The sequence below is a fragment of the Anaerotaenia torta genome, assembly GCF_050433395.1.
GTDB classification, from domain to species: Bacteria; Bacillota; Clostridia; order Lachnospirales; family Lachnospiraceae; genus Mobilitalea; species Mobilitalea torta.
Genome location: NZ_JBNPXH010000001.1, coordinates 403,701 through 456,782, shown reverse-complemented (window position 1 = coordinate 456,782; position 53,082 = coordinate 403,701). Strand labels below are relative to the sequence as shown.

Here is a 53,082-nt window from a genome sequence, read left to right as displayed (position 1 = left end):
TAATGTCTATCGACATTATACCCATAATACCCATAAAAATGCAATAAGTGCCGAATATTTTGAGCAAAAATTATAGGGAAGCCGCGCTTCCCCACAATCTCAGTGCTTTTATCCTGCGTTGCATGCAACGTAGATGTTGCCCGCAACGGATACGCTGCCGGCAGCGTATCCCTTTGTCTTCTCTATTCTTTCGGCAACTACTGCTCCATCTGCCGTCCCAGGAAATTGGCGGCTGTTGCAGCCAGCTTAATTTCAAGATCCCCGAATTTTATCTTTGCCTCCTTGGTAAGGAAAATTACGGAACCAATGGCATCCCCCTCGCTGATGATGGGGATGATCGCCTGATAAGCAAATTCAGAATCATCATCATTCATAATGTGAATGTAGTTTTTCTCATCCTTGGACGCTACTACGGTTTCCCTCTCATTGATCGCTTCTTCCAGATCATGGCTGATACTCTTGGTAAGCAGATCCTTCTTCGTGGTTCCTGCCACGGCAATAAACTGATCCTTATCCGTAATGACAACAATATGCCCCGTCGTCTGTGCCAGCGCATCCGCATACTGCTTGGCAAACTGCCCCAGCTCACCAATGGGCGAATATTTCTTTAAGATAATCTCCCCTTCACGATCTGTAAAGATTTCCAGAGGATCGCCTTCACGAATTCTTAAGGTGCGGCGGATTTCCTTCGGAACCACGACGCGTCCAAGGTCATCTATTCTTCTTACAATACCCGTTGCTTTCATATATGATCTTCCTCCATCTTACATGATTTTCTTCTACAGAAAATATAATCGTAATTAACCGTTATATTTCTATCTGCTACTATTGTTTGTAAAATGGGAAAGTTTATACATTTAAATTAAATATTAATTTTAATACGTCGGCTACGGGCTGATCCGCAGCATGTTGTAGGTATTAAAAAGATCGATCATCCCATAGCCCCAGTCCCGGTTGGGATAGGACAGATTGCTGCTCCGTCTGGCTCCCCGGATTAAAAAGTTTTTAATCACGACGGTGTCCATATTCGGCAGATTTCCCTGCACCACCCCCCATTCCAGCACAAGAGCCGCAATTCCCGCCGCATGGGCCGATGCCACTCCGGTTCCGGTATAATTCGTAAACCCCCCGTCCAGATCCGGAGCCGCATAATTTACCCCCGGCGCAGCCAGCTCCGGCTTAATTACATTGGACCTGGTATATCCCCTGCCCGCATTGACATAGAGGGTTCCGGTAATAGAATTATACGCCGTAACCGTGAGGGGTGTTGTTGACGTGCCGGGATCAAGGAGGGTGGTATAGATATCCGGCTGAATAAAATAAGTTTCAGTAGAAATCATATCCCCCATAGGCAGCCATATATGAAAGCTGCCGGGCAGCCCTCCCTGACCGTATACCGTAAAGCGCCAGATTCCCGGCACCGCATTCCGAAATCGGATCAGAATGAACTGATCCCCGGTCCGGGTCTCCACCGTCTGATATTCCACATAGATAACCGTCTCCTCAAAAATAAAGGAAACCTCCCTCCTCACCCTCAGACTGGGGGGAATTCTCGGAATATATTCCCCGGCCGGGGAACGGATATCAATGCTGTAAATCCCCGGCGCATCTCCCCACAGCTCCATGGAGAATGCCCTGTCCGCTTCTCCGATATTCAGCTCCACCGTAGTGGTCTGACTCACCGGATCAATGGTACCCCGGAAATGCCTCCCCCGGTTTCCTTCATTCCCCACCGCAATAGCAATGGACGTGTTGGGGAAATCCGCAAAAAGAGACAGCAGGGAGCCCAGGGAGGAATAACCGTCATGGGGCCCCTGGGATGTCCCTATGCCAAGACAGATGGAAATGGGACGATTAAGCTCCCTTGCCACCTGTACACAGTATTGGACCCCCCACATAATAGAATTCTCCTGATAGCAGACAACTCCGTCGGGAATTGCATAAAACTCCCGCAGATATTCCTTTGCCGGCATTAATTTTACGACAACAAGCTCGGCATCCGGCGCAACCCCCGCAAATCTTGCAGTCGGATTCTCCGTTCCGACCGCAACACCTGCAAGCATGGTTCCGTGCCCATTCTCATCCGTACTGGGCACTATCTCTAACGGATTTTCCGACTGAAGGGCCTGATTAATCTGCACCCTGCGATATTCCGTGCCAAACCCCGTATCAAAAGGAAAATCCGGGCTCTGTACCGTCTGATCCCAGATGGCCTCAACCTTGGTGCTTCCGTCCTCTTTTTGGAATACCGGAAGCGTATAATCAATTCCCGTATCTATAATTCCGATCAGAACCCCTTCTCCCCGAAGATTAAATCCAGGGTAATTCCTCAGTTCTGTTACCGTGGAGGCCTCCAGTGCAGCCTCGCTGGCCAATCCGCATAAATAGGGCGTGATGGAAAAGCCGTACGCTCCAACCCCGCGGCCTTCCAGCTGGGCTACCGGAATATACAGAACGGCATAAATTTCATTCATAATTTGAACTGCAGCATTAGGAATTTGCTGCAAAGCCTGCGGATTATTAAAATGATTGACAATCAGATCCGCATAGTCTTCACTGACAATCCTGGCTCTCTCCTCCTCCGTCATATGACACCTCACAGTTTCCTCTTCCCAATTTTATCGCCTTCCCAAAAGCACTATACCACGATTCCCGTACGCAGACTGTCAAATACATTGAAAACGTCCAAAATACCATAACCCCAGTCCCGGTTGGGATAATGGATATCGGCATCTCTCCGGGCCCCTCTCATTACCAGCTTCTTGAATTCAACCGTACTCATTCCCGGCAAATTGCCCTGGACAATGCCCCATTCCAGCACCATGGCCGCCACTCCTGTCGTATGGGCCGCCGAGGTACTGGTGCCGCTGTAGCTGCTAAAGCCCTGTTCCAGGTTGGGTCCGGTGATATCCACCCCCGGGGCGGCAATATTGGGCTTAATGACATCGCTCCTGGTATATCCCCGGCTGGCATTCGGATAGAGACTGTCATCCTCATCATTATACGCTGTCACGGTAATGGGTATTTCTCCATTTCCGGTGGACAGAATCGTCACATAGGGATCCGAGTTCAGAAAAAAAGTATCCGAAGAGATAAAATTGGCCATGGGCAGCCAGATATTGAAGCCCAGATGCATATCCCCCCGCTCATATACATTAAACCGCCAGATTCCTGAGGTCGGGTTGCGAAAACGAACCAGAATCAACTGATCTCCGCTCTGTTCCTCCACCATCTGATAGTCCACATAAAGAACGGTCTCCTCGAAGATAAAGGAAATCTCCCGGTTTTCATCCATGCCAACGGCTATTCTGGGAATGTATTCGCCGGAAGGGGAACGTATATCTATGGAAAAAACACTGGGGGAATCTCCCCATAGCTCCATGGAAAATCCACTCTCGTTTTCTCCCACGTTAAGCTCCACCGTATCATAGCCGGTAGCGGTGTTGACCATACCGGAGTAATGCCGCCTTCCATTCCCTTCATTACCCGCGGCAATCACCAGAACCACCCCTGGTGAAGTGGCCACCAGAGAGAAATAATTGCTAAGAATTCCCGAGCCGTCATGTCCACCCTGGGAGGAGCCCAGAGCCATACATATGGCAATCGGCCGCCCCAGCTGGTACGCCGTACGCAGCAAATATTCCATTGCAAATAAAATATCATTCTCCTGAAAACACAGAGCCGATTCAGGAATCATAAAAAAGTTCTTAAGATATTGCTTTGCCGGTTTTACCTTAACTACAACAAATTCGGCTCCCGGCACAACTCCTGAGAAATTGCCTGCCGGGCCGCCTGTATTCACCGGATTTCCTCCGGCAATTCCTGCCACCATGGTTCCATGGCCGCTCTCATCCATGCTAGGAACAATCCCCAACGGATTTTCGCTCTGCAAAGCCTCATTAATCTGCTCCCTGGTATATTCCGTCCCATAGGAACGTCCCTGGGGAGTAGGGCCCGTCTGAATCGTCTGATCCCAAATGGAAACGATCCTGGTTGTATTGTCGGCGTACTGGAAGATCGGGTTCGTATAGTCAATTCCCGTATCGATAAAGCCCAGCAGCACTCCCGTTCCCAAGAGATTAAAATTCGGAATGTTTCTAATTCTGAGTATGCCGGATGCCTCCAAGCTCTCAATGCTGATGGTGCCATACAGCCTGGGCATGACGGAATATCCCCAGTCCCGAATAATTTGATTGGTAACCAGTGATACCGGAATATGCACCACTGCATGGAGAAAATTAACAATCTCAATATAGGCATTGGGAAAAGACCTTAATATATTCTCGTCACCACTGTATTCCACCAGCAAATCCGCAAAATCTTCACTTACAATCGGATTAACCCTATTCATCATGCCTCCTGCCGCCTTCCCTGCTCACTGCGCCAATCAGGGCTTACCGCCCTTACGCCTGCCGCACCGGCATAAAACTCTACTAATAATATATATAGAAAGAAAGAAAATTATGATTCATAACAACCTGAGAGAAGGGAAAAGCGGCTGCCCTCTACCGGATATACCGTGAGAGGCAGCCGCCCTTCCCTTCTCTATTCTGTCTGCTCTTTTCGTTAATTACGCATTAAACATAATCTTCTCGCTGTTAAATGCCTTTGTGATTAAAAATGTAATAACAGCTGCCAAAGCCGCAACCGTTGCCACCGTAACACCAAACTGTGCAAAGGTCAGTTCTCCCATCAGCAAATTCTGTATACTTACGGCGCTGTTGTAAACCGGGATTAAGAAGCTGGTCAGCTTACTGTCTCCTTTTCCCATATAAGTCATTATGCTTCCCAGAACAACTAAAATATAAGCCGGCATAACATAGGTATTGGCTTCCTTGGAGTTTTTCGCCAGGATGGCAATCAAGGCAACCACGGCCACATAGAGATACACCACAGCGATCATAATCACCAGAAGCATAAGAATCTCAACCGGAGTAAAACTCAATCCCATCCCCTCCAGGGCCCCGTCGGTAATGCCATTCATCAGGAGGGGCATTGCGGCAACAATGGACACCACATACACTGCCGCTGATATGCTGGACAGGATTGCCAGTGAGATCAATTTACCCAGTACAATCTCTCCCCGCTTGATGGGAGATACCAGCATACTGGACATGGTTCCGCGCTCCTTCTCCCCGGTAATTGCATCCACGCCAAGTCCCATGGCTCCGGCGAAAAGCATCATATTGATCAGGAAAGGCACCATCATCCCCAGCATACGCCCGTTCTGCTTCTTCTCGTCTACAATAACGGAGCTGGAGGGGTCCCTGTCGATATAGAAGACCTGAAGCTGTTCCAGATTGCCCAGGCGCTGCTCCAGCTTCACCTGCTGATAAACATTTAATACGCTGCCCACAAAATTCTCCCTGGCTGCACTGGAGTAATCCTCTGCCGTATTATAAAAGGTCTTGACCTCCGGGATGGGATCGCCCGCCGCCTGATAGGAATGAAGCATGTCTGTAAAGCCTTCTTCAAATACCACTAACAGATCAATGCTGCCATTCAGAATCCCGTCCTTAATATGATCTGTTTTCTCGGATGCTTCCAGATATTTTATATCGGCCCGGTATCCGACGGCAGTGATGCTGTCCTCCAGATCCTCCGGCGCATTTTGTATATATACGGAAGGTACGTGCTCCTCAATATCATTCATCATATTGCTCAGCAGCGTTCCCATAATGGAATACATACCAACCATCATAATAGCCGGCATAATGAAAAGGCTGAAGATCAGCTTCTTATCATGAAATACTCTGGACAATTCCTTTTTTATTATGTTTTTTGTTCCGTTCATCATGATATTACACCTCCTCCTTATTATGCTTTTTATATAGTTCGAAGAAGGCATCCTCTAATTCTTCGGTTCCTGTCTCTTCCAGGATACCCTCCAATGTTCCCTCCATCACCTTCACGCCATTGATAATAATACCGATCCGGTCACAAAGCTTCTCCGCCTCCGACATGATATGAGTGGATATAATGACGGTCTTGCCTTCTTCCTTGAGCTGTTTCAGATAATCGGTTACGCTCCTGGCTGTAACAATGTCCAGGCCGGTGGTAGGTTCGTCAAAAATCACCACTTCCGGGTCATGAACCAGACTGACGGCAATGGATGCCTTCTGCTTCATGCCGGTGGACAGCTCATCAATCTTCTTATCCGCAAAATCCGTAATGCCGAAATACCGGAATAATTGCTCCCTGCGTTCATTGATGGTCTTATCATCCTGATCATGCAGTCTTCCAAAAAAATCAAACATATACTTCGGAGAAAACTGGGGATCCAGCTTGATCTCATTGGTCAAAAAGCAGATGCTCTTCCTGACCTTCTCTCCTTCCTTCACCGTATCATAGCCGCATACCTTGACCTCACCCTGGGTGGGCTTCAGTAAAGTTGCGATGGTACGAAGCGCCGTTGTCTTACCTGCGCCATTGGGTCCCAGCAACCCGTAGATCTCGCCGGGCCTGGCTTCCAATGAAAGCTTATCCAGTGCCTTTTTCATGTTCTTCTTCGTCTTAAGCTCCTGCATCTGTTTCTTGTTCAGCTTATAGACCTTTGTCAAATCCTTTACAATGATCATTTACTCCCTCGCCTTTCTTGTGAAGATTTGATTACCCACATAATCCCAGATACCGATATTAATTATACTGGATTTTGAATAAATAAACAAATAGGATTTCATTAAAATCACATTAAAAACCGCAGACCGGTTTGTGACCTTCAAAAACTTTTACTGTACCAGTTTTTCATCCAGCACAATGGTGAACGGCCCGTCATTCACCAGGGACACCTTCATATCCCCGCCGAACTCACCTGCCTCCACCTTACCCAGACGATTTTTAATACTCTCCAGCACATACAGATAAAGCTCCTCCGCTTTTGCCGCTCCCGCTGCATGAATGAAGTCCGGACGGTTCCCCTTTCTGCATTCCGCATACAGTGTAAACTGGGACACTACCAGGACCTCTCCCCGGACATCCTGCAGGGACAGGTTGGTCTTCCCCTTCTCATCCGCAAAGATCCTAAGCTTCAAAATCTTGTCGATATATTTATCTGCGATCTCTCTGGAGTCCTCCGCACCTACCCCTAATAAGATCAGAAATCCTTTTCCGATGGAACCCGTGCAGCGCCCTTCCACTGTTACACTGGCTTCCAATACTCTTTGAATTACGACTCTCATGCCTTGCTCCTCTCTCCCGGCCTTCCCTGTTCCCTATGGAAAGGGACATGCCTTTCACACTTCCATCATTATATTCCCAGTTCCAATAAAATGCAATCTACAAAGTGAAGAGTGCGTCGGCATTGCTGACCGAACTATCATTTCCTAAGATATTCTTAAGAAAAAAGTAAATTTAAGTATATTGTTTCCCCCGGCATTCTGTGCTATAATTTACAGAGCTTGATGACAAGGGTACGGGTCCTCCGGGAGCACTGTGCAAAAGCCCGGTTCCCTCTTATCCACAAGAAAGGTTGATTCAATATGAAAATGCTGAAGGCAGTCAGGAACTTTATTATAAAATACCGTCACGGATGGATTCTCTCCTATTTTTTCATTTATATGGTATGGTTTACCTACCTGGAGCGGACAGTGACCACAAAATTCAATCCGGTCTATTCCAAATTCGACAGGCTCATCCCTTTTAATGAGGTATTCATTCTGCCGTATTTACTGTGGTTTCTCTACATTGCCGCAACCATACTCTACTTTTTATTTACCTCAAAGACGGACTTTTATAAGGTTTGCGCCTTCCTTTTCTCCGGTATGACAATCTGCCTGATTATCTATACCGTGTGGCCCAATGGTCACTATCTGAGGGTGAACCTGGACACTCTGGGACGGAGCAATATATTTATTGATATGCTGGCCTCCATTTACTCCATGGACACGGCGACAAATGTATTTCCCAGTATCCATACCTTCAACTCCATCGGAGCCATGTTTGCCATCAATCAGAGTGAGAAGCTTCGTAATATCAAATGGATACAGTTTTCCGCCCTTATATTAACCATACTGATCTGCTTATCCACCGTGTTCCTGAAGCAGCATTCCGTGCTGGATCTCTTCGGAGGTATCGTGCTCAGCGCTATCCTGTATGCGGTAGTATACGCTCCTAACCGGCTGAAGAATCCCTCAAAGTCAAAGCAGGAGCTGTTTAAATTCTTTAATTAGAACAGGAAAATGTTATTATAAAAGGTCCGGGATTTGATCCCGGACCTTTTTTCATTTTATAACAATCCGCCGTTATACCTGTTAATTCAGCAGTTTTCCCCGCAGCATACGGTAGGTATAGTAACCGATGACAGAGATATAAATCCCCTTGAAAATATTGAATGGGGTGATGCCCAAAAGGATCAGGCTAGCCAAATCCTGTACTGCCGGCACACTGCCGGCAGCTATCCCCACAATGACATCCATTCCTCCCAGAACCTTAGCATATAACGGAAGCATTACATAATAATTCAACAGTGCACCGGCAGCAGTCATGGCTACCGTACTAATGCCAAACATGAGAAACAAATAAAGCGCTCTCCCGGATCTCTCTCTGCCCGTCTCTACGGCCGCCTTATGGACTTCCGCTTTCCGCTTTCCACCCATGTGGAGCCGGTACAGCAATCCGGCCGGGATGATGTAGGCGCTGCTGATCAGGAAATTCGCCAGCTCTCCCACCATACCTGTGGTAGAGGCGGTAATTGCTTTGATTAAGTTCTTAACCAGCTCAACGATCACACCGGCAAAGGGTCCGTAAGTCAATGCGGCAATCAATGCCGGAATATTGCTGAATTCCACTTCCAGAAACCCAAGAGGCTTAAAGGGAAGATGGATCAGCATCAATACATAGGCCAGTGCTGATAAGAGGCTGATGGTTACCATCTGCTTCGTGGAAAATAGGGATTTACTTTGATTCATCATCGTATTTGCTTTCATTTTGTTCTCTCCTTTTTTAATACAAAGGAAAAATTCCTGGCGGTGCAGAACAGATCTTAAAAAAAATGCCCTCAATTTTAAATAGATTAAAATTGGGGCATAGAAAATCGATCCTATTCTGCTTCTCTTCTCACATCCAGACTTTACTGTCGGTTTTGGAATTGCACCAAATCAATCCTTGATGATAAGATATCATCCAAGAGTCGCGGACTATACCGCCGGTCGGGAATTTCACCCTGCCCCGAAGAATTTACCTTTATTTATTTTTACAGCACTATCATACAACAGACTTTGCTTTCTGTCAATATCCTATCGGCCGAAATTTCACCGCAGCTATAACTATTCGGTTACCGTTCAGAGGGGGCATAGCTATTCGTGAAAGCGGAAGGACACTATGGTTCCTGCCCCCTTCTTACTGGATATCTTAATGGCCGCCTCCTCTCCATAGGTGAGTATCAGACGCAGATTTGTGTTATAAATACCGATATGAGCGGTCTGATCAATATTTCTGTTATGGAGGCTGCTCCGAATCTCTGCCAGCTGCCGGGAATCAATTCCGATTCCGTTATCTATGATATACACCCGGATATCGTCCCTGCTTTTGAATATTTTAATCTTGACCAGTCCCCTTCGCGGCAATTCCTTAATGCCGTGATGGAGGCTGTTCTCCAGCAGGGGCTGGAGCAGCAGATGGATCACCTTCTCCTTCAGCACGCTGTCATCATAATCCCAATACAGGATAAATGGATTTTCATACCGGAACTTTTGAATTTCCGCATAGGCCTTACAGATGGCGATCTCATCCCGGATTTCCACTCTCTTCAAGGTGTTTTCCAGAGAGTACTTCAGAATATCCGAAAGATTGTGTGTCAGCTTGCTGGCATTGTTTTCTATGGGCTTTAAACGCAGTATTTCCATATCAATGGTCTGGAGGGTATTAAAAATAAAATGAGGGCTTAATTGGAGCTGCAGCGCCGCCAGCTGGGCATCCTTCTGCTTCACCTGTGCCTGGGCCAGATTCAGCTGCAATATATTGCTGGAGATAAAAGTCTGTACAATATTATTGAATATCACATCATATTCATTTTTTGTATTCAGCCGGAGCATCTCTTTATAATTATCTCCCCTCTCTGCTATAGAGAACAGATCCAGCAGATTCTGCAGCTGTCTGAATTTCTTATTTGTTACGACCCAGCTTAAGCTGATACTCAGCAGTATGCTGAAGATAAACATAATGGAAAAGGTCAGCAGGGTGGAGTTCATGGTTTTGAACACTGCGGAATTGGGAATAAGGGAGAGAATCTGAAGATCATAATCAGGAATTGGGGAGGTGAAATAAAAATAGTCCACCCCCTGTACCTTCATACTGTAAAAGGCAGGCTTAGAATCAGAATGCTTTAATTTCACGTTATGGAAGGTATCATTATAATAATCTAAATTCTCGATTCCCGTGCTTCCGAATAAGATGTTGTTCTGGCTGTCAGTAATCAGGGTAAAGGAGTCTTCATAGATCTGATTGGAGGAAAGCATATTAGAAAGCTTTGCATAATCCAGATTGATTACCATAATCCCCCGAAAGGATTCCAGCCTCCGGAATATGGATACCGTCTCCTTGGCTGTCTCAAAGGAAAAATATCTTACCTTTCTCCGGGTAATCCACTGCTGCGTCTCTAAATGAGTATTCTGGCAGATGGAAAGCCAGTCCTTATCCATACTATCGGGAGAATTAATATTAGTGAACTCCTTGACGTTACTGAAGAAATTACCATAAGGATTATCAAAATAAATATAAATAGAATCCACATATTCGTTAAGGCTGGCACCGGTGCTGATAATGGAAAATATGGTATTCTTATAGACATTGCTTTTATAGTCCATTGATTCCCTGTTTAAAAGCTTGGAGACGGCCAGTGAAAGGGAAGGCTTGGAGGAAAACAGGGCGGTCTCTTCCGAAAATACCGTCAGGACAGAATTCACGTTATACAGAATATTAATTCTGGACTGATCCGCATAGGAAGATAGTTCCTCCTGCAGCTGATGCCTGTAGTAAATGATCAGGGAGGTGCCCAGTATGACAATTGGAAAGGTAAAATACAAAAGATACACTATTAAATTTCTAAAAAAATATTTTTTCTGTACCCTGCTATGTTTTTTCACGGAAGCTGTCCGCCTCTCTCCCGGTATTCCTTGGGGGATATATTGTAATAATTCCGAAAGGTACGGGAAAAGTTCTTCGGACTGTCATATCCGATTTCATCCGAGATCTCATATATTTTATTTCCGGTATTGCTTAACAGAACACAGGCCCGCTCCATCCTTTTTTGTAACAGATATTCTGAAAAAGAGCACCCGGTACGGCTCTTAAATAGGCGGGACAGATAACTGCTGCTCAGATGTGCTGTCATAGCGGCTTCCTCCAGAGTGGCGGTGCTCAGATTCTCCATGAGGTAGGCCTTTACCGTATGAATAATCCGTTCATAATACTGATTGGGGTGAATCTCCTGAAATGCGGCAGGTATCTGCCGGTTTAACTCGTCCCTCAGCTTTAAGAAGGCAATCATTAATGCAGGATATTTGATTGGCTTTACCAGGAAGTCCCTTACATTATAGCGCAGGGCCTGCTGTGCATAGGTGAAATCACGGTACCCTGAGATCAGGATCACATTAATCAAGGGATAATTTTCAGAGATAAGCCGGGACAGCTCAAGACCATCCACCAGAGGCATGCGTACATCCGTCAGGACAGCACAGGTATCCTGATGGCTCTTCAGGTATTGCCAGGCAGAGCTTCCGTTAGAAAAATCAGCCACGACGGAAAAGCCTGTTTCGTTCCATGGGAATAAATGAACAAGCCCGCTGCGGATATTTTCATCATCTTCCACTATAATCAACGAATACATAGGGTATCTCATCCTTTCAATGAAGCATAATGTCATATAATGATACCTTTGTGCTGATACTAACATAGCATGAAGACATTTGTCAATACGGCGGGCTTTTTCTGCTCCGCATATAATGCTACAATCTCAACAGGTGAAGGACATTCATAAAACAGAATGAACTCTACCGGAAAAATATGAGGAGGTAAGGAAATGAAGAAAGTATTAAGTATCATTGTAAGCTTCATTATGGTCTTTTCGTTAACTGCGTGCAGCAACAGCACGGAGCAAAAAAAGGGCCAGGCAGACAAGGATCCCGCCGGTGTAACCGCGAAGGCGGAGCAGCCCACGGCTGCGGCAGAGGATATCCAGCCAGAGGAACCGGTAACGCTGCGTTTTTCCTGGTGGGGCGGCGATGCCAGGCATGAAGCAACCCTGGAAGCAATCAAGCTATATCAACAGGAACACCCCAATGTAACCATTGAGCCTGAATATTCCAGCTTTGACGGTTATTATGAAAAGCTGGTTACCCAACTATCTTCGGGCAATGCACCGGATTTTTTCCAGGTGGATCAGGGCTGGGTTGCGGAATTGTACGCCAGAGGAGATTCCTTTGCCAATATGTCACAGTACTCCAGCCTGATTGATCTCTCCGCGATCCAGGAGTCCTTAATGGAGGATTATTGCACCATTAACGACGAAGTGGTAGTTCTTCCCCTGGGCTATAATGGTACGGTGTTTCTCTATAACAAAACCTTATTGGCCGACTGGTGCGACGAAAGCGGTAACTTGAAAATAAATTCCTGGAATGATTTTATTCAAGTTGGAGAGGAATTGCATGAGAAGGATCCGGAGACTTATCTTACTACATCCTTTACTGACGGTTACCTGCGCTATATTTTGAAACCCATGCTGGAGCAAATCACAAATAAGATTGATATACAGGATGATTTTACCCTTGGCTTTACAGATGAGCAGATGACCGACGCATTCTCCCGCTTTATGGAAATTTTTGATAAACAGATTTCCCAGCCCTATGACGAAGCTGTGGTTTACACCACGATGCAGAACAATCCTTTATGGCTGAACGGTAAAATCGGCGGAATCTTCCTGTTCTTCTCCAATATTGATACTGAAATTGCCGGATTGGATTATGAATACGGTGTCGCACCCATTCCGATGTTTGAAGAAGCCTCGATTTCAGGGCAGGAGTGCTGCCCGTCACTGATGGTTGCCATTAATAAGAACACCGATCAGAAACAGCAGCAGGCAGCGGCAGAATTCATTGACTGGTTCCTGAACAGCAAGGATGCCTCCCTGATTCTGAATACGGTTCGTGGTGTGCCCGGAAGCGTTCCGGCATTGGATGCCTTAAATAGCAATCATGTGCTGAGCAGTCTCATGTCGCAGGCCATTGATATTTCTAACAAAACTATTTCCTTAAAGAACGGGGCCTATGAGATGAACTCTTCCATTAAATCCGTATATGTAGATTATATGGAAAAGGTGATTTATGGGATAGTCCCTGCAGCGGATGCCGCAAAGGATATGCGGGAGGATCTGCTGGCCGTATTGGGAACGTTGAAGGAAAGATAAAACATAGACTAGTGAAATAGAAATCCAGGTCCTATGTCCCATAAGACTTGGATTTCTATTAAGGAGAGATGAGCATGCGCAAAAAAGACGAATACCTGGGATATCTCTACATTGTACCATGGCTGTTGGGATTTCTGGTATTAACCTTATATCCCTTTGTAATTTCATTTTTTTACTCCCTGACGGATTATGATGTATTCCGTATCAAATTTGTGGGACTGGATAACTACATTCGTATCTTTACAAAAGATAAAATGTTCTGGAACTCCTTGTCAAAAACCATATTATATACCGTTGTTTCCGTTCCTCTCAAACTTAGTACCGCCTTGCTGGTTGCTGTTATTCTCAACAAGCTGAAGCGCGGAAGAAGTGTTTTCTATACCATATTCTATCTTCCCTCCATATTGGGCTCCAGTGTAGCTCTGGCGATTTTATGGAAATATATCTTTAAAAATGACGGTCTGATCAACCTTTTGCTTCATGCCATCGGAGTGAACGGAGCCAACTGGATCGGAAATCCGAAGCTGGTCCTATACGTCATGATGCTGCTTCCCCTTTGGCAAATGGGGGCGCCGATGGTATTGTTTTTGGCTGCACTGAAAAATGTCCCTTCGGATGTAATAGAAGCCGCCCGGATCGATGGTGCACCTCCGGTGAAGATTTTCTTTAAGATAACCTTCCCTCTTATTTCACCGATTGTTTTCTTTAATTTAATTATGCAGACCATTGAAATTATTCAGATATTTACGCCGGCTTATTTAATTACGAAGGGAGGACCTGTAAAGCAGACCTATTTATATTCATTATATCTGTATGATACCGCATTCCGTGATTCACAGATGGGATATGCCAGCTCGCTGTCGTGGATACTATTTATCATTATCATTACATTTACTCTGGCGTTTTTTGGTTTTTCTAAAAAATGGGTCTTCTATGGTGATGAGACATGAAAACAAAAATAAATAAGTTTAATACCTATCTTTTTGTAACATTACTGGCTGTGATCATCGGCTATCCCATCCTATGGCTGTTTTTGGCCGCCTTTAAGGAGAATGCCGAGATCTTCACCTCTGCAAAGCTGCTTCCTGTGCATTTTACTTTAGACGGCTTCCGGAACGGCTGGCGCTCAACCGCGGCAGTTCCCTTTTCCACCTTTTTAAAAAACTCCTGTATTATGGTATTTCCTACGGCTGCATTAACTGTGTGCTCTGCCTGCATCGTTGCATACGGCTTCTCGAGGTTTGATTTCAAAGGAAGGAAGCTTCTCTTCACACTGATGATTTCGACTATGATGCTGCCCAATACGGTAATTATGATCCCCAGATACCTGCTGTTTCATAAGCTGGATTTACTGAACAGCTATGCACCCTTTTATGTTATGTCAGCCCTGGCTACCAATCCGTTTTTTACTTATCTGCTGATTCAGTTCTTTCGGGGAATACCTGCCGAGTTGGATGAAGCAGCTTATATGGACGGAGCCGGAAGGTGGAAGATATTGACGCACATCATTCTGCCGCTATCGAAAGCGCCTATGATATCGGCAGCCCTGTTTCAGATTGTCTGGACCTGGAATGATTTCTTTAATCCTCTGCTCTATATTGACCGGGTCAAGAATTATCCGGTATCGCTGGGTCTAAGACTGGCCATCGATGCGGATTCTGCAGTTAACTGGAACAGTATTATTGCCATGTCCTGTGTCAGCCTGCTGCCCATCATTATTATATTCCTGTTTATGCAAAAATATTTTGTTCAGGGTGTTGCTACTACCGGATTAAAAAGTTAAGCCGCTATGCGGCAGAGGGAGGTTAGAATGAAAGAAGTAAAAACAATTGCCGAGATTGATGTACTGGTATGCGGGGGAGGCTGCGCAGGCTGTGCGGCAGCTCTTGCCGCAGCAAAAACAGGTGCGAAAACCATGCTACTGGAACGAAACGGTTTTCTTGGCGGAATTGCCAGCTCCAGTATGATTTCCAACATTTATAATCATTTCGTAGCCAAGGATGGAAGGCTGGTAATGAAGGGGCTTGGCCTGGAGCTCATGGACCGGTTGATTCAAAGGAATGCGGCAACTCCGAAATGGCAGTTCCCGGATGGAAGGCTGGTTCATGATCCGGAACAGATGAAGCTGGTTTTTGATGAAATGATGGAGGATTATGGGGTACAGGTGTTGTTTCATACTATGGCACTGGCGCCCTATGTCATCGATAAAACCCTGGCGGGAGTGTATGTGAACACTCCTGATGGAGTTGCTTTTATCAGAGCAAAGCAGGTAATCGATACCACCGGTGAGTGTGATATGGCATGGAAGGCAGAAGCACCCACAAGATATGCCAGCGGAATGGCGACCCTTACCTTTAAATTCGCCAATGTGAAGCTTGAAAAGCTGTATGAACATTTCAAAAGGCATCCGGAAACCTTCCCCATCGGAATTGATGCCATGAAGAATTTTGAGGAATTTGAGGAGGTATGGCTTAACCGTGATGTTCTGTACTTTCCCCACTCCGGCGGGGAGGATTGGAACCTGTTCCAGGATGCCATTGGGAACGGGACCTTCCAAAAGGAAATCGGGGATATCTTCTCCATGGATTCCTGCTGCATCATTGGAATGAAGGGCTCGGATACCGCGGTAATCAATTCCCAGATGTGGAGAATCCCTTCCCTGGATCCCTATGTCCTGTCGGATGCCGAAGCCAGAGCCCATGACGCGGTATATTATGTGGCAGACTTTATGATCAGGAACATCCCCGGCTTTGAGGATGCCTACGTGGCTCAGATCTCGGATGAGCTGGCCCTTCGGGTAAGCAGAGGAATTATTGGTGACGAGACCTTTGATAAGGATGAGCACACCGTCCACGACAGGTTAATCTCCAATGATCCTACGGCCAACGGTACGGATATTGAATACAATATCCTGCGCAACCTCACAGACGATCCCAAATATGCAAAATCCCAGTCAATGGAAGAGAAAAACATTCATACAGATGATGTAATCGCCTGCAGACCGAGACAAATGAACTTTAAGCTAACCGGTGAATTTGTAAGTAATGATACTGTGGATATTCCCTTTGGCGTCATGCTTCCTCTGGATATCGAGAATCTTCTGGTTGCCAGCGGCAAGAGCGTATCGGCAGTTCCCCAGACAATGCTGCGTTATCAGTCGGCAGGCATGGCCCTGGGACAGGCCGCCGGAGTAGCCGCCGCCCTTGCTTCAAAGGAAGGCCTCATTGTACGTCAGGTAAATATCCGTGAGATTCAAAAAGAGCTTCTCCGTCAGGATGTCTATCTGGGTGATGAAGACAGACTTAAGGCGCTTATGAAGGAATAACGGAGGTTGTTTGTGAACACATTACGGTTCAGCCTGTGGGTGCAGCCGGGCATGGTGCTCCCTCACACACAGGATGGATGACATATAGCTGACGAGAAGCTGCTCCGTTGAAGCAGCAGATGGAGGTAGAATGAAGCCGATTCAGATTCATAATTGTGATGTACTTGTGGTTGGAGCCAGCCTGGAGGGCTGTATGGCCGCGGTCACAGCAGGAAACAGGAAAAAAGAAGTTCTTTTGATCGAAGCCAGCGGCTCCTTGGGACAAGCGGCCACAAATGGTCTGTATATTCATCTTTCTAAACAAGAAATAGTGGATGAAGAGGCCTTAAAATATGCAGAGCATATTCTGGAAAAGTCCCAGGATACAAAAAACAGTGACAAGGAGATTTATCACGACCAGAAATTAAAAATTGTACTAAAACAGCTTCTGGATCAGGCCGGTGTCCAGGTCTTGACCCATGTATTCCCGGAGGAACCGGTTTTTGACGGGGAAAGACTGGCAGGGCTTCGCCTTAATACAAAAAACGGCTCTATAGAAGCCAGGGCAGATGTAATAATTGATGCAACGGATAAAATGGAGGCTGGCGGTGCAGCCGGCTTACGCTTTGAAGCTCTTAACCCGAGAGTTAGAACGAATGTCAAGTTTAATCAGATATCTACGGAGGCGATCCGCAATGCGGCAGCCAAGGATTTTTTAATGGAAGGAAACGGATTCCTTATAGGGAAGCTGGCTTATGAGCTTGGTGCAGCATTGCAGGGTATCCAGATGTCCGCTTCAGACATGTGCTTTTGTCACAATGCTGATTACGGGGAGTTGATTGTCAATGGTCTTACAGCCGATTTAGGCGAGATTACACCATTTGCTCTCTCCCGCGCCCAATCAGGCCTGCGCCGGTTCGCCTATGAGCTTCGGGATGATTTCAAGCGTCGGCTGAAGGGCTTTGAGAAGGCGAATATTATACAGGTCGCCCCAAGACTGGATTGCTATGGATTACGCCGGGCTGCGGGAAATCCTTATGATAACCTGATCCTATTAAATGACGGCACAGAGGCTTATAGCAATCACAGGGCGATTGAGCTTGGGGTGAAGATGGGCCGCCTGATATAGAAGAGCACCAAGGAGGACGATATGAATAAGCTTGAATTTGATAAAGACGAGGTAGAAAGTGCCATTGACCGGATGGTAAAGAGAACGGCAGAAATGGATCTGACCTGGGATTGGCCCTGCGGTGTGGCTTTCTACGGAATCAGTATAGCATATGAAAAAACGGGAAAGGAGGAGTATCTGAAGCTATTAAAGGACAGGGTAGACGAGCTCATCGAATTAGGCCTGCCCCCCACATGGACCGTCAATACCTGCGCCATGGGTTACAGTCTGATCACACTGTATGATGCCACCGGCAGCCAGGAATATATGGACATCTTAATGAGTAAAATCGAATTCCTGAGAAAGGATGCCCTCCGTTTCGGAGACGGTGTACTTCAGCATACTGTCTCATCCAAGAATGATTTTCCGGAGCAGTGCTGGGCAGATACTCTTTTCATGGCAGCATTCTTGCTGTTGAAGGTAGGGGTAAAGCTTCAGAAGCAGGACCTGGTCCTTGATGCCCTGAATCAATATTACTGGCATATTAAATACCTTCAGAACAGGAACAACGGCTTGTTTTATCATGCCTATAACAACATAATGCAAGATCATATGTCCGGCTTTCACTGGGGCAGAGCCAATGCCTGGGCCGCGTATACCATGGCACAGGTAGGGCTGGTGCTTCCGGAATGCTACCTTTATCCCTGTTATATGGACATCGCCGGTTCGTTAAATGAACAGCTGGCGGCACTGAAAAAGCTGCAGACCGGGGATGGACTTTGGAGAACTCTTTTAGATGATGAAGGTTCCTATGAGGAGGTTTCGGCCTCTGCCGGAATAGCTGCAGCGATGCTGCTGAAAGGAAATCCCCTTCATTTAAAATATATTAACGCGGCGATCCGGGGACTTCTTGCCAATGTCACTGAAGATGGCAGGGTAATGAATGTATCCGGAGGAACTGCGGTAATGAAGACCCGGGCAGATTACTGCAATATCAGCAGGGACTGGCCCCAGGGCTGGGGGCAGGGGCTGGCCTTGGCCTTCCTGTCAGAGCTTTTGGAATCCCGTGACAATGCCCGTGACGGAGCTTTATAACACACTTTGTTAATCAGTTATAGGAAAAGAACGGCTGTTCAACCAATCGATTCGATTCGTTGAATAGCCGTTCTTTCTACCAGCTATATTAAAGTTAAGACTATTCCCTGCCACCCACTTAACTCAATGTCAGTAATTAACCCTCTGAACGGCAACGCCATGATCACATTTCCTTCCGGAAATTAAAGCTTCATAGACAGCTGGATCCTCTTCTTTGCCACATCCACACCAATAACCTTTACATCCACAATATCTCCTACACTCACCACATCCAGGGGATGCTTCACAAATTTCTTATCTGAGAGCTGGGAGATATGAACCAGCCCGTCCTGATGCACTCCGATATCTACAAAGGCTCCGAAATCAATTACATTCCGTACCGTTCCCTTCAATACCATTCCTTCCGTGAGATCCTTTATTTCCAATACATCGGTGCGCAGAATCGGCCTGGGCATCTCGTCTCTCGGATCTCTTCCCGGCTTTTCCAGCTCCTTGAGGATATCCGTCAGGGTAATCTCACCAATGCCCAGCTCCTCCGCCAGCTTATGCTTATCCCGGATCTTCTTTCCGATGGTGACGGCCTCCCCGTCCTGAACGGAAGCAGCTTCTGCCGTATTCTGACCGGACGCTTCCGGCGCATTCCTGCGGGATGTTCCCTGCTTAATCGGCTCAGCCTGACCCACTGCTGCTGCCAATGCCTTTCCGAAGGCAGTATTCTGGGAGCGTACAACGATAGTATCCTTCCCTGCGCGTCCGGCTTTGCTCCCGTTCCCCGATTCGTCAGCCTCTCCCGCTCTGCCGCTTGTACCCGGTTTATCCGAATTCCTCTGCCCATCCGAAGTTCCTCCTTGACTGGAGCTCCTGGATGCCTTCTGCTTTCGCGCCTTGGCCTGAATTTCCTTTACATCGGCAAGGCTCAGCCCCAGTCTCTCAAGCAGCGCTTGGGTCGCCTTATAGGATTCCGGATGAACGCCTGTGGCGTCCAGGGGATTGTCCCCGTCCTGAATTCTCATAAAGCCCGCACACTGTTCAAAGGCCTTCGGCCCCAGCTTAGCCACCTTCAGAAGTTCTCTGCGGTCACGGAAACGGCCGTTGGCTTCCCGGTAGGCCACAATGTTTTTCGCAATTACCTTGCTAATTCCGGATACATGCTCCAGCAGGGATACAGATGCGGTATTCAGATCAACACCCACCCGGTTTACACAATCCTCAACCACGCCGGAGAGAACCTCTCCCAGCTTCTTCTGGTTCATGTCATGCTGATACTGTCCCACACCGATGGACTGGGGATCGATCTTCACCAGCTCCGCCAGGGGATCCTGAAGTCTCCGGGCAATAGAGGCCGCGCTTCTCTGCCCCACGTCAAAGTTAGGGAATTCCTCCGTCGCCAGCTTGCTTGCGGAATATACGGAGGCTCCGGCTTCATTTACAATAATATATTTTACCGGCTTATGAAGCTCCTTTAAAAGCTCTACGATCACCATCTCGGATTCTCTGGATGCGGTTCCGTTGCCCACGGAGATCAGAGAAATATTATATTTATCAATAAATCCCTTTACTACCCGTTTGGACTCCTCCACCTTATTCTGGGGCGCCGTTGGATAGATCACCGTGGTGTCCAGCACCTTTCCGGTACTATCCACAACCGCCAGCTTACAGCCGGTACGGAAGGCCGGATCCCAGCCCAACACTACCTGCCCTGTAATGGGAGGCTGCATCAGAAGCTGTACCAGATTCTTTCCGAATACCTTAATCGCTCCGTCCTCCGCCTTCTCGGTAAGATCATTTCTTATCTCCCGTTCGATAGCGGGAGCAATTAAACGCTTGTAGCTGTCCTCTATAGTCTTTCTTAATATCTCACCGGTGAAGGAATTCTCTTTTATGATTACCTTTTTCTCAAGATAACGCAGAATACGCTCCTCCGGTGCGACAACCTTTACCGTGAGAATCTTCTCATTCTCTCCCCGGTTAATGGCAAGGATTCTGTGCCCTGCCAGCTTCGCCAGGGCCTCCTCGAAATTATAATACATCTCATACACGGATTCCTGCTTCTCATTCTTGGCGGCTGCGGACAGGGTTCCTTCCTGCATAGTAATCTCCCGGATATAGCTGCGGTGCTCCGCTTCATCGGAAATATCCTCCGCTATAATATCCATGGCTCCGGCAATGGCTTCTTCCACCGCGTGAACCTCTTTTTCCTCTGAAAGGTATTCCTTTGCCGCCAGTTCTACCGGCTCCGCGGTCTCCTGGGCACGAATAAGGGCAGCCAGACCCTCCAGGCCCTTTTCCTTGGCTATGGTCGCCCTGGTTCGTCTCTTGGGACGGTAAGGGCGGTATAGATCCTCTACTACCACCAAGGTGGCCGCCGCCAGAATCTGTTCCTTCAGTTCCGGTGTCAGCTTACCCTGCTCCTCTATGCTGCCCAGCACCTGGGCTTTCTTTTCTTCCAGATTTCTCAGATACTGCAGCCTTTCGCTGAGATTTCTCAGCTGCTCGTCATCCAGGGAGCCGGTTACCTCCTTGCGGTATCTCGCAATAAAGGGAATGGTATTTCCTTCATCAATGAGCTTTACAGCAGCTTCCGCCTGCTCCAGGCGAATCCCCAGCTCATCCTTCAATTGGCTTAAAATATCCATTTAGTTACTCCTTATAACTTATTCTCAGTGCTATTCCTGTCTTGTGTATTATCCGAAATGTTATTTTTACCATTTTTAATCATACCATCCGCCCACCGGTAAATCAACTGAATTCGCTTAATTTCCCACAGAAAACGCATGAGAGCCATATCTGAATAATCCATATGGCTCCCTCTTTTTTCCAAAAATTATTTTTTCTAATATCTTTCATTTAATAATGCTTTATTCCGTTTCCTTTGCATTCTCTTATTTACTGTTGTTTCCCCATTGATATTACTGTTATACAACAATTATATCATATATCAAAAAAAGTGATGTATTATTTTTTATACATCAACTTTTTTTATGTGTTTGCCGTGACCAGCTTATTTTTACATTTTATTTTGCCGGCTCTTATTCGGGTCAGCGTCATAAGAATTGTTTGGAAGCTCAGCACTCCGGAATGACAATCTCTACCTCCCGTCCCGCCTGTGCGGACTTGAAGATGCCGTCAATGATTGCCTGGTTATAAATAATCTGTGAACTGGGTACCGGCGCTTCCGTGCCGTTCTTCAGCGCATCCAGGAAGGAACGGATCTTCAGGTCGAAGAGATCTGTTTTGGAAGGGATAATCGGGATCTCTGTCTGGGTCTGCTGCCCGCACACCTCTTGATACAGGATCATAGGGCCGCCTACACTGCCGTTCCAGCATTCGGTAGAGGGTATCCGCAGACCTCCCTCGGTTCCCAGGATAATGGTATCTCCAGGAGTATCCATGTTCATCGCCCATGCAATTCTGAAGTCCAGAATAATATCACCCTCTAAGCGCACAAATGCAGCGGCGAAATCATCTACCTGGAACTTCTTGGCATACTCCGGATGAGTAGGATAATAATCCGGTCTTGTGCCAAAGAAATTAGATTTATAACCGGATACCGTAAGAGGCTTCGGGTAACCCACCGCGTTCAGCACCATGTCCAGGGAATAGCATCCGATATCCCCCAGAGCCCCGATACCGGCTGTCTCATCCTCAATAAAGGAGGTTCCAAAGGGTGTGGGAATACCGCGCCTTCTGCCGCCGCCTGTCTGAATGTAATATACCTTCCCCAGCTTCCCGGACTCCACGATTCTTTTGATCATCTTCATGTTCTCGTCCAGTCTGGGCTGGAAGCCTATGCTCAGCACCTTGCCGCTCTCTTTTTCTGCTTTTCTGATCTCTGCCGCCTCATCCAAGGTAACACACATAGGCTTCTCCAGCAGCACATGAACACCCTTCTGCAGCGCATAGATTGCGCACTGCGCATGAGTTCTGTTATAAGTACAGACGCTGACAGCATCCAGTTCCAGTGCTTCATCATCCAACATCTCTTTATGGCTGGGATAGCATTTCACTTCCATATTAAACTTGCCAAAAAAAGCCTCTGCTTTGCCTTCCACCAGGTCGGCACCGGCTACCACTTCTACATCCGGCATATGCAGATAACTTTGCATATGTGCTTCTGCAATCCATCCTGTCCCGATAATACCCACCCGTACCTTTTGGGAACTATCCACCACCGTCTCTTCCTGCACCTCTTTAAACTTATCTAAAATATTCTCTGCCATGTCTCTTCTCCTCATTGATTAAGCCAATACCTGCTTCAAATAATCCAAACTTATTATTCTCTTTACATTCTACCTTATTTGTTTTATAATTCTAGCCGTAAGCATATGACTTTTGGCCATATATTGCGGTTTTGCGAGGTGACTTATGCTATATCAAATCGAGAAAAGAGCTCTCCCCATTACAACTAATGTTTTTCACGGGCTAAGCCCGCTTCCCCATATCCATACCCATCTGGAACTGATCTGGATGGCAGAGGGAACCAGTTGTGCCAACGTGGATAATAAAGAATTTTTGATGGAACAGGGCGATTTGTTCCTGGCCTTCCCAAATCAGATTCATTTCTACCAGGATACCACTTCTTTACAGGGCTATTTATTTATCTTTTCGCAGGATCTGTTTACGGATTTAAAGGAATTGTTCCAGAATAAAGTGCCTGTTTCCCCTATCATCAAGAACAGCCGCCTTCCCAAGGATACCGAAAAACGGCTGAAAAAGATCATGAAGAAAAACAATTCTGATTCCACCTTTGACAGAATCGCCGCCAAAGGCTATCTGCTGGCACTTATGGGTGAATTACTTCCCCTTATGTCTTTGATTCCTGCCCCCTCAGACCACGACAGCATTAAGAGCGTTCTGACCTACTGCTCTGAGAACTACACGGAACCACTGAGCCTGGAGATCATATCCAGAAATCTTCACCTAAACAAATATTATATCTCCCACATCTTCAAAGAGCGAATGAATATCGGCTTCACTGATTTTGTCAACAGCCTGAGAGTCGAACATGCCTGCAATCTGCTGGAAAGAGGCTGCAGTATCACTGAAATCGCCTTTTCCTCGGGTTTTTCCTCTATCCGCACCTTCAACCGTGTCTTTGCAAACACCGTGGGAATGACTCCCAGGGAGTATTTAAAGAGAAAAATATAATATCGGATCCTTATGCCGATATTAAATGATACGGTAATGGTAAGCATCACCTTTCCATCTATGGTCTGGTTTCAGGGTGCGGGAACTATTGACCGCTGAATAAAGCTGTATTATAATGAAAGCGTAGTGAGCATGATGCGAGCTGGCTCGTAATCATGCGATCGGAGCCGGAGATCATGAACCCGGTTTTAGTTCATGGTATAATAAAAGCGCAGTGAGATCCGTATTTGATTGCAAAGGAGGTGTTTCCATGATCGGAGGTATTTCTTATATATCCTATTCCTTTCCGGCTGCCGGTGTAAATCCCGTCAATGCCCCGGTTTCCGCAGTCAGCAGAGTCAGCCCCTTGCATCCGCCAGGAGAAAAGAACAGAATCTATGCAGAGCAGACCAGCCCTTCAGAATGCAAGACCTGTAAGGAACGCAAATATGTGGATGGTTCTAATGAGACAGACGTTTCTTTTAAGACCCCTGCCCATATTTCTCCCCAGGCTTCCTATGCAGCGGTAGCCGCCCATGAGCAGCAGCACGTCTCCAATGCCGCAGCCGAAGGCAGCTTCCTGCGGGGTATGAATTTTGATGCGGTAGCATAAACCGAATAACTATTGAGAATTGAGAAAAGCTGTCCGCGAAGCCGGGCAGCTCTTTTTACGCAACAAATGGCTCAAAAACCGAGCCATTTGCTGTTTGGACAAACCATATATTTTTCAATCACATCCGATTGGTCAGGATGCGTCCGTCAGACCTGGGATAAGGCGAACTTTTCATGCAGGGAATTCATTGCCTTTTCCACGTGAGCCACGTCAATCAGTACCGTTGCCCGGATTTCAGAGGTAGAGATCATCTTAATATTCACGCCCACATCATAGAGAGCCTCAAACATCTTGGCTGCCACTCCGGGATTGGAGAGCATTCCGGCACCCACGATGGATACCTTGGCAACCTCCCTCTCCACGTCGATCTTCTGGCACTTTAAGCTGCCTCCCCGATGCCTTTCAAGGGTTGCAACCGCCTCATCCAGGTCATCCTCCTTCACCGTGAAGCTGATGTCCTTGGTGCCGTCCCTTCCGACGGACTGAAGAATGATATCCACATTGACATTATGCCGGGCCAGATGATTGAATAATTTGAACGCCACTCCCGGCTGGTCTTCCAATCCGATTACCGCGATACGGGCCGTATTCTTATCACAGGCCACGCCGCTTACAAGCATTTTCTCCACTTTTACTACCTCCTTGACCACCGTGCCCTCCGAATAATTTAAACTGGAGCGGACCACCAGCTGTACCCCGAATTTTTTTGCCATTTCTACGGAGCGGTTATGCAGAACTCCCGCTCCAAGGGACGCCAGCTCCAGCATCTCATCATAGGTGATGGCGTTCAGCTTCCTCGCACTGGGAACAATCCTGGGATCTGCGGTGAACACACCGTCCACATCCGTATAAATCTCGCAGGCATCCGCATGCAGAGCCGCTGCCAGAGCCACCGCCGTGGTGTCGGAGCCGCCCCTGCCCAAGGTCGTATAATCATCGAATTTATTCACTCCCTGAAAGCCGGTAACGATAACCACCCTTTTGTTCTCCAGTTCATTCTCGATTCGTTCCGTATCAATCCGCTTCAGCCTTGCGTTGCCATATACACTGGTGGTATGCATGGCAACCTGGTAGGCGTTCAAGGATACGGCGGGCACTCCCAGACCGTCCAGCGCCATCGCCATCAGAGAGACGGAGACCTGTTCCCCGGTAACCAGGAGCATATCCAGCTCCCGCTTGGAAGCCCTGGGATTGATCTCCTTTGCCTGGGCCAGCAGAAGGTCCGTTGTCTTTCCCATGGCCGACAGAACAATTACCAGCTCATCGCCCCTTCTGTAATCCTCCGCGATTCTCCCGGCAACTCTCATGATTCGTTCCTTATCCCCGACACTGGTTCCGCCAAATTTCTTAACAATTAACATAGCTGCCTCCTAAATTTCCAGTAACAGTTCGGCCTATGTCCTCCTCCCTGCCACAGGCTGAACTCTTATACCATCCTATTTCGCAAATAATCGATTGATTACCGTATAACCTTCCATAATCTCATTGCCGCTCTCTCTGGCCTCTTCCTCGTTATAATGCCAGCTATGCTTCTGTTCCTCGGTGCTGTCATACAAAAGGTAGGGCACCGGATCACTGGTATGGGTCCGGCAGCGGATCGGGGTCGGGTGATCCGGCATGATCAGCATGCGAAAAGCCGTTCCGGATTTTCTCAGCTCCTCGGTTACTATCTTAATTACCCGCTGATCCAGATATTCGATGGATTTTACCTTATTGGCTATATTGCCTTGATGCCCCATCTCATCGGGGGCCTCAACATGAATGTAAACAAAATCATAATCGTCTTCCACCAGTGCCTTCACTGCCGCCATGGCCTTCCCCTCATAATTCGTATGAAGGGTTCCGTTGGCACCGGGAACCTCAATCACCTTCATCCCGGCTCCTACGGCAATGCCCTTGAGCAGGTCAACAGCGGAAATCATGGCACCCCGCTTATGATTCTTCTCCTCAAAGGAGGTCAGGGCCGGTTTGGTTCCCGCTCCCCAGAACCACAGGGAATTGGCCTTATTCAAGCCCTTTTCTTTCCTTGCAAGATTAATGGGATGGTTATTTAAAATATCATAGCTGCGAATCATCATGGACCGGAAGTCCTCTTCCTTCGGCAGGTACTCTCCGATGACCCTCCCCAGAATATCGTGGGGCTGAACCAGATCCACCACCTCTCCCCGGTCCCAGATGGTCAGATGCCGATAGCTGGTTCCTACATAGAACTGATAGATCTCGTTCCCCATCTCTTTCCTTATGGCTTCCACCAATACCGCGGCTTCTTCCGTGGATATCTCTCCCGAGCTGTGATCCAGCATTCTCTTCTGCTCATAGGCTTCCTCTTCCTCAGATAGAGTAACAATATTGCAGCGAAGAGCGATATCCGTGGGCTTCATGTCAACTCCGATACTGAGAGCCTCCAGCGGAGACCGTCCGGAGTAATATATTCCGGGATGATACCCTAGGACTGCCAGATTGGCGGTGTCACTGCCGGGCTTCATTCCTTCCGGTATGGTATGCGCGATTCCCATCTCTGATTTTGATGCCAGCTCATCCAGCATGGGTGTGCCGGCTGCCATCAGAGGGGTGGCGTTGTTCAGCTCAGCCAGCTTCTCATCGGCCATGCCGTCACCCAGAACAACAATGTATTTCATATCCTCAAGTCCTTTCCTCTTACGCAAACTTATTTCGTAAATAAATCCATTCCCAGCTTCCTTCGGGGCCATCTAAAACCTGACACGGATTACACTTAGAACGCCATCCAGGGCTTCCTTCTTTACCTTCATCTCCTGCTCTGTGATTCTTGCGGTTACAAAGGCATACTCCCCTTCCAGCCCCGGTACGGCTACCTCTTCCACCGGTCCGAAGAGCTCCCGTACCTTCTCCCTCAATGCATCCGGCTTTCCCGATATGCGCAGGAAGAAACGGTGGCTCACCTTCCCAAGATCCGTCAGCTCCAGCTTCCTGCTGCTCCAGATGGTCCAGATGTTCTTGCCGATATGCTTGGCGGCATCCACCACATCCGCCACAACCGCGCTGGCTGTCGGCAGCTTGCCTGCTCCGCTTCCGTAGAACATAACATCCCCGATGACATTTCCTCTGACAAAGATCCCGTTGAACACATCATTTACGCTGTACAGAGGATGGTCTGCCTTGATAAGCACCGGTGCCACCATGGCATATACATGGGAATCATCCCCCCGGACACTGGAAGCAAAGAGCTTCACCCTGGCTCCCATCTCCTTGGCATATTTAATATCCGTATCTGTAATCTTCGTAATTCCCTCGGTATAAATATCCTCAAAATCCACCTGCATGCCAAAGGCAAGAGAGGATAGAATGGCAATCTTCCTGCAGGCATCATGCCCCTCCACATCCGCACTGGGGTTGCGCTCCGCATAGCCCTTCTTCTGCGCGTCGGACAGGGCCGTCTCAAAATCCAGGCCCTCCTCACTCATTTTAGATAATATATAGTTGGTGGTACCATTTAATATACCTGTAATTTCAACAATTTCATCCGCTGTCAGGGATTGATTCAGCGGCCGTATAATCGGGATTCCGCCTCCGACGCTGGCTTCAAAGAGAAAGTTCAAATCCCTCTCCTTGGCCAGATCAAGAAGCTCTGCTCCATGCTTTGCCACCAGCTCTTTATTGGAGGTTACAACACTCTTCCCTTTTAACAGCGCCTGCTTTACAAAGCGAAAGGCCGGTTCAACACCACCCATTACCTCTACGACGATACTTACTTCCGGATCCTCTAATATGATATTGACATCATGAACCAGCTTCTCCATAATCGGATCCCCGGGGAATTCCCTCAGATCCAATACATATTTCACGTTAATCTGATCTCCGGCTCTCTTCTTTATGCTCTCTCCATTGGTATCCAATACCTCTACCACACCGGAACCAATGGTGCCATATCCTAACACTGCAATATTTATCATGTCGCGCCCCCTTTTCTGCTGTAGCTATCTGATTATATCATTCTCTTGAAACCAATTTTACATAATGAACCCCATCCATCGCCTCAATGGTTTCCATCAGAGCCGACGCGCTGTCTGTCTGCGGAAGGATCTCAATGCTCAGCGTCAGCAAAGCAATCCCATTCACCGGAATACTTTGGTGAATGGTCAGGATATTGGCCTCGCTCTTAGCCACCTGGTTAAGAACCTTGGAGAGCAGCCCCGGCTTATCATCCATCTGAAGCATGAAGGTAATGGTCTTTCCTCTGGTATTCTCATAAAAAGGAAAGATATCATCCTTATATTTATAAAAAGAACTTCTGCTGATTTGAGCGGCATCTGTCGCTTCCTGGACTGTCATGACCCGCTCGGAATCAAGCAGACGCTTTGCTTCTACCACCTTGAGCAGCACCTCCGGCACCGCTTTTTTCTTTACGATAAAGTATTGATCATTATTCATGTGTTTGCACCTCCCGAATTTTTCCGCGGCAGTATATACCTTATGGGAAGCCGCCTTTCAAACCTCCGGTAAAAAGCACCGGGGCACAAAGCCCTTCCAGTGTGTGTACGACAGATACAATTGTCTTCTCAAGAAAGATATACTACCATATATTTATGCACATTGCAATAGCATTTTCAATCTTTGTAACTTATGCTTGAAACACCTCGGATAATTATAAGTCACCTTGTATAAAAATAAATCACCTGATCAATCAAAAGAGCATGCTGCATCCCAACTGTAAAAGTTATTTCTGCACCACGCTCTTAGACAAGGTTCTATTCTGCTATAAAATTTTCGATAGGAATTCCCGCAGTCTGGGATGGGTCGGATTCTCAAAGAAATCCTCCGGAGAATTCTCCTCCACAATCTGCCCCTCATCCATAAAAAGAATCCGGTTTGCCACCTTCTTGGCAAACCGCATTTCATGGGTCACCACCACCATGGTCATCCCCTCATCCGCCAGCTGCGCCATCAGATCCAGCACCTCCCCTACCATCTCCGGATCAAGAGCAGAGGTAGGCTCATCAAAAAGCATCACATCCGGGTTCATTGCCAGGGCACGGATAATGGCAATCCGCTGCTTCTGTCCGCCGGACAGCTGATTCGGATAGGCCTCCGCCTTCTCTGTCAGGCCAATTCTCTTCAGCAGCTCCATAGCCTTCTGCTGGGCTTCTTCCTTTTTCATAATCCCCAGCTGCACCGGTGCCAGGGTAATATTCTCCATAACCGACAAATGAGGGAATAGATTGAACTGCTGAAAAACCATTCCCATTTTACAGCGCATTTTATTAATATCGGTTTTCTTATCGGTGATATTATGCCCCTCAAACCAGATCTCTCCCTCCGTGGGGATCTCCAGCAGATTCAGACAGCGCAGAAAGGTGGATTTACCGGAGCCTGAAGGCCCGATTACTACAACCTTTTCCCCCTTCTCTATGGAGGCATTGATGCCATTCAGAACCATATGGCTTCCAAAAGCCTTTTTCAAATTCTTAGTTACGATCACCTCTCGCCATCCCCCTTTCCAGTATACCCAGTAATTTTGTCAGTCCCATTACCATCAGCAGATAGCATGCGGCAGCAATGATCAGGGGAGGCAGAATATCCCAGGTTCTTGACCCGATATACTGTGCCGCCTTGGTGAGATCCGTCACCGCAATCACGCCTGCAACAGAGGTTTCCTTGATTAATACAATAAACTCATTGCCCAGGGCCGGAAGAATATTCTTCACCGCCTGGGGCATGATAATCAGTCTCATGGTCTGCATATAGCCCAGCCCCAGAGAACGTCCCGCCTCCATCTGTCCCTTGTCGATGGACTCGATACCCGCACGGATAATCTCCGCCACATACGCTCCCGAATTGATTCCGAAGCAAATGGCGCCCACTACGATTTCATTGGTATTGCGGGAGGTGAAAACCAGGTTGTAAATGATCAGCAGCTGAACCATCAAAGGGGTTCCTCTGATGATTGTAATGTAGGTATTACAGATGGCCGAAAGCCATTTCATATTGGAGCTTGCCGCGGACACCTTGAGAACCGCCACCAGGATTCCGATTGCGATACCCAGGGCAATGGCAAAGACGGATATCAAGAGGGTCACTTTGATGCCGCCCAGATAAGCGAGATATCTCTGATCCGGAATCAATGCATTATAAAAGGATTCTACTATATTCAACTTCTTACCTCCCGCTATGAAAGACGGGGGCTGTTGGTATGGATAACAGCCCCCCTGATCTACTATTGATTGCTATCAATCTATGTTCATATGCTTCTCTTTAATCTCGTCTATTTTCCCGCTGTCCTTTAATTCCTGCAATACGGAGTTGACGGTTTTCAAAAGCTCCGCATTTCCTTCCGTCACTGCGACGGCATATTTGTCCTGGAACAACACACCATCCAGAATTATCAGCTCCGGATTTGCAGCTACCAATGCCTTTGCAGGAATGTCATCCATGATAATGCAGTCGATCCTGCCATTCTTCAGATCCTCCGATGCCTGGGCAAACTTGGTGTAGCGCTTAATATCCTTTGCCGTAATATTATCAGATACATAATAATCCGCTGTGTTGCCCTGCTGTACACCGATGATCTTATCCGTCAGGCCGGCATCATCTGCTGTTGCCACTCCCGGAGCATCCTTTTTTACAACAACCACTTCGTCTGCCTGGGCATATTCTATGGAGAAGTCCATTATCTTGTCCCGCTCTTCACTGATGGATAAGCCCGCTGCCAAAATATCAATGGTACCGTTCTGAACCGCCAGAAGGGCTCCGTCAAAGTCCATGTTCTTAATCTCCAGCTTTCTTCCCATTTTATCGGCAATGGCCTGAGCGATTTCAATATCAATTCCTACAATCTCATTTCCTTCCATATACTCATAGGGCGGAAATCCCGCTTCTGTTCCCAGAATCAAAGTCTCTTCTTTTTCTTTTTTACAGCCCGCCAGCAAAACCGTTGTTATAACGGCTGCCGTCAGGATGCTGATTAGCCTCTTTTTCATGTCTTTCTCTCTCCCTTTCTACCTCCGGCTAAATAGCCGCTTTCATTTTCTCTTGCTCCTCCCGGGATAAAATCCCGTTGTTGTCCAGCAGAATAACAAGCCTATCCTCCGCACTGGCTATAAGCTTAATATAAGAGGTATCCTCATTCTCTACAATAGAAGGCACTTCATAAATCCGATCACTCTCAAACTGGAGAATTTCACTCATCCGATCCACCTCATAGGCGGTCCGTATTCCGTTGGAGACGGTGATAACAAGCCTGGTTTCCTCATTAGGCTCTATATCCTCCAGGCCGAATTTACGACGAAGGCTGTAAACCGGAATAATATCTCCTCTCAGGCGGATAATTCCCTTCAGATTATGAGGGAAATCAGCCACCGGTTCAATATTCATGTACTTCTCAATAATGTTGACTTCCATAATATCCAAACCGTATTCCCTGCCTTCCAGCAGGAATATTGCCTGCTTCGTACTCTCCATAATATCCTCCATCCTGCCGCAACCCCGCGAATTTGGGCGGCAGCACAAATTTGCCGTGTGAAACTCAGAAACACTTAATCTGCGTATTTTGCAGACTCATCATTTCTTTTCACACTATCCTCCCATCCTAGGCATCCGCGCTGGAATTACTCTGTGCGTTCCATTTTAAATATGCATTAATAAAGGGGTCCAGATTGCCGTCCAGAACACTGGCGGCATTCCCAAGCTCCTCATTGGTACGGTGATCCTTTACCAGAGTGTAGGGCTGCATTACATAGGACCGGATCTGATTCCCCCAGGCAATATCCTTGACTTCTCCCCGGATTCCGCTGATCTTTTCCAGATTCTCCTGCTGCTTCAGCAAATACAGCTTGGCCTTCAGCATCTTCATTGCCCTGTCCTTATTCTGAAGCTGGGAACGTTCATTCTGGCACTGTACCACAATGTTGGTAGGGATATGGGTAATTCGGATTGCAGAGGAGGTTTTATTGACATGCTGACCGCCGGCACCGCTGGAGCGATAGGTGTCGATTCTCAGATCTTCCTCGTTGATCTCTATTCCCGTATCCTCCTCGATATCCGGCATAACATCACAGGATACAAAAGAGGTCTGGCGCTTTCCGGCAGCGTTGAAAGGAGAGATACGCACCAAACGGTGAACCCCCCGCTCCGACTTCAGATAACCGTAAGCATTTATGCCGCTGATCTCCAGGGTAACTGACTTCAGTCCGGCTTCCTCTCCCTCCAGAAAATCAATCATCTCTGTGGTAAAGCCCTTCTTATCCGCCCATCTCTGGTACATACGGCACAGCATACTGGCCCAGTCACAGCTTTCCGTGCCCCCCGCCCCTGCATGCAGGGTAAGGATCGCATTATACTTATCATATTCACCGGATAACAGGGTTCGAAGCTTCAGCTCTTCTAAATTACCGATAAAGCTGTCCAGCGCTTCTTCAATCTCGGGCAGCAAAGAGGCGTCTCCCTCCTCGTACCCCAGCTGAATCAAGGTCTGAACATCCTCAAAGTCACGCTTCAGATGCTGATATTCCTCGATGGTGTCCTTGAGATTCTTCAATTCCTTCATATAAGCCTGGGCCTTGTCATTATCATCCCAAAATCCGGCTTCCTCCATGGTTTGCTCAATTTCTTCAACCCTTAAGCTTTTATTAGCCAGGTCAAAGTGAATCCCCCACTTCAATTAATGGCTTTTCGTAAGTACTTAATGCATATTTATACTGATCTAACTCAACCATTTCATCACCTCTTCCATGATATTATATATTAAAACTTATGAAATCACAACAGGTTTTGCATATAAATACATAATAATCTTCTATGCATGATTACTATGCATTCCTGCCGCAGCAATGCTTGTATTTTCTTCCGCTTCCGCAGGGGCAGGGATCATTGGGCTGTATCTTTTTCGCGGCACGCTTGACGGGGGCATTGGCTACGCTGTCGTCACGGTTCGTTCCGGTCACCTTGGCTACCTGCTCCCTCTCCACTCTCTGCTCAATCCTTACATGAAGAAGAGCCTTAACGGTATCCTCCCGGATTGCGGCAATCATGTCGTCAAACATTTCAAAGCCCTGGAACTTGTATTCCACAATGGGCTGACGCTGGCCATAAGCCTGCAGGCCGATTCCCTGGCGCAGCTGGTCCATATCGTCAATATGATCCATCCACTTGCGGTCAATTACCTTAAGCAGAATCACACGCTCTATCTCACGGATCTGTTCCGGCTCCGGGAACTCCGCTTCCTTCTCCTCATACAGCTTTACCGCCTCTTCCTTCAGATGCTGCAGAAGATCATTCTTCGACATGCCTCTTAACTGTTCGGCATCAAATTCAATCTCCGACAGAGGAATAATCGGAAGAAGGAGCTCTCTCAATTCAGGGAAGTCCCACTCCTCCGGTGCCTGGTCATCGCTGATGCAGGTATTGACGCAGTCCTCCACCGTATCGGTAATCATGCGGTAAATGGTGTCACGCATGCTTTCTCCGTCCAGCACCCGCCTGCGCTCCGCATAGATAATTTCTCTCTGTTCATTATTTACCTGGTCGTATTCCAGGAGATTCTTTCTGATTCCAAAGTTATTGCTCTCTATTCTCTTCTGGGCCCGCTCTATGGCATTGGTCAGCATCTTATGCTCAATCTGCTCCCCTTCCTGCAAGCCAAGGGAATTAAAGATCCCCATGAGCCGCTCCGAACCGAACAGACGCATCAGATCGTCCTCAAGAGAAATGAAGAAACGGGATTCACCCGGATCTCCCTGTCTTCCGGCACGTCCGCGCAGCTGATTGTCGATACGTCTGGCCTCATGCCGCTCCGTACCGATAATCTTCAGACCGCCGACTTCCACCACGCCTTCGCCCAGCTTAATATCCGTACCACGTCCGGCCATATTGGTGGCGATAGTAACCGCCCCCAGCTGTCCGGCATCCGCTACAATCTCCGCCTCCAGCTCATGAAACTTCGCATTCAATACCTTATGGGGAATATTATGCTTCTTCAGTATGGCGCTGATTTCCTCGGAGGCCTCGATGGTAATGGTACCTACCAGAACCGGCTGTCCCTTCTGGTGAGATGCAACGATCTCATTGATAATCGCCTTCAGCTTCTCCTTCTGGGTCTTATATACCGCATCCTGAAGGTCAACACGGGCAATGGGAAGGTTGGTGGGAACCTCGATAACATCCATGCCGTAGATCTCCCGAAACTCCTTCTCCTCCGTTAAAGCCGTACCGGTCATACCGCATTTTTTCTTATATTTATTAAAGAAGTTCTGGAAGGTGATGGTGGCAAGGGTCTTGCTCTCCCTCTTAACCTTAACATTTTCCTTCGCCTCAATTGCCTGGTGCAGTCCATCGCTGTAACGTCTGCCGGGCATAATACGGCCGGTGAATTCGTCGACGATAAGAACCTCGTCCTCCTTCACCACATAGTCCTTATCCCGGAACATCAGATTATGGGCACGAAGAGCCAGGATGATATTATGCTGGATCTCCAGATTTTCAGGATCCGCCAGATTCTCCAGACTGAAGAAGCGTTCCACCTTCTTGACACCCTCTTCGGTAAGGTGTACATTCTTTTCCTTCTCATTTACAATGAAGTCTCCGGTCTCCTCCACCTCTTCCTTCATAATGGCGGCCATCTTGGTCAGCTCAACACCGACGCCCTTTTTCATCTGTCTGGCCAAAATATCGCATACACGGTATAATTCCGTAGACTTGCCGCTCTGGCCGGATATAATCAGAGGAGTTCTCGCTTCGTCAATTAAAATAGAGTCAACCTCATCGATAATTGCATAATTCAGATCTCTCTGAACCAATTGCTCCTTATAGATTACCATATTGTCTCTCAGATAATCAAAGCCCAGCTCGTTATTAGTGGCATAGGTAATATCGCAGGCATAGGCCTCACGGCGCTCATCCTTCTCCATGCTGTTGAGGATAACACCGACCTTAAGGCCCAGAAATTCATGAATCTGCCCCATCCACTCCGAGTCACGCTTTGCCAGGTAATCATTGACGGTCACTACATGAACACCCTTACCCTCCAGCGCATTCAAATAAGAAGGAAGTGTGGAAGTAAGTGTCTTACCTTCACCGGTACGCATCTCCGTAATTCTTCCCTGGTGCAATATAACACCGCCGATCAGCTGGACTCTGAAATGCCTCTGTCCGATGGCTCTCTTCGCTGCCTCTCTCACGGTAGCATAGGCTTCTACTAATATATCATCCAGGGTCTCCCCATTCTTGAGTCTGTTTTTAAATTCCGTCGTTTTTGCCCTGAGCTCCTCGTCCGTCAGCTTTATATATTCCGGTTCCAGTGCTTCTATTCTGTCTACGATCGGTATCACACGCCTGACTTCTCTCTCGCTATGAGTTCCAAATACCTTTTCTATCAATCCCATACTTGTTCACTCCTGTACTATCCAAATTTGATCCCAAAGTGTCTTTTACGCAAAATCATTCAACTAGTATTGTAACATTTACCTTGTCACTATTCAACTTAATTTTGTCCTGTTCCAATATTCTCCGTTTTTATATCCCCCGACAGGGTTGCTTATAGCGCTGCAGCAGATATGTACAAAGGAGCTGCTCCATTACGGAAACAGCCCCTCATCATCCATTCTATTCAGAAATCTTAGTATTCCGGCTCAATCAAACCGTAGGTATTGCCCTTTCTCTTATACACCACGTTCACTTCATCCGTCTGTGCATTCCGGAATACATAGAAACTATGCCCCAGAAGCTCCATCTGAACACAGGCCTCTTCCGCATCCATGGGCTTGATGGCAAAACGCTTTGTCTTCACAATCTTAATGGCATCATCCTCATAGTAATCATCTTCGATGAAGGCCTGGTTAAAATTCGAGGATGCCTGCTTATGGTCGATCAGCTTGTTCTTGTATCTTCTCAGCTGACGTTCGATGATCTCCTCTACAAGGTCGATGGATACATACATATCATTGCTTACTTGCTCTGCTCTAATTATATTTCCCTTAACAGGGATTGTTACCTCGATTTTCTGTCTTTCTTTTTCAACGCTGAAGGTCACGTGAATCTCAGTGTCAGGAGTGAAGTATCTTTCGAGTTTGCCAATCTTCTCATAAACAGCCGTTTTCAGGCCTTCGGTCACCTCAATATTCTTACCGCTAATAATATAACGCATAATGTCCAACTCCTTTTTGCTTTCTTGTTAGCATACGTTGACATCAACGTATAAACACTTCTGTGTTTCTCATTATACCATCTCGGCAAGCGTCCATGGTATGGCACTTCGTGCCAGGATGCGCACTCCGCTTTGCTCCGGCGCGGTATAATGTCTATCGACATTATACCATATCCCTGGAAAAGTGACAAGCTACTTTCCATTTTCCTGTATTGTACAACCTTCTTCAATTAACTTAATATTCCTATATATTTGTATATTCCTTACTATTATGGCTTAATTTTATTATTTTTAATCAAATAAAGTTCGCTTTTCCTTATTGTCCGACAACTGGATTGTCAAGTAGTAAAATTGAAGTTTCGAGGCCCATAACACGATTTATCATAAGTCACAAAACGCATTTTCGTTATTGACAGTCATTTTCATATCCGACAAGAGTAGAGCTTAAATGTGGATAATGTGGATAAATCCGTGTATAACTCCTCATGAGTTAAAAATAGGCCTTTTTAATTGTGGATAACTTTTTGATAAATTGCACAAGCCCCCGTGGAACCCCCCATTTATTCCCTCCTTTGGCATGTCTTTTGTGCAGGTTGTACATTCCTCAGCTTGTCAATAGGAATTTCTGATAATTTTTAAAATTTAAGTTGCACGGAAAACGTCACTTAAATTTAATCAATTTAAAGAATATTTATTTATTATCCATTTATTCTAAATTCAACCATCCGCCATGATATTTGATGCTGTTAAAAAGACCGGAACAGGAACTTCCTCCCCAAGGGAGCAAAGCTTCTGCCCGGTCTTCATCCAATCATTTTTCCGCAGCCTCTCTTTTATGCAGCCGCATCTCATATTGATCCACCTTATCTGCCAGAAACGGAGCAAGGCCGATAAATTCGGCCCCATAGACCTTGGTATCGCTCTCCGACAGATGAGCTCTGACAATTCTCATTACCACATGAAAATAATCACCGTCGCCAAGATTAATCCTGCCTCGGAAATAATACCCCAGAGGTAAGCTGGCTTTGCTGGTAAACCCTATCCCGCTTCTTGAAATATCCACCACGGATACCATTACATTCAGATCCCGGATCACGATATAATCCTGCTTAAAAACTTCATCCACCTCTAAATGCAGTTCAATGGGAAGCCGTTTGTTCTTTCTCCTGTCCTTGTAGTCATTCTCAGGCATATCCATTCCCTCCTTAACTTATGGTTCTGTTCTATATGTATAACTCAGCCTCCCCTTACATCCTTCTTCCGTACAACTTTCTTCAAAGTAACCTTCTGTGAAGCTGGCGCATATTTGAATTCGTGTATTGATTTAATTTTAGCACACTTTAGATAAATTTCCAATAAAATTTAATTTTATTGGAAATCTTTTGTCATATTGGACCTTTGCAGAATCCTATTAAAGAAAGGCCCAGGAATCGCCCCGGGCCTCTCTTCTTCACTCACTAATTTATAATTCTTCTTACACAATAAATCGTTCTGTACGATACATTGGAGCGGATAATGCCCTGCTTGGTGCTTGCCGCATGCACGATCCTGCCGTCACCGATATACATGGCAACATGATTCACGGTTCCCTTGCTGTTGGCATAGAACACCAGATCTCCCGGCTTCATATCTGTCTTGCTTACCTTCTTTCCCGCAGAAGCCGCCTGACTTCTGGAATCTCTGGGAATGGAGTAACCGAAGTCGGCATAAACCGATTGTACAAATCCCGAACAATCCGTACCCTTGGTAAGGCTTGTCCCTCCATACACATAGCGGTTACCTACAAATTTCTGAGCATAGGTTATAATCTCATTGCGAAGCGATGCGTTGGAACCGGAATCCGAGCTGCCGGAGGAGCTGGAGCTTCCCGAAGAACTGGAATCCGACTTGCCGGAGGAACCGGAGCTTCCCGAAGAACTGGAGCCCGACTTGCCGGAAGAGCTGGAATTCTTCTTTGCCTCGGCTGCTCTTCTGGCCGCCTCGGCACGCTCTGCTTTTTCCTGTTCCAGCTTCGCCTTACGTTCTCTCTCCGCACGCTCTGCCTCTTCCTGCTGGCGCAGGATACGCTGCTCTTCCTCAATGGAAATCGCAAACTTAAATACCACCTTAATATCAACATAACGGCCGGATACATAACCGGTGAAATCTTTTCCCGTTGCATCATCGGTACCCAGCACGATTTCCACCCATTCACCGTAGTTTTTCACAACCGGATAAGTCTCTCCCTCCGGAAGCAGGATCAGAGTCGTAGATGTGGTGTTCATCTCTTCTCTCAGCCTCAGGGTCTTGGTTCCTTTTACCGTTGCATATTGCGACGCGTACTCATCCACCATGGCCTCGGCATCCCTTCCGGTAGCCAGATAATTCGATGCTATGTATCCTTCCACATCCCCGGACTTAATCCTTACCCAGTCTCCCTCCAGATACTCCAGGATATCCGCCGCACAGCCCCGATACAGCTTACCGACAATCTTGCTTTCGGTAGAGGGGGCGCTTCTGATATTAACATAACTGTCTGCTATGGACACTCCAAGATTAACATAGGGTGACAGAACCTCCGTCTTCAAAATCTTAATCAGCGTCTTATCCGCAGTCACAACATCCGTCTTAGTTGACGCATAATAATTATCTAATAGATAAGCAAAACCAGCAACACCCTGCTCTGTCGGAAAAGTATCCGCCTTGGCAGAGGCTGCCGGAATTGATATACAGAACGCAGCCGACGCAATAAAAAGTGCTGTCTTAATTGCCTTGCTTCTTCTCATGTATGAATTACCTCCACGAAACGGACATCCGCAAATATTCTTTGCCGGATGCCATGGGCATGATATTCTCTCTCATGCATCAAATGATCCCAGATTTACAACCGTCAAGCATTACAGAGTCCCGACAGCCGCATAGGGAAAGCAATAATCTCTTTTTCTAAATTGTTACGAAATTATTACACCCGTTTGTGGATATTATAACAAAAACATAAGATAGTGTCAATCATAAACAACGCAAAAACGACATATAATTTTACTGAAATGCCGAGTTTCACTAAATTTGGCTGATATTACCCATTTTTCTACTATTCCAAATTATTCAAATATCTTTCTACTGCTGTAATGGCATTGGCTCCATCGGAGGCTGCGGTAATGATCTGGCGCAGCTCCTTTGTTCTGACATCTCCCGCGGCAAAAATTCCCGGCACATTGGTCTCGCAGCTCTCATCCGCAATAATATAGCCTGCCTCATCCACGGCAACCACCTCTTTATAGAGTCCGGAGCTGGGCAGATAGCCTACCGCAATGAATATCCCTGCGATATCATAGCTGTTCTTCTCATCCTTCTTAAGGTTTTTCACCTCGATGGATTCTACCCTGTCCTCGCCGTTGATTCGCTCCACAACACTGTCCCACAGAATCGTTACATTCTCCAGAGCCAACAGTCTTGAGACAATACTCTTGGAAGCCCTGAACTGATCCCTCCTGTGAATCACATAGACCTGCTTGCAGATTCTTGCCAGGAAGATGGCGTCCTCGACCGCCACATCCCCGCCGCCGACAACCGCAACGGTCTTATTCTTGAAAAAGGCTCCGTCACAGGTAGCGCAATAGGAAACTCCCATCCCGGACAGCTTCTCTTCCCCTTCCACCCCTAAATGCCGGGGCGCTCCGCCTGTGGCGATTACAACCGCCTTAGCACTGTATCTGGTCCCGTCGTCCATGGTTATTACCTTAATGTCCCCTTCCAGGGCAAATCCCGTAACCTCCCCGTTGACAAAGCTTGTATCCAGCTTATCCGCGTGCTCCCGGAATTTTGTGCTTAATTCAAAGCCGCTGATACCGGGTGTGCCGGGATAATTATCCACCTCATAGGTATTGATAATCTGTCCTCCGCTTAATCCGGCCTTCTCAATTACAATAACACTTAATTCCGCTCTTTTGGCATAGATGGCCGCCGCCAGTCCGGCAGGGCCGGAGCCGATAATAATAACATCATATACCATAACAAATTCCTCCTTAAAGTTATCTATTTTATGATTTATTCTTTGACTGTGGATAAAACTATGCTATAATAATTACGTATACTATACTATTTTATTTTTATTGTTTCAGTAACATTATTACTAATTGAAATATACTTCATTCATTTCACATGAGAAAGAGGTGTTTCCTATGACAATTAACTCCATGGCTCCTGCGTCCGCCGCCGTTTCCGCCGGCAATGCCACGATCAGCACGGCCGTTCTCGCCAAAAGCCTGGATACCTTTGAACAGACCGGCGAAAGCCTGATTAAAATGATGGAACTGTCTGTCAATCCACATATCGGCGGAAACTTTGATATGCTGGTATAGGAATATGTAAATTTAACTTTATTGAAAAATGGGGATGCTGCAAAGGAAATTAAATATGCAACAGCCCCATTCCGCTTTTATTATTCCTGCTCACTATGCCTTATTGTATCTACGGCAATTCCACCCTGCGGACCAACGCGTAAACCCAGTCCCCAGCCTTATCTATTCTGGTATCCGGACAAAGATCAATATCAATGATCTCCAGATTCTCAAACTTTCCTATGAGTTCCTTCAGGGTCCTGACGCGGTAATCCTTGAAATAACGGCCTTCCCGCTCTCCTTCGTAATCCCCGTGATGGAAGGACATAAAAAGCACACCTTCTATCTTCAGACTATTAACCACTTTTGCTAATATCTCTTCTATCTCATCGCCAGGGACATGCACCAGGGAGGCACAAGCCCATATTCCGTCAAATACCTTATCAAAATCCATCTCAGCAAAGGATAGGTGCAATGCGTCCTGCCCGATATGTATACTGGCCAGGTCACACATCTCCTCAGATCCGTCCATGGCAGTTACATCGTAGCCGCAGGAAATAAAATATGCACTGTCTCTTCCGGAGCCGCAGCCCAGATCCAATATACTGGCGCCCTCCGGCAGCCTGACGGTGAAGAGTTCCTGACACTCCCGCATATCAATATCCACTGTTTCTTCAAAATAACTGGCCGCGTTCTCATCATAATACTCTATCGAGTCCAAAGATTAATCCCTCCTTCATAAACACCACCATTATAACAAATATAATTTCATATTTCCAGCACTTTTCCTGGAAATCATAAATTCTTAATAAATGCAAAAAAAGCTATTGTAATTCGCTAGGAAATGCTATAATAAGCCAATGAGGGGATTACGCTTCCGTCTATAGGGTCATGACACCACAGGAGGAACTGTAATCTACGGGGAAAATAGAAAGAAACAGAAAGAGAAAGGCGAATTTGTTATGTATACATTTCAGAGCAGAATCAGATACAGTGAACTGAATCATCAGAAAGGATGCTTGAATCCTTCTTCTATTATAAATTATTTTCAAGATTGCAGTACTTTTCAATCCGAGGATATGAACCGGGGGCTGGAGTTTCTTAGCGCCAGCCACAAGGTGTGGGTGATGAACAGCTGGCAGCTTCAGCTTCTTAGGCCCGCTCTCTTAGGGGAGGAGATTAGCGTGAGCACCTGGCCCTATGATTTTAAAGGGTTCTATGGGTATCGGAATTTTATTATGAAGAACCGACAGGAGGAGGTTCTGGCCGTTGCCAACTCTATCTGGGTGTATATGGATACCCTCACCCAGCGGCCCGCCAGAATTCCGGCGGACTGCAATGGGTATACGATTGAACCCCCTTATCCCATGGAGCATGCGGACCGGAAGATTGAAATCAGCGGGACAGGCGAGACACAGCCTCCTTTTTATGTGATAAAATCCAATATTGATTCGTATCATCACGTTAATAACGGGCAATATATTAAAATGGCAGAGGAGTATCTTCCGGATGATTTTATGATACAGTCCATGCGGGCGGAGTACCGTATGCAGGCGGTACTTGGCGATTGCATTATACCCAGGGTGGTCAGGGAAGAGGACCGGTATATTATTGCGCTGGCTTCCCGGGAGGATAAGCCTTATGCTATTGTAGAATTTACAGGACAGGTTGTTCCGGAATAAGAAGAGAAAAGAAAGACGAGGATAAATAAAATGATTGAATTAGGTGTTTACCAATCCCTTGAGGTTGTTAAAAAAACAGAATTCGGGCTATATCTGGGTGATGAAGGCAAAGCCTCCAAGCACACCATCCTGCTTCCCATCAAGGAGGCTCCCGAAGGAGCTGCTGACGGCGACAAACTGACGGTCTTTGTATACAAGGACTCCGAGGACCGGGAGATCGCGACCACTGCGGCGGTGCCGGTTACCTTAGGGAATCTGGCTGTATTAACGGTGAAAGAGGTCAATCCCATCGGCGCCTTCCTGGACTGGGGTCTGATGAAGGATCTGCTGCTCCCCTATAAGGAACAGACAAGAGAGGTGCAGGAGGGGGACCGGGTGCTGATTACCCTCTATGTGGACAAGAGCCGGAGGCTCTGTGCAACTATGAAGGTATATGATCTGCTCCGTACGGATTCTCCCTATCAAAAGGAGGATATGGTGGAGGGAATTGTCTATGACGTGATTGATGCCTTTGGGACCTTTGTCGCGGTGGATCATAAGTATTCTGCAATGCTTCCCAAGAACCAGGTCTTTACCCCGTTAAAGATCGGGGATACGGTGAAGGCAAGAGTGCTTCAGGTACGGGAAGACGGCAAGCTGACCCTCAGTCTCAGAGAGAAGGCTTATCTTCAGATGGATGCAGATTCCCAGGAGATTCTGGCCAGATTAAAGGCCGCCGGCGGACATCTGCCCTTCAATGATGCCTCCGATTCGGAACTCATACGGCAGGAATTTAACATAAGTAAGAATGCCTTTAAGCGGGCCATCGGCAAATTATATAAGGCAGGCTCTATTACAATCACCGACGATGGTATCCGGTTATTGTAGCAGTCCTGCCTTTGGGGCAATTTCTAATAATCCAGAAAACGCATTCTTGGATTATCCGCATCCTTTAATCTTTTCACCGGGTGCTCCTTCTCCGCAGGGTAGAGATTGCCCAGCCCTTTGGCAAGCTTGTCCTTGCATTCTTTGCAATAGCGGCCCGTCTTGATGATCACTCCGCAGCCTTCACATTCCAGGCCAATCATGGAGTCCTCTGCAAAAGCAAGCCTTTCCTCACGTATCCATTGCTTGATCTGGGCAATGGGAACGTCAAATTCATCGGATACCTCCTGTATGCCCACCCTGGGGTGGTCATAGATATACGACTTCACCTCTTCAAATTTGAGGTCAATGGCCTGCATGCATGCCGGACACAGGGGAGGCCCGGCGATATAATTAAATAGCTTATTGCATGACTTACAATTCCGTACATCCATAGAACAAACCTCCATTCTTTTGTAATCTGTGAATTTGAGCGGAAGCATAATAATGTTCTCCGCCAATCCTAATACCCTTTCCCGATGCATAAAACAATAAAGTACACTTCCTTTGCCCCATGAGCCTTTAATATTCTGGAGCAAGCATCCACAGTACTTCCCGTGGTATAAATATCGTCCACCAGCAAAATCCGTTCCGGCACGGAAGGACTTTTACCGGAAGGATGCCCGCCGACGCGAAATGCCTCGGTCAGATTCCTGCGCCTCTCTTTGTCGCTGAGTTTCTTCTGGGGAAGGGTCTTCCTGTCCCTCACCAGAAGCCGGGAGTATACAGGCAGCTGCAGTTCCCTGCCAATTCCCCTTGCCAGTACCTCCGCCTGATTGTAGCCTCTTTCCCGATACTTACTCCGGTGAAGCGGAACCGGAACGATGGCATCCGGCGAAAGCTTCCTGATCCGTTCTCCATAGAGCCGTACCAGCTCCCGGATATAAAAGACGGCATATTCCTTTCTTCCCCGGTATTTAAAGCCGGCAACAGAAGTCCTCATGGCTTCATTGTACACCCAGACGGCATAGCCTCCGTCGTAATGGAAGGTCTTACGCCGGCAATCGCTGCAATACTCCTGTTCTTCATATTCAATGGGCTTACTGCAGCCCTTGCATCTGGGCTCCCGGATGTATACCAGCTTCTCTCTGCATTCCTTGCAAATCCTCTGTCCCTTGGGAAGAACAATCTCATCACAGACCGGACAGCGGACCGGATAAAGATAATCCAGCAATGTCTGTAACAAGGCACCTCCTCCGGCTTATGAAAACAGCCTGGGAGGATATACTCCCTGTTCCACCAACGCACGGATGGAGTTGACAACAGCTTCCTTATCTTCCTTATAGGTTACGCCAAACCAACGGTCCGGAGTCTTCTTCACAATCACCTCTGCCTGCCCTGATTTGATCAGTTCGCCGACCACGGTTGGCAGGAGATATTCCTTCTTCAGCTCATTCCCGCCAATGGAGGAAAGAAATTCAACAAAGCCTTTCTCCAGCGCGTCAAAAAGTCCAGGCTTAAATCCCCACATATTCATGGATACGATACTGTTCAGGTCAAGGGTAATATCCTCTCCGGCAGCGTTCTGCGCCCTGGCGCGATCTCCTGACCGTTCTATTCCTGAAGTCTCCACGATATCTTCCAGAAGTCCCGCTTCATTCGCCTTGCAGACGCCCCTGGTCACTGTGCCGTTCTCGCTCAAGGTATTCCCCAGGATGAAGCCTGCCATGCAATATTGGTCGGACCGATAGGAGCTGTCTTTTAAAAACCGGGCCACCAGCCGAAATGCTTCCTTGCCATAATAATCATCTGCATTGATCACGGCAAAGGGTTCCTTTACAACCTCCCTGCAGCACAGCACCGCCTGCCCGGTTCCCCAGGGCTTTGTCCGCTGCAGGGGTTTGTTAAAGCCTTCCGGCAGCGCCTCCAGCTCCTGGAATACATACTCCACCTTGATTTGCTTCTCTATCCGGTTTCCTATAATCTCCTTGAAATCCTCTTCCAGATCTCTTCGGATAATGAATACCACCTTGTTAAATCCCGCTTCCATCGCATCATAGATGGAGTAATCCATTATAATTTCACCGCTGGGCCCCACAGGCTCCAGCTGTTTTATTCCTCCGTACCGGCTCCCCATCCCTGCTGCCATAATTACTAGTGAAGCATCTGCCACAATTTATCTCCTCCTGTTCTCAAGCCTCTATATTCAACTAATCTGCTTATCATAAGTATTATATCGCATTTATCAAAAAAATGCACCATAAAATTACCAATTCCTCTTTCCCTTCCTTTGTCTGAATTTATTCTGGCACAAATCCCTGTAAAATATCCATGATCCATACCATCTCCATCAGCAATCCGTATTCCTGCAAGACTTCGGTTTCCTTCCCGGATCCGGCTTACCTCAACTCTTTAATGCGCTCTCCCAAACCGGAATAACGGCTCTGTTCATTTTTATTATCAATCATAAACTGAAGCATGGTGTCACTTCCTACAATGGTTACACAATTCTTCGCCCGGGTGACTGCCGTGTATAACAAATTACGGTTAAAGAGCAGTCTGGGCCCGTCCAAAATCGGAAGCACCACCGCAGGATATTCGCTGCCCTGGGATTTATGAATCGTTATAGCATAGGCCAGCTCTAATTCCTCCAGCTGGCTAAAGCTGTAATCCACAAGGCGGTTGTCGTCAAATTCCACCGTAAGATGCTCGGAAAACAGATTGATTTCCCTGATCTCTCCCGCATCGCCGTTGAATACGCCGGAGCCGGTCTGTATGGTTACTCCGAAATCATTTCTTATCTCCCAGGCGATCTGGTAATTGTTCTTAATCTGCATTACCTTGTCCCCTTCCCGGAAGACGGTATCACGGTATTCCTTCTCCCGCTTATCCTTGGAGGCGGGATTCAAGGCCTGCTGCAGAATCCGGTTCAGCCGCTCCACTCCCAGCTCTCCCTTCCGCATGGGCGTCAGCACCTGGATGTCAAAAGGAGTGGCATTGACATAGCCCGGCAGTTTATTCTTAATCAGATTAACCATAACCGCGGCTATTACATTGGCATCCATACGCTTCAGAAAGAAAAAGTCCCGGCTCTTGTTATCCAGGCTGATGTGTTCCCCGTCGTTGATCTTATGGGCATTTACAATAATATCACTATCCGCTGCCTGCCGGAAGATCTTAGTCAGCTTTACCACATTAAAGCTGTGGGAGTGAATAATATCCCGCAGCACATTTCCCGGACCGACGCTGGGAAGCTGGTTCTCATCCCCCACCAGAATCAGCCTGGTTCCTACCGAAACCGCCTTGAGCAAAGCATGCATCAGGCTGATATCCACCATGGACATCTCATCTATGATCAATACATCTGTCTCCAGCGGATTTAATTCATTGCGCTCAAAATTGAACTTGTTCTCCTGTCCTTCCACCATCTTAGACAGCTCCAGAAGGCGATGGATGGTCTTCGCTTCGTAACCTGTGGTTTCCGTCATTCTTTTGGCGGCTCTTCCTGTGGGGGCTGCCATGAGAATATCCATCCCTTCGGATTCAAAGAACTTAATAATCGTATTAATGGTGGTGGTCTTGCCGGTGCCGGGGCCTCCCGTAACGATCAGCAGACCGTTGCCCGCCGCCTCGGCAACCGCTGTTCTCTGCTGTTCCTCCAGCTCGATCCCCAGCTGTTCTTCAATCGCCCTGATCCTCCTTCGTACCGTCTCAGCAGGAAGCTCATAGCGGATGTTAAGATCATGAAGCATCCGGGCCGCATTCAGCTCCATATAATAATAGACCGAGGAGTAGATATGCTTTTCCTCCCCCTCATCCCGGACAATGATCTTCTTCTCCAGAAGCAGCGCGGTGATCTGGCGCTGAAGTCCCTCTTCGTCCACCAGAAGAAGGGCCTTTGCCCTTTGCAGCAGATCATACTCCGGAAGATAGACATGCCCGTCCCCACTGGCCTGGAGTAAAACATACAGGATACCGGCTCTGATGCGGTAGTCGGAATCGTAACCAATTCCTATGTTTCTGGCTATCTCATCCGCTGTCTTAAAGCCGACGCCGGAGATGTCCTCCGCCAGCCGGTACGGATTTTCCTTCAGGATATCATACATCCTCTGCCCGTATTCCGTATAGATTTTGACCGCCAGATTCCCCGATATCCCATATTGCTGCAAAAACAGCATGGCGCTGCGCATGTCCTTCTTTTCCTCGAACTGGCAGTAAATCTCTCTTGCCATCCGGGCGCTGATTCCCTTAATCTCCGCCAGACGTTCCGGCTCTTCTTCAATGATTCGGAAGGTGTCTTCTTTAAACTTCTTTATAATCCTCTTCGCCAGCGCTTCCCCGATCCCTTTGATTGCCCCGGAGCTCAGATACCGTTCCATGGAATGGCTGTCCCTGGGCTCTCTTGTCTCGTAGGACGCAACAATGAATTGCTGTCCGTATACCGGATGATCCGTGTAGTCTCCGGTCAGAAGAACCGATTCGCCTTCGCCGATGAAGGGAAAGGTGCCCACGCAGGTCAGCTCCTCCTCTTCCAGATGCAGGCTCAGTACGGTATATCCGTTCTCATCGTTACGGAAAACAATGCGCTCTATATATCCTTCTACCACTTCCGACATGTTATCCTCCAATAAAAAATGTCATTTCAAACCCCCATCCCAGTAATTCGGATTTCAGTATGAAATGACATGAAAGTTTTATTCAACGGTATTGCGCTTCATGGAGTCGTAGAGCATCTGGGCGATCCCTAAGCTTCCCTGCTCTGTGACATCCTTGGCATATTCCTCATATAGCTTGTCACCAAATTGGGTGAGGTAGTCATTCTCCTCTTCCTCATCCTTCATAATCGTCTTCTCCATCCCCTTGAATACCTGCTCAACCAGGTAGGCTTCAAAGGATTTGCAGGCTTCCATCAGCTCCTCATCCGTTGCGTTAGCGGTATTCTTCAACGCCGTTTCAAGCCCTGAGGTTTTGGAGGCCGTGGATAAATAGTTGGACGATATGGAATTGATAGAATCCGCTCCAATTGACATATTCATAATAACCATGCACCCTTTCTGTGATATTATCTCAGATTACTCGCCTGCTGAAGCATCTCATCCGATGCTGTTATGATCTTGGAGTTCATCTCATAGGCTCTCTGCGCTACAATCAAATTCACTATCTCATCCACCGCCTGTACATTGGAGCCCTCCACATACTTCTGGCGGACCTGGCTCTGTCTCAGAGACGGATCAGCCGCTTCCATACGGGCTTCTCCGGAGGCATCACTTGCCCACAGAAGGCTGTCCGCTCCCCTTACCAGTCCGGTGGGATTATTAAACTGGGCCAGGCCGACCTTGATACCGATGGGCACCGCGTTCCCCTCTTCGTCAGGATGATACAGCTCACCCCATTCGTTCACCGTGATCTCCGACGCCAGATACTGATCTCCCAGTACAATGGGTTCCAGCTCCGTGCTCAGCACCGGATTTCCATCGGAGGTTGACAGGGTAAGGCCTTCCGGCCCGATGGCCATCTGGAAGGAACCATTCCTGGTGTAGCCAATGTCTCCCTCTACCGTCTGCACCATGAAGAAGCCCTTGCCATCTATGGCAAAATCAAAGCTGTTGCCTGTCTCCAGCAGATTCCCCTGAGTGAATTGGGGTGTAATGGCAGAGTTTCTTACTCCCAGTCCGACCTGGATTCCGTAAGGCTTCGGATCTCCGTTATGATCCGTGGACTGCTCCTGTATGGTCTGGTACAATAAGGATTTGAATTCTGCCGTTTCCTTCTTGTAACCGGTGGTATTAATATTCGCCAGATTATTGGATATTGTATCTACATTAGTCTGCTGTGAGGTCATTCCTGACGCCGCAGTCCATAATGCTCTCATCATATGCATTCCCTCCTATGGATGGCTCTTTTATACCCTGCCTACCGAATTAGCGGAAAGATCCAATGTCTTGTCAATAGAAGTTATCATCTTCTGATTCGCTTCATAGGCTCTGGTGATATTGATCATCTCTACCATCTCAGACACGACATTCACATTGGACTGTTCCGTATAACCCTGTCTTACCTGCGCTCTGCCTTCGGCCTCCTCGGCACCCTCCAGAGCCCGATATCTTGTGTCACCCTGCTTGATCAGATAATCGTAGTTTTCAAAATCTACGACGCGGAGTGCGTCCACGTACTCGCCGTCTGCATAGATATTGCCCGCGGCATCAAATACTACCTCGGCAGCATCCACAGGTACCTGTATCTCCCCGCTCTCACCCATCAGATGATTTCCATCCCCGTCCACGATATAACCGTCGCGGGTCATGGTAAAGGAACCGTTTCGTGTGTATTGGGTACTTGTATTCCCCGCTCTGTCCGTTACCGACATAGTGAAGAAGCCCTTGCCCTCCAATGCCAGATCATAGGTATTGGAAGTCATTCTTAAGGAGCCCTGCCTGTGATCCGTATATACCTCTCCCAGCCTTACTCCAAGGCTCATTCTGCCGATGGGACGATCGTTAAAGGCTTCGGAGGCATCCCTGATCTTAATTGTCAGCACCTCGTCAAAGGCCTGGTTGGTCACGCTCTCTTCCTTATAACCCACAGTCGCCGCATTGGCCAGGTTGTTCGCGATAATATCCAGGCGCTTCTGCTCATTGGCCATTCCGGTATAGGCTGTGTATAACCCTCTTACCATACTGTCAACCCCTTTCCTGCAATCCGCTTTATCTTCAGTCTCTCTTACCCGCCAAAAACTCTACAAACTTACCGGTTCCAATAGCAACCGCCGTCATGGGATCTTCGGCTGTCATGGTGGTAATTCCGGTCTTCTCTTCGATCAGCTCTTCCAGTCCGTACAGCAGACAGCCGCCGCCGGTTAATACGATGCCCCGGTCCGCGATATCTGCCGCCAGTTCCGGAGGCGTCTTTTCCAATACGCTGTGAACCGCCTCTACAATCTGGGAGGTGGTCTCCTTCAATGCTTCCTCCGTCTCCTCGGAAGTGACCCCGATGGTCTTGGGCAGGCCCGTCACCAGGTTACGGCCCCTGACCTCCATGGACACCGATTCCGGTCTGCGGAAGGCGGATCCAATCTTTATCTTAATATCCTCCGCGGTTCTTTCCCCGATCAGAAGATTATGCTTCTTTCTCATATAGCGTACGAGAGCATCATCAAAATCATCTCCTGCAATCTTAACGGAAGTGCTGACTACCGTACCTCCCAGAGAGATTACCGCGATATCCGTGGTGCCGCCGCCTATATCTACAATCATGTTACCGCAGGGTCTGGAGATGTCGATGCCTGCACCGATGGCTGCCGCAATAGGCTCTTCAATAATATGAACATCCCTTGCTCCTGCCGCATAGGTTGCATCTTCCACCGCCTTCTTCTCAACCTCTGTGACCCCGCTGGGTACACAGACGCTGATAACCGGCTTACGGAATCTCTGTCTGCCGGCAGCCTTCTGAATGAAATACTTCAGCATCTTTTCAGTAACTGTATAATCTGAAATAACACCCTGTCTCAGCGGACGTACCGCCACAATATTACCGGGTGTTCTGCCTAACATCAGTCTTGCCTCTTCTCCGATGGCTTTTATTTTATTAGAATCCCTGTCAAAGGCTACTACCGATGGTTCCTTTAATACAACTCCCTTGCCTTTGATATATACTAATACACTGGCTGTCCCCAAATCAATTCCGATGTCGCTGCCTAACATAATACATCTCCTTTCCTTATCATGAAATCTCATGATCAAGTCTCTTTCCTATTATAATCGATCCCGGTAAATACGAGATTATTTTTTAATACTTTGGTCATTCTATTCTATATTTCTTTCCAAACTTCGGCAACTTAAACGTACACGGTTATATTATATACGCTTTTCTCATAATATTCAAAGGAAATTTTAAAAACTTTCGCTTTTTAGGGCATTTGTCCTCTATTTGCGGGATTTTTTATCGAAATAATGCTCCGTTGTGCATTGGAAGGATGTTGTGGTATAATGTCGGTAGACATTATACTCACGCATTGATACGTGTGCGCCGAAGCGGACGCGGAGTGCGCATCCTGGCACGCGGTCCTTGAGTTCCTAATCTGCGGACTTCGGCGGATGTTAAATACAGCAAAGGAGCTTTCCCCATGCGTAAAAAAGCAAATCTTATGAAATACGAAATACGGGCCATTGCCAATTACCGGGGGTTGATTCTCAGCAAATACTATATCGCTGTCCTGCTCTCCCTGATGTCTCTCTATCTGGGCCATACGAAACAGAATCCATCCTCCCTGTATATTCTGGTTATTCTGGCTGTCCTTCCCTACGCCCTTTCCTCCGGCCTGCGGGATTATTCCGGCAAAGGCAGGAATCCTCTCCTTGTCCGTATTGCATCGGAACGGTATTTTCTGCTGGACAACCTGAAAAAAACATATCATTACACCAGCACCGGCCATATCGCCAACTCCGTCACCTATCCCATCCTTCTTATTCTTATAGGGCTGTGGCAATATAAAAATAATTCTTCCTCCATCTCAAATGATTTTCTCAGAAATGTTCCGGTTTTCATTATCAGCTCCGGACTTCTGCTCCGGCTGGCAGGCACAGTCTTCTACCGGCTGAAGCTTCCTCATGATCTGTTTCATAACCAGGTTCGATAACAGCCCATTACAGTCTGGCGGACGCCGATAGCGGCCAGATTGTAACGGGCTGTCTGCTTTTTCTTTACTCGAACTGAGACGCGTAAAGCTTGTAATAAAACCCTCTCTTTGCCATCAGCTCTTCATGCTTTCCCTGCTCCACCACATTTCCCTTATCCAATACCAGGATTCTGTCCGCATTCTGGATGGTGGACAGCCGGTGGGCAATGACAAAGCAGGTTTTATCCGCCATCAGCTTGCGCATCGCCTTCTGAATCTGCCTCTCCGTGGTGGTATCCACATTGGAGGTAGCCTCATCTAAAATCAGCATCTTAGAATCATACAGCATTGCCCGGGCGATGGTCAGCAGCTGTTTCTGGCCCTTGGAAATATTCCCGCCTTCCTCGCTGATCACCGTATCATATCCGTGGGGCAGACGCATGATGTAAGAATGGATCTTAGCGGCTTTCGCCACCTCAACCACCTCTTCCAGGGTAGCTCCTTCCTTTCCGTAAGCAATATTTTCAAATATTGTACCGCCAAAGACCCAGGTATCCTGCAGTACCATGGCATAGGCACGCCGGAGGCTGGAACGGGTCAGGGTGCGGATTTCCTTTTCGTCAACCAGGCATTCCCCTTGATCCATATCATAGAAACGCATGAGAAGATTATTGATGGTGGTCTTCCCCGCACCGGTGGGGCCTACGATGGCGATCAATCCGCCTGCTTCCGCATTCAGGCTGAAGTTCTTGATCACCGGCCTGTCCGGCACATAACCAAAGGAGACATCCTTCAGGTCCACATCTCCCCTGACATCGCTTAATACCGTTGCGTAATCCACATCCCGGACCTCCTCCGGTTCA

At 47.4% G+C, this 53,082-nt stretch carries 50 protein-coding genes and 1 riboswitch (1 of these 51 cut by a window edge); of the genes, 13 read left to right on the top strand and 37 right to left on the bottom strand.

Going from position 1 to position 53,082, the window contains the following annotated elements; genetic code table 11:
- Positions 1-197 precede the first annotated feature (197 nt).
- The 6 genes from spoVT to dtd all read right to left on the bottom strand — a co-directional run bounded on the left by spoVT (position 198) and on the right by dtd (position 7,178).
- Positions 198-746 (bottom strand): stage V sporulation protein T, encoded by a 549-nt coding sequence (gene spoVT, locus HNQ56_RS01970; protein ID WP_429142231.1) that lies wholly within the window; start codon positions 744-746, stop codon positions 198-200.
- 141 nt (positions 747-887) lie between these two features.
- On the bottom strand, positions 888-2,600 hold the full coding sequence (locus HNQ56_RS01965; protein WP_429142229.1) for a S8 family peptidase: 1,713 nt from the start codon (positions 2,598-2,600) through the stop codon (positions 888-890).
- 38 nt (positions 2,601-2,638) lie between these two features.
- On the bottom strand, positions 2,639-4,351 hold the full coding sequence (locus HNQ56_RS01960) for a S8 family peptidase (RefSeq protein ID WP_429142228.1): 1,713 nt from the start codon (positions 4,349-4,351) through the stop codon (positions 2,639-2,641).
- Between the two features lie 219 nt (positions 4,352-4,570).
- Complete coding sequence (locus HNQ56_RS01955; protein ID WP_429142226.1) at positions 4,571-5,797, bottom strand: ABC transporter permease subunit; 1,227 nt, start codon at positions 5,795-5,797, stop codon at positions 4,571-4,573.
- A 4-nt stretch (positions 5,798-5,801) separates the two neighbouring features.
- Complete coding sequence (locus HNQ56_RS01950) at positions 5,802-6,578, bottom strand: ABC transporter ATP-binding protein (protein WP_429142224.1); 777 nt, start codon at positions 6,576-6,578, stop codon at positions 5,802-5,804.
- 150 nt (positions 6,579-6,728) lie between these two features.
- Positions 6,729-7,178 (bottom strand): D-aminoacyl-tRNA deacylase, encoded by a 450-nt coding sequence (gene dtd, locus HNQ56_RS01945; protein WP_429142222.1) that lies wholly within the window; start codon positions 7,176-7,178, stop codon positions 6,729-6,731.
- Between the two features lie 300 nt (positions 7,179-7,478).
- Here dtd and HNQ56_RS01940 point away from each other — a divergent pair, with 300 nt between their 5' ends.
- On the top strand, positions 7,479-8,168 hold the full coding sequence (locus HNQ56_RS01940) for a phosphatase PAP2 family protein (RefSeq protein ID WP_429142220.1): 690 nt from the start codon (positions 7,479-7,481) through the stop codon (positions 8,166-8,168).
- Between the two features lie 81 nt (positions 8,169-8,249).
- Here HNQ56_RS01940 and HNQ56_RS01935 read toward each other — a convergent pair whose 3' ends face one another.
- The 3 genes from HNQ56_RS01935 to HNQ56_RS01925 all read right to left on the bottom strand — a co-directional run bounded on the left by HNQ56_RS01935 (position 8,250) and on the right by HNQ56_RS01925 (position 11,824).
- On the bottom strand, positions 8,250-8,924 hold the full coding sequence (locus HNQ56_RS01935; RefSeq protein ID WP_429142218.1) for an ECF transporter S component: 675 nt from the start codon (positions 8,922-8,924) through the stop codon (positions 8,250-8,252).
- 120 nt (positions 8,925-9,044) lie between these two features.
- Positions 9,045-9,177: riboswitch (FMN riboswitch) on the bottom strand.
- A gap of 116 nt (positions 9,178-9,293) precedes the next feature.
- A complete protein-coding gene (locus HNQ56_RS01930; protein WP_429142216.1) occupies positions 9,294-11,081 on the bottom strand; it encodes a cache domain-containing sensor histidine kinase in 1,788 nt (595 codons plus the stop codon).
- A complete protein-coding gene (locus tag HNQ56_RS01925; protein WP_429142214.1) occupies positions 11,078-11,824 on the bottom strand; it encodes a response regulator transcription factor in 747 nt (248 codons plus the stop codon). The genes HNQ56_RS01930 and HNQ56_RS01925 overlap by 4 nt, the downstream gene beginning before the upstream one ends.
- Before the next feature lie 192 nt (positions 11,825-12,016).
- Between HNQ56_RS01925 and HNQ56_RS01920 the strand changes: the two genes are divergently transcribed.
- The 6 genes from HNQ56_RS01920 (at position 12,017) to HNQ56_RS01895 (ending at position 18,906) form a co-directional block, all read left to right on the top strand.
- Positions 12,017-13,399, top strand: coding sequence for an ABC transporter substrate-binding protein (locus HNQ56_RS01920; protein WP_429142212.1), 1,383 nt, complete (start codon positions 12,017-12,019; stop codon positions 13,397-13,399).
- A gap of 74 nt (positions 13,400-13,473) precedes the next feature.
- Positions 13,474-14,349 carry a carbohydrate ABC transporter permease gene (locus HNQ56_RS01915; protein ID WP_429142210.1) on the top strand — a complete coding sequence of 292 codons (876 nt, stop codon included), beginning with the start codon at positions 13,474-13,476 and terminating at the stop codon, positions 14,347-14,349.
- Positions 14,346-15,182 carry a carbohydrate ABC transporter permease gene (locus HNQ56_RS01910; protein ID WP_429142208.1) on the top strand — a complete coding sequence of 279 codons (837 nt, stop codon included), beginning with the start codon at positions 14,346-14,348 and terminating at the stop codon, positions 15,180-15,182. The genes HNQ56_RS01915 and HNQ56_RS01910 overlap by 4 nt, the downstream gene beginning before the upstream one ends.
- A gap of 27 nt (positions 15,183-15,209) precedes the next feature.
- Positions 15,210-16,724, top strand: a complete 1,515-nt coding sequence (locus tag HNQ56_RS01905; RefSeq protein WP_429142206.1) for an FAD-dependent oxidoreductase — start codon at positions 15,210-15,212, stop codon at positions 16,722-16,724.
- 130 nt (positions 16,725-16,854) lie between these two features.
- Positions 16,855-17,832 (top strand): FAD-dependent oxidoreductase, encoded by a 978-nt coding sequence (locus tag HNQ56_RS01900; protein ID WP_429142204.1) that lies wholly within the window; start codon positions 16,855-16,857, stop codon positions 17,830-17,832.
- Between the two features lie 21 nt (positions 17,833-17,853).
- Positions 17,854-18,906 (top strand): glycoside hydrolase family 88/105 protein, encoded by a 1,053-nt coding sequence (locus tag HNQ56_RS01895; protein WP_429142202.1) that lies wholly within the window; start codon positions 17,854-17,856, stop codon positions 18,904-18,906.
- Between the two features lie 182 nt (positions 18,907-19,088).
- Here HNQ56_RS01895 and HNQ56_RS01890 read toward each other — a convergent pair whose 3' ends face one another.
- From HNQ56_RS01890 to HNQ56_RS01880, 3 genes are all read right to left on the bottom strand, one after another.
- A complete protein-coding gene (locus tag HNQ56_RS01890) occupies positions 19,089-21,542 on the bottom strand; it encodes a Tex family protein (RefSeq protein ID WP_429142200.1) in 2,454 nt (817 codons plus the stop codon).
- A gap of 11 nt (positions 21,543-21,553) precedes the next feature.
- Positions 21,554-21,706 carry a hypothetical protein gene (locus HNQ56_RS01885; protein WP_429142198.1) on the bottom strand — a complete coding sequence of 51 codons (153 nt, stop codon included), beginning with the start codon at positions 21,704-21,706 and terminating at the stop codon, positions 21,554-21,556.
- 265 nt (positions 21,707-21,971) lie between these two features.
- Positions 21,972-23,126 carry a Gfo/Idh/MocA family protein gene (locus HNQ56_RS01880; RefSeq protein WP_429142196.1) on the bottom strand — a complete coding sequence of 385 codons (1,155 nt, stop codon included), beginning with the start codon at positions 23,124-23,126 and terminating at the stop codon, positions 21,972-21,974.
- 145 nt (positions 23,127-23,271) lie between these two features.
- Here HNQ56_RS01880 and HNQ56_RS01875 point away from each other — a divergent pair, with 145 nt between their 5' ends.
- A complete protein-coding gene (locus tag HNQ56_RS01875) occupies positions 23,272-24,054 on the top strand; it encodes an AraC family transcriptional regulator (protein WP_429142194.1) in 783 nt (260 codons plus the stop codon).
- 250 nt (positions 24,055-24,304) lie between these two features.
- Entirely contained in the window at positions 24,305-24,646 is a 342-nt protein-coding gene (locus tag HNQ56_RS01870) for a hypothetical protein (RefSeq protein WP_429142192.1), read from the top strand.
- A gap of 146 nt (positions 24,647-24,792) precedes the next feature.
- Here the strand turns inward: HNQ56_RS01870 and HNQ56_RS01865 are convergent, their stop codons facing one another.
- The 14 genes from HNQ56_RS01865 to trxB all read right to left on the bottom strand — a co-directional run bounded on the left by HNQ56_RS01865 (position 24,793) and on the right by trxB (position 40,752).
- A complete protein-coding gene (locus HNQ56_RS01865) occupies positions 24,793-26,007 on the bottom strand; it encodes an aspartate kinase (RefSeq protein ID WP_429142191.1) in 1,215 nt (404 codons plus the stop codon).
- 75 nt (positions 26,008-26,082) lie between these two features.
- The gene (locus tag HNQ56_RS01860; RefSeq protein WP_429142994.1) at positions 26,083-27,285 is read right to left on the bottom strand and encodes a cofactor-independent phosphoglycerate mutase; all 1,203 of its coding nucleotides are present in this window, start codon (positions 27,283-27,285) and stop codon (positions 26,083-26,085) included.
- A 72-nt stretch (positions 27,286-27,357) separates the two neighbouring features.
- On the bottom strand, positions 27,358-28,578 hold the full coding sequence (locus HNQ56_RS01855) for a homoserine dehydrogenase (protein ID WP_429142189.1): 1,221 nt from the start codon (positions 28,576-28,578) through the stop codon (positions 27,358-27,360).
- A gap of 37 nt (positions 28,579-28,615) precedes the next feature.
- The gene (locus HNQ56_RS01850) at positions 28,616-29,056 is read right to left on the bottom strand and encodes an ACT domain-containing protein (protein ID WP_429142187.1); all 441 of its coding nucleotides are present in this window, start codon (positions 29,054-29,056) and stop codon (positions 28,616-28,618) included.
- Positions 29,057-29,381: 325 nt separating this feature from the next.
- The gene (locus HNQ56_RS01845; RefSeq protein ID WP_429142185.1) at positions 29,382-30,104 is read right to left on the bottom strand and encodes an amino acid ABC transporter ATP-binding protein; all 723 of its coding nucleotides are present in this window, start codon (positions 30,102-30,104) and stop codon (positions 29,382-29,384) included.
- Entirely contained in the window at positions 30,091-30,777 is a 687-nt protein-coding gene (locus HNQ56_RS01840; RefSeq protein ID WP_429142183.1) for an amino acid ABC transporter permease, read from the bottom strand. The genes HNQ56_RS01845 and HNQ56_RS01840 overlap by 14 nt, the downstream gene beginning before the upstream one ends.
- Before the next feature lie 75 nt (positions 30,778-30,852).
- Entirely contained in the window at positions 30,853-31,602 is a 750-nt protein-coding gene (locus HNQ56_RS01835; RefSeq protein WP_429142181.1) for an ABC transporter substrate-binding protein, read from the bottom strand.
- Between the two features lie 28 nt (positions 31,603-31,630).
- Entirely contained in the window at positions 31,631-32,083 is a 453-nt protein-coding gene (locus HNQ56_RS01830) for a chemotaxis protein CheW (protein ID WP_429142179.1), read from the bottom strand.
- A gap of 127 nt (positions 32,084-32,210) precedes the next feature.
- Positions 32,211-33,336 (bottom strand): peptide chain release factor 2 gene (gene prfB, locus HNQ56_RS01825; protein ID WP_429142177.1). Its coding sequence is split into 2 segments (ribosomal slippage): positions 32,211-33,260 and positions 33,262-33,336, totalling 1,125 coding nucleotides; the frame shifts between segments, so codons are not numbered across the junction.
- Positions 33,337-33,429: 93 nt separating this feature from the next.
- Positions 33,430-36,000, bottom strand: coding sequence for a preprotein translocase subunit SecA (gene secA, locus HNQ56_RS01820; RefSeq protein ID WP_429142175.1), 2,571 nt, complete (start codon positions 35,998-36,000; stop codon positions 33,430-33,432).
- Positions 36,001-36,233: 233 nt separating this feature from the next.
- Positions 36,234-36,761 (bottom strand): ribosome hibernation-promoting factor, HPF/YfiA family, encoded by a 528-nt coding sequence (hpf, locus tag HNQ56_RS01815; protein ID WP_429142173.1) that lies wholly within the window; start codon positions 36,759-36,761, stop codon positions 36,234-36,236.
- A gap of 811 nt (positions 36,762-37,572) precedes the next feature.
- Positions 37,573-37,953 carry a PilZ domain-containing protein gene (locus HNQ56_RS01810; protein WP_429142171.1) on the bottom strand — a complete coding sequence of 127 codons (381 nt, stop codon included), beginning with the start codon at positions 37,951-37,953 and terminating at the stop codon, positions 37,573-37,575.
- Between the two features lie 265 nt (positions 37,954-38,218).
- Complete coding sequence (locus HNQ56_RS01805; protein WP_429142169.1) at positions 38,219-39,526, bottom strand: C40 family peptidase; 1,308 nt, start codon at positions 39,524-39,526, stop codon at positions 38,219-38,221.
- A gap of 305 nt (positions 39,527-39,831) precedes the next feature.
- Positions 39,832-40,752: a thioredoxin-disulfide reductase gene (gene trxB / locus HNQ56_RS01800; RefSeq protein ID WP_429142167.1), complete on the bottom strand. Its 921-nt coding sequence runs from the start codon at positions 40,750-40,752 to the stop codon at positions 39,832-39,834.
- 169 nt (positions 40,753-40,921) lie between these two features.
- Between trxB and HNQ56_RS01795 the strand changes: the two genes are divergently transcribed.
- On the top strand, positions 40,922-41,101 hold the full coding sequence (locus tag HNQ56_RS01795; protein WP_429142166.1) for a YjfB family protein: 180 nt from the start codon (positions 40,922-40,924) through the stop codon (positions 41,099-41,101).
- A 109-nt stretch (positions 41,102-41,210) separates the two neighbouring features.
- Here HNQ56_RS01795 and HNQ56_RS01790 read toward each other — a convergent pair whose 3' ends face one another.
- Positions 41,211-41,801, bottom strand: coding sequence for a class I SAM-dependent methyltransferase (locus tag HNQ56_RS01790; RefSeq protein ID WP_429142164.1), 591 nt, complete (start codon positions 41,799-41,801; stop codon positions 41,211-41,213).
- Positions 41,802-42,042: 241 nt separating this feature from the next.
- On the opposite strand from HNQ56_RS01790, the gene HNQ56_RS01785 reads away from it, so the two are divergent.
- Both HNQ56_RS01785 and HNQ56_RS01780 read left to right on the top strand, forming a co-directional pair.
- Positions 42,043-42,762 carry an acyl-[acyl-carrier-protein] thioesterase gene (locus HNQ56_RS01785; protein ID WP_429142162.1) on the top strand — a complete coding sequence of 240 codons (720 nt, stop codon included), beginning with the start codon at positions 42,043-42,045 and terminating at the stop codon, positions 42,760-42,762.
- A 30-nt stretch (positions 42,763-42,792) separates the two neighbouring features.
- Positions 42,793-43,629, top strand: a complete 837-nt coding sequence (locus HNQ56_RS01780) for a CvfB family protein (protein WP_429142160.1) — start codon at positions 42,793-42,795, stop codon at positions 43,627-43,629.
- Positions 43,630-43,652: 23 nt separating this feature from the next.
- Here the strand turns inward: HNQ56_RS01780 and HNQ56_RS01775 are convergent, their stop codons facing one another.
- The 9 genes from HNQ56_RS01775 to mreB all read right to left on the bottom strand — a co-directional run bounded on the left by HNQ56_RS01775 (position 43,653) and on the right by mreB (position 51,305).
- Complete coding sequence (locus HNQ56_RS01775) at positions 43,653-44,060, bottom strand: flagellar protein (protein ID WP_429142159.1); 408 nt, start codon at positions 44,058-44,060, stop codon at positions 43,653-43,655.
- Between the two features lie 68 nt (positions 44,061-44,128).
- On the bottom strand, positions 44,129-44,851 hold the full coding sequence (locus tag HNQ56_RS01770) for a ComF family protein (RefSeq protein WP_429142157.1): 723 nt from the start codon (positions 44,849-44,851) through the stop codon (positions 44,129-44,131).
- 15 nt (positions 44,852-44,866) lie between these two features.
- Positions 44,867-45,778 (bottom strand): nucleotidyltransferase family protein, encoded by a 912-nt coding sequence (locus tag HNQ56_RS01765; RefSeq protein ID WP_429142155.1) that lies wholly within the window; start codon positions 45,776-45,778, stop codon positions 44,867-44,869.
- Complete coding sequence (locus HNQ56_RS01760; protein WP_429142153.1) at positions 45,760-45,945, bottom strand: hypothetical protein; 186 nt, start codon at positions 45,943-45,945, stop codon at positions 45,760-45,762. The genes HNQ56_RS01765 and HNQ56_RS01760 overlap by 19 nt, the downstream gene beginning before the upstream one ends.
- A gap of 59 nt (positions 45,946-46,004) precedes the next feature.
- Complete coding sequence (gene recD2 / locus HNQ56_RS01755; protein WP_429142152.1) at positions 46,005-48,221, bottom strand: SF1B family DNA helicase RecD2; 2,217 nt, start codon at positions 48,219-48,221, stop codon at positions 46,005-46,007.
- A gap of 78 nt (positions 48,222-48,299) precedes the next feature.
- On the bottom strand, positions 48,300-48,635 hold the full coding sequence (locus HNQ56_RS01750) for a rod-binding protein (protein WP_429142150.1): 336 nt from the start codon (positions 48,633-48,635) through the stop codon (positions 48,300-48,302).
- Positions 48,636-48,667: 32 nt separating this feature from the next.
- Positions 48,668-49,480 (bottom strand): flagellar hook-basal body protein, encoded by an 813-nt coding sequence (locus HNQ56_RS01745; RefSeq protein ID WP_429142148.1) that lies wholly within the window; start codon positions 49,478-49,480, stop codon positions 48,668-48,670.
- A 27-nt stretch (positions 49,481-49,507) separates the two neighbouring features.
- Positions 49,508-50,281 (bottom strand): flagellar hook-basal body protein, encoded by a 774-nt coding sequence (locus HNQ56_RS01740; RefSeq protein ID WP_429142146.1) that lies wholly within the window; start codon positions 50,279-50,281, stop codon positions 49,508-49,510.
- Between the two features lie 34 nt (positions 50,282-50,315).
- On the bottom strand, positions 50,316-51,305 hold the full coding sequence (gene mreB / locus HNQ56_RS01735) for a rod shape-determining protein (protein ID WP_429142144.1): 990 nt from the start codon (positions 51,303-51,305) through the stop codon (positions 50,316-50,318).
- 422 nt (positions 51,306-51,727) lie between these two features.
- Here mreB and HNQ56_RS01730 point away from each other — a divergent pair, with 422 nt between their 5' ends.
- A complete protein-coding gene (locus HNQ56_RS01730; protein ID WP_429142142.1) occupies positions 51,728-52,240 on the top strand; it encodes a hypothetical protein in 513 nt (170 codons plus the stop codon).
- Positions 52,241-52,304: 64 nt separating this feature from the next.
- On the opposite strand, the gene HNQ56_RS01725 is transcribed toward HNQ56_RS01730, so the two are convergent.
- Positions 52,305-53,082: the final stretch of an ABC transporter ATP-binding protein gene (locus tag HNQ56_RS01725; RefSeq protein ID WP_429142140.1), read on the bottom strand. 995 nt of this gene lie beyond the right edge of the window; the window shows 778 of its 1,773 coding nt (coding positions 996-1,773); its start codon lies off the right edge, out of view; it ends in the stop codon at positions 52,305-52,307.

Bases quoted from the DNA above. Each gene is read 5' to 3' on its own strand.
- HNQ56_RS01890 (WP_429142200.1), bottom strand. From the start codon at position 21,542: ATGGATATTTTAAGCCAATTGAAGGATGAGCTGGGGATTCGCCTGGAG.
- hpf (WP_429142173.1), bottom strand. From the start codon at position 36,761: ATGCGTTATATTATTAGCGGTAAGAATATTGAGGTGACCGAAGGCCTG.
- secA (WP_429142175.1), bottom strand. From the start codon at position 36,000: ATGGGATTGATAGAAAAGGTATTTGGAACTCATAGCGAGAGAGAAGTC.
- spoVT (WP_429142231.1), bottom strand. From the start codon at position 746: ATGAAAGCAACGGGTATTGTAAGAAGAATAGATGACCTTGGACGCGTC.
- HNQ56_RS01850 (WP_429142187.1), bottom strand. From the start codon at position 29,056: ATGAATAATGATCAATACTTTATCGTAAAGAAAAAAGCGGTGCCGGAG.
- HNQ56_RS01915 (WP_429142210.1), top strand. From the start codon at position 13,474: ATGCGCAAAAAAGACGAATACCTGGGATATCTCTACATTGTACCATGG.
- HNQ56_RS01925 (WP_429142214.1), bottom strand. From the start codon at position 11,824: ATGTATTCGTTGATTATAGTGGAAGATGATGAAAATATCCGCAGCGGG.
- recD2 (WP_429142152.1), bottom strand. From the start codon at position 48,221: ATGTCGGAAGTGGTAGAAGGATATATAGAGCGCATTGTTTTCCGTAAC.
- HNQ56_RS01935 (WP_429142218.1), bottom strand. From the start codon at position 8,924: ATGAAAGCAAATACGATGATGAATCAAAGTAAATCCCTATTTTCCACG.
- HNQ56_RS01860 (WP_429142994.1), bottom strand. From the start codon at position 27,285: ATGAAATACATTGTTGTTCTGGGTGACGGCATGGCCGATGAGAAGCTG.
- HNQ56_RS01910 (WP_429142208.1), top strand. From the start codon at position 14,346: ATGAAAACAAAAATAAATAAGTTTAATACCTATCTTTTTGTAACATTA.
- HNQ56_RS01810 (WP_429142171.1), bottom strand. From the start codon at position 37,953: ATGCCTGAGAATGACTACAAGGACAGGAGAAAGAACAAACGGCTTCCC.
- trxB (WP_429142167.1), bottom strand. From the start codon at position 40,752: ATGGTATATGATGTTATTATTATCGGCTCCGGCCCTGCCGGACTGGCG.
- HNQ56_RS01960 (WP_429142228.1), bottom strand. From the start codon at position 4,351: ATGAATAGGGTTAATCCGATTGTAAGTGAAGATTTTGCGGATTTGCTG.
- HNQ56_RS01795 (WP_429142166.1), top strand. From the start codon at position 40,922: ATGACAATTAACTCCATGGCTCCTGCGTCCGCCGCCGTTTCCGCCGGC.
- HNQ56_RS01875 (WP_429142194.1), top strand. From the start codon at position 23,272: ATGCTATATCAAATCGAGAAAAGAGCTCTCCCCATTACAACTAATGTT.
- HNQ56_RS01940 (WP_429142220.1), top strand. From the start codon at position 7,479: ATGAAAATGCTGAAGGCAGTCAGGAACTTTATTATAAAATACCGTCAC.
- dtd (WP_429142222.1), bottom strand. From the start codon at position 7,178: ATGAGAGTCGTAATTCAAAGAGTATTGGAAGCCAGTGTAACAGTGGAA.
- HNQ56_RS01865 (WP_429142191.1), bottom strand. From the start codon at position 26,007: ATGTTAATTGTTAAGAAATTTGGCGGAACCAGTGTCGGGGATAAGGAA.
- mreB (WP_429142144.1), bottom strand. From the start codon at position 51,305: ATGTTAGGCAGCGACATCGGAATTGATTTGGGGACAGCCAGTGTATTA.
- HNQ56_RS01785 (WP_429142162.1), top strand. From the start codon at position 42,043: ATGTATACATTTCAGAGCAGAATCAGATACAGTGAACTGAATCATCAG.
- HNQ56_RS01895 (WP_429142202.1), top strand. From the start codon at position 17,854: ATGAATAAGCTTGAATTTGATAAAGACGAGGTAGAAAGTGCCATTGAC.
- HNQ56_RS01750 (WP_429142150.1), bottom strand. From the start codon at position 48,635: ATGTCAATTGGAGCGGATTCTATCAATTCCATATCGTCCAACTATTTA.
- HNQ56_RS01905 (WP_429142206.1), top strand. From the start codon at position 15,210: ATGAAAGAAGTAAAAACAATTGCCGAGATTGATGTACTGGTATGCGGG.
- HNQ56_RS01900 (WP_429142204.1), top strand. From the start codon at position 16,855: ATGAAGCCGATTCAGATTCATAATTGTGATGTACTTGTGGTTGGAGCC.
- HNQ56_RS01920 (WP_429142212.1), top strand. From the start codon at position 12,017: ATGAAGAAAGTATTAAGTATCATTGTAAGCTTCATTATGGTCTTTTCG.
- HNQ56_RS01870 (WP_429142192.1), top strand. From the start codon at position 24,305: ATGATCGGAGGTATTTCTTATATATCCTATTCCTTTCCGGCTGCCGGT.
- HNQ56_RS01780 (WP_429142160.1), top strand. From the start codon at position 42,793: ATGATTGAATTAGGTGTTTACCAATCCCTTGAGGTTGTTAAAAAAACA.
- HNQ56_RS01730 (WP_429142142.1), top strand. From the start codon at position 51,728: ATGCGTAAAAAAGCAAATCTTATGAAATACGAAATACGGGCCATTGCC.
- HNQ56_RS01760 (WP_429142153.1), bottom strand. From the start codon at position 45,945: ATGGATCATGGATATTTTACAGGGATTTGTGCCAGAATAAATTCAGAC.
- HNQ56_RS01805 (WP_429142169.1), bottom strand. From the start codon at position 39,526: ATGAGAAGAAGCAAGGCAATTAAGACAGCACTTTTTATTGCGTCGGCT.
- HNQ56_RS01835 (WP_429142181.1), bottom strand. From the start codon at position 31,602: ATGAAAAAGAGGCTAATCAGCATCCTGACGGCAGCCGTTATAACAACG.
- HNQ56_RS01855 (WP_429142189.1), bottom strand. From the start codon at position 28,578: ATGATAAATATTGCAGTGTTAGGATATGGCACCATTGGTTCCGGTGTG.
- HNQ56_RS01740 (WP_429142146.1), bottom strand. From the start codon at position 50,281: ATGGTAAGAGGGTTATACACAGCCTATACCGGAATGGCCAATGAGCAG.
- HNQ56_RS01775 (WP_429142159.1), bottom strand. From the start codon at position 44,060: ATGGATGTACGGAATTGTAAGTCATGCAATAAGCTATTTAATTATATC.
- HNQ56_RS01830 (WP_429142179.1), bottom strand. From the start codon at position 32,083: ATGGAGAGTACGAAGCAGGCAATATTCCTGCTGGAAGGCAGGGAATAC.
- HNQ56_RS01955 (WP_429142226.1), bottom strand. From the start codon at position 5,797: ATGATGAACGGAACAAAAAACATAATAAAAAAGGAATTGTCCAGAGTA.
- HNQ56_RS01745 (WP_429142148.1), bottom strand. From the start codon at position 49,480: ATGATGAGAGCATTATGGACTGCGGCGTCAGGAATGACCTCACAGCAG.
- HNQ56_RS01880 (WP_429142196.1), bottom strand. From the start codon at position 23,126: ATGGCAGAGAATATTTTAGATAAGTTTAAAGAGGTGCAGGAAGAGACG.
- HNQ56_RS01885 (WP_429142198.1), bottom strand. From the start codon at position 21,706: ATGGATTATTCAGATATGGCTCTCATGCGTTTTCTGTGGGAAATTAAG.
- HNQ56_RS01950 (WP_429142224.1), bottom strand. From the start codon at position 6,578: ATGATCATTGTAAAGGATTTGACAAAGGTCTATAAGCTGAACAAGAAA.